Here is a 57,003-nt window from a genome sequence, read left to right as displayed (position 1 = left end):
GCCTTCTGCAGGTTGCCAAGCACCGGCATCAGCTTGTGCAGCTCCGGCATGCCGTTGGCGGCCGGGCCGTTGTGGCGCACCACGATGACGGCGTCCTGGTTCAACTCACCAGCCTTGTAGGCCGCCTCCACCGCATGCTGGGAGGAGAAGACCCGGGCCGGGGCCTCGATGACTCGATACTCGGGCGCGACGGCGGAAACCTTGACCACGGCGCGGCCCAGATTGCCCGCCAGCAGCTTGGTGCCGCCGGTGGCCTGGAACTCGCTGCCAGAGGGGGAGAGCACGCTCGGATCCGCGCTCTCGCCCACCGGTTGCCACACCAGCTTGCCATCCACCAGTGCCGGACGGCTGAGGTAGTCCTGCATCTCGCCGAAGACCGGGGTGGCATCCATGTGGATCAGCCCCTCTTCGGCCAGACGACGCATCAGGCCAGGCACGCCCCCCGCCTGTTCGAAGGCGTTGACGTCCGCCGGGCCGTTCGGGTACATGCGCACCAGGAGCGGCACCACGTCGGAGAGATCGCTCAGGTCGTCCCAGGTCAGCTCCAGCCCGGCGGCACGGGCCAGCGCCACCATGTGGATGCTGTGGTTGGTGCTGCCGCCGGAGGCAAGCAGGGCCACCAGGCCGTTGACCAGAGCGCGCTCGTCGATCACCGCACTCAGGGGGCGATAGGCCGGGGAGCCCGGGATCATGGCGCTGATGCGGCGGGCCGCTTCCTCGGTGAGGGCGTGGCGCAGCTCGCTGTGCGGATGCACGAAGGCGGAGCCCGGCAGCATCAGGCCCATGGCTTCGAACACCAGCTGGTTGGTGTTGGCGGTGCCGTAGAAGGTGCAGGTGCCCGCCGCGTGGTAGGCGCCGCACTCCATCTTGAGCAGGGCGTCGCGGCCCACTTCACCGGCAGCGTACTGCTGGCGCACCTTTACCTTCTCGTCGTTGCTGATGCCGCTCGCCATGGGGCCGGCAGGCACGAAGGCGGTGGGCAGGTGGGCGTGGGAAAGCGCCCCCATGATCTGGCCCGGGGCAATCTTGTCGCAGATGCCGAGCAGCAGGGTGGCGTCGAAGGTGTTGTGGGAGAGGGAGACCGCGGTGGCCTGGGCGATGAGATCCCGGGAGAAGAGGGACATGTCCATCCCCGGCTGGCCCTGGGTCACGCCGTCGCACATGGCGGGCACGCCGCCGGCGACCTGGGCGCTGTGGCCGAGCTCGGCCAGGGCGCCCTTGATGATGTTCGGGTAGCCCTGATAGGGCTGATGGGCACTCAGCATGTCGTTGTAGGCGGTGACGATGGCCACGTTGGCGCGGGTCATGTCGAGGATGCGCCCCTTCTCGTCACAGCTCGAGGCGGCCACGGCGTGGGCCAGGTTGCCGCAGGAGAGGGAGGCGCGGGTCTTGCCCTGATCGGCCTGGCGCTGGATGCGGGCCAGGAAGCGGGCACGGCGGGCGGTGCTGCGCTCGCGGATGCGGTTGGTCACCTGGGTGATCACGGGATGGGTCATAGCTTTCTCTCCAACTCTATATACGGGCGCGGTCGGCCGCAGCCGGGCGCGCGACATGGCTCATTGCGCCTGCGTCAGCGCGGTGACGGCACGGTCGACCACCTGTTCGAAGGTCCCGTCGATATCGATGCGAAACACGCCGGGCTCGCCATCCGGTCGCTCCAGGGTATCAAACTGGCTTTGTACCATGGCTTCGCGCATGAAGTGGCCCTGCCGTGCCCGCATCCGTTCGAGAATGAGGGACTGGCTGCCATCCAGAAACAGGAAACTCACCGAGTCGTTACCCTCGCGGATCTGGTCGCGGTACTGCTTCTTGAGGGCCGAGCAGACGATGACGCCGAGCTCGTTCTTGCGCTCCAGGCTGTAGGCCGCATCGCGGATCCGCTCCAGCCAGGGGGCCCTGTCTTCGTCGTTGAGCGGGTTGCCCGCCGCCATCTTCTGGATGTTCGCGCGAGGGTGCAGATCATCGCCGTCGATGAACTTGGCCCCCAGGGCATTGGCCACCTTGAGGCCGATGCTGGACTTGCCGCTGCCACACACACCCATCACGATAATGCACTTGCCCGCCATTATTTGACCTCTCTCTCACTTTTCAAAAAACGTTCGCCTGATGGGTTCTAAGCTACCACGTTACCGGTAACATGTTACCGGTAACGTTTCGCAATGTGAAGTGCAGCACAGAAATGTGCAGAACAACAACTAGAACCATTTGAGGACAATTTTATGGACGGAGCAATGAACACACCCGATGTCGCCTATCTGCTCTCGGTAGCGGGCGGAGCCATTGTCATGTTGCTGGTGCTGATCATGCGATTCAAGGTACATGCCTTCGTGGCATTGACCCTGGTCAGCATGCTGACGGCCCTGGCCACCGGGGTCACCTATGACCAGGTGATCCCCACCATGCTGACCGGTTTCGGCGGCACCCTGGCCTCGGTCGCGCTGCTGGTCGGCCTCGGCGCCATGATAGGCAGGATCCTGGAGATGACGGGGGGCGCCAAGGTACTGGCCGATACCCTGATCAACCGCTTCGGCTCCCACCGCGCCCCCTTCGCGCTGGGTGTGGCCTCCCTGCTGTTCGGCTTCCCGATCTTCTTCGACGCCGGCCTCATCGTCATGCTGCCCATCATCTTCAGCGTGGCGAAGCAGTTCGGCGGCTCCGTCCTCAAGTATGCCCTGCCCTCCGCCGGTGCCTTTGCGGTGATGCACGCCTTCCTGCCGCCCCACCCGGGCCCGGTGGCCGCCAGCGAGCTGCTGGGTGCCAACATCGGTCTGCTCACCGTCGTGGGTCTGCTGGTCGCGCTGCCCACCTGGTATCTGGGTGCCTACCTGTTCGGGCTCTGGTCCGGCAAGAAGTTTGAGCTGCCCCTGCCCCCGAGCTTCACTGCCAGTGCCGAGCAGCTCTCCGACAAGGCGCCGAGCTTCGGCCAGGTGATCTCCATCCTGCTGCTGCCGCTGGTGCTCATCTTCATGGATACCGGCCTCAATACCCTGAGCGTCATGGGCGTCATCGACAAGGGTGCGGACTGGGTCAACGTGCTGCGCATGGTCGGCAAGACCCCGGTCGCCCTGCTCATCACCGTGCTGTACGCCCTCTGGATGTTCCGCCAGAGCCAGGGCAAGGTGCAGCTCGAGAAGTTCTGCAACGACGCCCTGGCCCCGGTCTGCGCCGTCATCCTGGTCACCGGTGCCGGCGGCATGTTCGGCGGCGTATTGCGGGCGAGCGGCATCGGCACTGCCCTGGCCGACGTGCTCTCCGATACCGGCATGCCGGTGATCCTGGCAGCCTTCCTGGTGTCCGCCGCGCTGCGGGTCGCCCAGGGTTCCGCCACCGTGGCCCTGACCACTACCGCCGCCCTGATGGCGCCGACCGTGGCCGCCACCACCGGCCTGAGCGAGCTGGACCTGACCTTCATCGTCATCGCCATCGCCGGGGGCGCCACCGTGCTCTCCCACTTCAATGACTCCGGCTTCTGGCTGGTCAGCCGCTTCCTCAACATGGACGAGAAGACCACCCTCAAGACCTGGACCGTGATGGAGACCCTGCTCGGCACCATCGCCTTCCTCATCGTGGCCACGGCCAGCGCCATCCTCTGACGGAAACATATCGGGGCCGCATCCGTCGGCCCCGATGTGATATTGCACCGACTTTTTACGGATTCTTGCTTGGGCCCATCGCCACAGATTGCTAGAATTGCCTATTCTTCGCCCCGAGTGGAACGCTTCATCCCGTGATTTCAGGCTTCTCTATGCATTCATCGGCACATTATCGACAGTTGCTGACCCGCTTACCCCAGATCGCGGTTGCCGCGGATCAGTTCCAGATACTCAGCAGCGCCAAAGACTTCAAGAGCCGGATCCTGTCGCTCATCGCCCATGCGACCCAGCGCATCTATCTGATCGCGCTCTATCTGCAGGATGACGAGGCGGGACGGGAGATCCTCTCCGCCCTCTATGCCGCCAAGCAGCGCAATCCCTCTCTCGACATCAAGGTGTTCGTCGACTTCCACCGCGCCCAGCGCGGCCTGATCGGCAAGGGCAAGCAGGGGGGCAACCACCTGATGTACCAGGCCATGGCCGCCAGCCACCAACACCAGATCGAGATCTACGGCGTGCCGGTCAAGGGCCGCGAGCTGCTCGGGGTGCTGCACCTCAAGGGCTTCATCTTCGACGACACCCTGCTTTACTCCGGCGCCAGCCTCAACGACATCTACCTGCACCAGCAGGAGCGCTACCGCTTCGATCGCTATCACCAGATCCACAGCCCGGCACTGACCCGCAGCATGGTCAACTACGTGGATGACGTCTTCCTCGGCAGCGAGGCCGTCCAGCGGCTGGATCGCACCGGCATCCCCGGCGCCAAGCAGCTCAAGGGACCGATCCGCCGCTTCAAGCAGCGCCTGCGCCTCTGCCAGTACCGCTTCGAGAGCATCAAGCCCAACGATCGGGAGATCGCCGTGACCCCCATGGTGGGCCTGGGCAAGCGGGGCAACCAGCTCAACCGGATGATCCGCAACCTGGTGCGGGCCACCGAGCGGGAGATCTTCATCTGCACCCCCTACTTCAACCCCCCCAAGGAGTTGAACAAGGACGTGGAGGCGCTGCTCAAACGCGGCTGTAAGGTGACCATCGTCGTGGGCGACAAGACCGCCAACGACTTCTTCATCCCCCCGGAGGAGAAGTTCTCCACCATCGGCGGTCTGCCCTATCTCTACGAGACCAACTTGCGCAAGTTTGCCGAGCGCAACCAGCACCACATCGACAACGGCCGGCTCAACCTCATGCTCTGGTGCTGCGAGAAAAACTCCTATCACCTCAAGGGGATCTTCGTGGATGAGGAGTGGGCCCTGCTCACCGGCAACAACCTCAATCCCCGAGCCTGGGCGCTGGATCTGGAGAACGGCCTGCTGGTACACGACCAGCACCATCACCTGCGCGAGCAGTTCAGTGCGGAGCGGGAGAACATCCTGGCCCACACCCGCCGCATCAGTCACTTCGACCAGATAGAGCAGATCAAGGATTACCCGGATCAGGTGCGCAAGCTGCTGGCCCGGATCCACAGGGTCAAGGCTCACCTCCTGCTCAAGCGCATCATCTGACCGCCAGGGCGCCCCGTCAGTGAAAAGGCCTGCCGTTTCCGGCAGGCCTTTTTCATGGATGACCCTCCCCCCACTCCCTTGCCCACCAGCCCGGAACGGCACAACGCGGCTTGCATCGAGGCCGCAACAACCCCTATCATCTGGACATATTTACAGTGTTTTCGGGCATCTAATTGATGAAATTGGATAAAATCTCTCTCGACAGCCTCAAGGGTGTCGGCAGCAAGATGCTGGAGAAACTCGAGCGGCTGGGGCTGGCCACGGTGCAGGATCTGCTGTTCCACCTCCCCCTGCGCTACGAGGACCGCACCCAGGTGTGGCCCATCGGCGATCTGCCGCCCGGCCTGCACGGTGCCGTCGAGGGCGAGATCCAGGACACCCAGCTGGTGATGGGGCGCCGCCGCATGCTGGTGTGCCGTATCAGCGACGGCACCGGCAGCCTGACCCTGCGCTTCTTCAATTTCACCGCTGCCCAGAAAAACAGCCTGGCCCAGGGCCGCCTTATCCGCTGCTTCGGCGAGACCCGTCCCGGCAAGTACGGCCTGGAGATGGCCCACCCCGAGTACAAGCTGCTCGGCGAGGAGCAGGCCGGCCAGACCGAAGAGGCCCTCACCCCCGTCTACCCCACCACAGAGGGGCTGCGCCAGCTCACCCTGCGCAGCCTCACGGATCAGGCCCTGGCCCAGCTCGACCTCTACGGGGTCGAGGAGCTGCTGCCTGCCGGCCTCTATCCCCAGCAGATCGATCTGGCCGCGGCCCTGAAGCTGCTGCACCGCCCGCCTCCCTCGGTGGCGCTGGCCCTGCTCGAGAGCGGCCAGCACCCGGCACAGCAGCGGCTGGTACTGGAAGAGCTGCTGGCCCACAACCTCTCGGTCTTGAAGGTACGCGCCCAGGCTCAGAACCAGCTCGCCCGCGCCCTCAAACCCGCACCCAAGCTGGTCGAACAGCTGCTCGGCGCCCTGCCGTTCACCCCCACCGGCGCCCAGAGCCGGGTGGTGGCGGAGATCGGCCGGGATCTGCAACAGAGCCACCCCATGATGCGACTGGTACAGGGGGACGTGGGCTCAGGCAAGACCCTGGTGGCGGCGCTGGCCGCCCTGCAGGCCATCGGCAACGGCTGCCAGGTGGGGTTGATGGCGCCGACCGAACTGCTGGCGGAACAGCACGCCATCAACTTCGCCAAGTGGCTGGAGCCACTCGGCATCAAGGTGGGCTGGCTGGCGGGCAAGCAGAAGGGCAAGGCGCGGGAAGAGGCGCTGGCCGCCATCGCGGACGGCAGCGTCAAGATGGTGGTGGGCACCCACGCCATCTTCCAGGAGCAGGTGGTATTCCAGCGCCTCGCCCTGGTCATCATCGATGAACAGCACAGGTTCGGCGTGCATCAGCGCCTCGCCCTGCGAGAAAAAGGGGAGCGGGAAGGGGTACATCCCCACCAGCTCATCATGACCGCCACCCCCATCCCCCGCACCTTGGCGATGACCGCCTATGCGGACCTCGACACCTCCATCATCGACGAGCTGCCGCCGGGCCGCACTCCCATTACCACGGTCGCCCTGCCAGACAGTCGCCGCCAGGATGTGATCGAGCGGGTGAGGCTCGCCTGCGAGGAGGGCAAGCAGGCCTACTGGGTCTGCACCCTGATCGAGGAGTCGGAGGTGCTGGAGTGCCAGGCCGCCGAAGACACTGCCGCCGAGCTGCAAACCCTGCTGCCCGGCCTGCACATCGGGCTGGTGCACGGCCGGATGCGACCGGTCGAGAAACAGCGGGTGATGGAGGAGTTCAAGGCGGGCATACTGCAACTGCTGGTCGCCACCACCGTCATCGAGGTGGGGGTGGACGTGCCCAACGCCAGCCTGATGATCATCGAGAACCCGGAGCGACTGGGGCTGGCCCAGTTGCACCAGCTCCGCGGCCGGGTCGGGCGTGGCTCGGTGGCCTCCCACTGCGTGCTGCTCTATCATGCCCCCTTGTCCAAGACGGCCCAGAGCCGCCTCGGGGTGCTGCGGGAGACCAACGACGGCTTTCTCATCGCCCAGCGGGATCTGGAGCTGCGTGGCCCAGGCGAGCTGCTCGGTACCCGCCAGACCGGCCTGGCCGATCTCAAGATCGCCGATCTGGTGCGCGACCAGCCGCTCATCCCTCAGGTGCAGAAGATGGCGCGCTTCCTGATGGACAAACACCCGGCTCATGTCGAGCCCCTGATCCGCCGCTGGCTGGGCCTGCGAGACCACTACTCCAATGCTTGACCAAGGCAGATGCAGAAGAGGGTCACCTTGCCTGATGGACAAACACCCGGCTCATGTCGAGCCCCTGATCCGCCGCTGGCTGGGCCTGCGGGACCACTACTCCAATGCTTGACCAAGGCAGATGCAGAAGAGGGTCACCTTGCCTGATGGATAAACACCCGAGCCATGTCGAACCCTTGATACGATGCTGGCTCGGTCTACGGGATCACTACTCGAATGCCTGACCAAGCAACAGAAACAGGAGGAAAGCACTGATGAATTCCTGGCTGCGCGGCCTGCTCTACACCCTCGCCTTCCTGCTGCTCTTTGTCTGGGTCGGTCTCGGCCTGTTCGATGCCGAGCGCGCCAAAGGCCCCATCGCCAACTGGCTCAGCCAGCAGACCGGGGTGCCCGTCACCATAGGCCGGCTGGTGTTCAATCCGCTGCACCCCTACACCCTGCTGGCGGAACAGGTGCGCTATGGGGATGCGGTACAGCTGGAAAAACTCTATCTGGAGATCGAGCACATCGACTGGTTGAACCGGGATGTGCGCATCGCCCACCTGGACCTCATCCGTCCCGTCATCAAGCTGCCGCTCCCCAACCAGTTGCCAAGCCTGCCGGTTCACTCCCTCACCATCAGCGACAGCACCATCGACAACCTGAGCCTGCAGAGCGAGGCCCTGACCCTGCGCGGCCTCAGTGCGTCCCTGAGTGACTGGGAACTGATCGACCCGAGACGCCAGCCCCAGGCCAACCTCACCCTGGGCATCAACCAGCTGGAGACCCCCATGTTCACCCTGGCCCGTCTCAGCCTCAAGGGGCGGCTGGAGGGGCAGGTGCTCAGCACCGACAGACTGACCACCAACCTGTTCGACGGCCTGCTCGAGACCGGCATGGTGCTGAACTGGCCAGAGCGCAGCCTGCAACTGCACGATCTCAAGGCCCGCGCCATGCGACTCGAGCTTGGTGACATCCCCCCTGGCGAGTTCCCCCTGCGCCGCATCACCCTGGACAGGGGTCAGCTTGCCCAGGTGAGCATCAATGCCATCGATCAGGAGCTCTCCCTCAACAACTTCAACGGCCAGCTCACCGCCTTCGACTGGCAGGCGGGCAGCCAGCCCAGCGGCTATCTGGCGGGCACCCTGGGCGACATGGGCCGCGGCCTGTTCCAGCTTGAGGCCGTCGAGGGCAAGCTCGCCTTCTCCCCCCGGCAGCTGGATGCCGAGCTGCGGGGCAAGGCATACGAAGGGGAGTTCAACGTCGAGCTGGCCCTCGACACCCAGCAGCAGAAGCTCGTCCTGAAGGATCTGGCCCTGAGCGGCATGGACATCAGTTTGCCCCAGGGGTGGTGGCAGGATTGGCAGGGCTGGCGCCCGCAACAGATCGACATCCGCAAACTGGCCTTCGACAAGCTCAAGGTACTCTCTTTCGACGACACCCTGCCCCTCTCCCTGACCGGCTGGCAACTCTACCTGAACGATCTCGCCCTGCGGGGCAACCAGCCAGGCCCCCTGCTGGGACGTGCCCGCATCGAGAGCAAGTGGTTCGAGCTGGTGTGGGACGGTCTCAGTGCCCGCAACGGCACCCTGGATGGCGAGCTGACCCCCAGCTCCTGGCAGCTCAACACCCTCGTCACCTCCCTGCCCGACGAGGGCTCCCTCAACCTGAGCGGCCAGTGGGGCAGGACGCCCGGGCAGGAGAGCCGCCTGCAGTTGCAGGGCAAGCAGCTGGATCTGGAGCAGTGGGGCAAGTTGCTGCACTCCCCCGTCTCCTTCGCGGGCAAGGTGGATCTGGCGGCAGATCTGCAGGCCGACCTCAACGGGCAGCCCGGCGAGCAGACGGCCAACTGGCGCCGGACCCTTCAGGGCAGCCTGAGCCTGGAGAGCAAGGATCCCTTCTGGGACAAGGTCGGCATCGACCCCCTGCTGGATGACTGGTTCAGGGAGCAGACCCCCCCCGATCTGACACCGCAGACGCTGTGGCAGGCGATGCAACGCGGAGACACCCCCTTCTATCAGATCAGGCTGGATGCCAGGGCGGAGCAGGGCAAGGTGCGGATCGAGCAAGGCGGCGCCTCCACCATCACCCACCTGCTGGCACTGCAAGGGGGTGTCGACCTGGCCGCAGACCAGTGGCAGCTCGACCTCGGGGTCCTGAACAAGGGGCGCTGCGCCGAGCTGCTCGCCCGCTGGCGCGGCCCCCTCAATGCGCCCGACCTGGGCTGGAGTTTCCCCACGGGACAGGACGCCTGTGGCTGGGAGGCGGGTGTGCGCTACCCCGCCCAGGGACGAAGCGGCCCGCTCTGGCGCCCACGGCCACCCGCCGCCCAATAACGAACAAGGCCTCGCGAAGAGGCCTTGTTGCTGTGAACATCAGGGATCAGCGTGCGCCGCGCTTGATGGGCAGCACCACGTACTGACCGACAAACTCCACCGCCAGCTTGCGGCCACTGAACAACTGCACCCGCAGGCTGAACTTGGCGGATTCTCCGCCCCTCAGCGGCTCGAGCACGGCGGGCATGCCCTCCCGGGCCACCCGCGCCTCCGGCTCTTCGCTCACCGGCCGGTAATACTTGATGTTGCCCTCGGCCAGCACGGTATCTCCTCCCAGCCCTGCCTCCTTGAGCTGCAACCAGATGAGACCCCAACCCGCCAGCACGCACTGGCTGTAGATGCTGCCGGCGAACATGGTGTCGTGGACGTTGAGATTGGCCGCCAGGTTGGCCTTGAGGTGGAAGGTCTGGCCATCGTAGTGGGTGATGTGCACCCCCATCTTCTCGCTGATGGGAATGCCCCGCGACCAGCGGGTGGTGAGATCCTGGCACCACTCCGGACGGTACTGGATGGTCTGCATGGGACTCAGGGACTTGATCATCTGGCGGTGAGGGATGCGGCCGAAGGAGACGGGGCCTTCCCCTACCTCGAGGAAGCCGCAGCGGCGATAGAACTCCACCGCCTCCTGGCGGGCGTTCATCACCAGCCGTTTTACCTTCTCGTCGCGGGCAAGCTGCTCGAGATCTTCCACCATGCGGGCGCCCAGCCCCTGGCCGCGAAATTCGGGTCGCAGCGCCATAAAGCGGATTTGGGCTTCATCGCCGCCCACAAAGAGGCGACCCACGGCGATGGGCGTTCCGTCGGGTGAGAGCATCAGCCGGTGAATGGCGACGGTATCGTACTCGTCACGCTCGGAGCCAAGGGGCAGATTGAAGGGTTTGCGCAGTAGTTCCCAGCGCAACTGATAGTAAGCATCCAGCTCCGCTGGTGTTTCTGGGGTGACTACCCGGTACATAAAGCGATCCTTGAGTGTGCGCCGACTGGCAGATGGAAGGACTGACGCAACCATTTCTCCCGGCGCAGCCTGTAGTAGGTATCCAGCTCGGCTGCCGTTTGGGGGGTGACCACCCGGTACATAACAACATCCTTGAGTTACACTGGTCGAAAGCCATCTTGCCGTGCAAATTCATGGACTTCAATCTGCAAGCGTACCAAGCCGATCACTTATTGCACCTCAGTGCCAAACCCGAACGCCGCGTTTCGGTGCTTGAAAATGCCCGTCATCGCTGGCTGGAAATGGACGGCGTGGTGCAATCCGCCATGAGCCTCCACCAGCCGGCCCGCCTCTGTCTGCCTCATCAACGGAGCATCGCGGAGCAGTTGCCAAAGCAGGCAAGCCGGATCCTGGAGCTGGGGCTGGGCGGAGGGGATCTCACCCGTCACCTGGCGGCACGCTGGCCCGATGCCCACCACGACTGCGTGGATCTGGATGCCGAGATCCTCACCCTGTTCCAGCAGTTCTTCCTCCCCTCGTCAGGGGGCTCGCCTCGGCTGCATCACGCCGATGCGCTGCATTTCCTGCACCAGAGCCAGGAGAGCTACGATCTGGTGCTGCTGGATTTGTTCAGCCAGGACGGCAACCCCCTGCTGCTGTTCCAGGCTCCGCTCTATCAGGCGCTGGCCAGCCGCCTGAGCGGCACCCTCATCATCAATCTGCTGCCCCGCACCCGGCTCGAACAGGCACAGGCTCTGCGACTGGCAGAGGAGTGGATAGGCCCGACCCACGTCCACGACGTGCCCGGCTACCGCAACGTCATCCTGCACGCGACCCGTCAGCATGGCCAGGGCGGGCGAGCACCGGCAGGGTGAAGAACCTGCGAAGTGTGCAGGCATCGCGTCCTGCCCTCCGCTGAGTCCTGCCCTGCCTGCCACCCTTATACCTGCAGCCAGAAGGTGACGGGGCCATCGTTGAGCAGCCTGACCTTCATGTCGGCGGCGAAGCGGCCGGTTTCGGTCGGCACGCCGCTCTCCCTGGCGCGGGCCACGAAGTACTCATAGAGTCGCTCGGCATCTGCGGGATGGGCGCCACCGGAGAAGCTGGGTCTCATCCCCTTGCCGGTATCCGCCGCCAGGGTGAACTGGGAGACCACCAGCAGGCTGCCACCCACCTGGCTCACGTTGAGGTTCATCTTGCCGTTCTCGTCCGAGAAGATGCGATAACCGCTCACCTTGTGCAGCAGCTTGTCCGCCTTGGCCTCGTCATCCCCCTGCTCCACCCCAAGCAGCACCAGCAACCCCTGGCCGATGGCCCCGGTCACCTCTCCCTCTACCGTTACGCTGGCCTCGCTGACCCGCTGAATCAGTGCAATCACATCCCTCTCCTCTCAAAACAGCACGACCACCCATCCTGCGGGATGAGCGGTCGTCGATGCTACCAATAAATGCCCTGCCCGGGCCAACGCCTTTGTGTCGGGATCCGGTGTGATGGCCGGCCGGCGTCAGGCCAGCTCCTCTGCACCGGGCTTCTCGTACTCCCCTAGGCAGGCGGTGGTCTCGGCCCCCAGCAACACCACCAGCCAGCTCAGATACACCCAGACGAACAGGATGGGAATGGTCGCCAGGGCGCCATAGATGGCCTGGTAGGAGGGGAAGTTGGTGATGTAGATGGCAAAGCCGCGCTTGGCCAGCTCGAACAGGGTGGCCGCCACCAGGGCACCGATGAAGGCGTGGGTCAGCCGCACGCGGCAGTTGGGCACCACGGTATAGATCAGCAGGAAGGTGAGCACGGAGAAGAGGAACGGCAGGCTGCGCAGCAGCAGATAGCCGATACCGAACAGGCTGTCAGCCGCGAACAACCTGAGCGAGAGAATGTAGGAGGAGATGGCGATGCTGGCACCGATGAGCACGGGGCCCAGGGTCAGGATCATCCAGTACATGGCGAATGCCTGGGCCAAGGGCCGGCTTCGGGTGGACCGCCAGATGTAGTTGAGGTTCTTGTCGATGGCCGAGATGAGCATCAGGGCCACCACGATCAGGGCACCGATACCGACGGCCGTGGTGTTGGTGGCGTTGGCCACGAAGCCGTCGATGTACTCCTTGAGCATCTCCCCTGCGGTGGGGACGAAGTTGTGATAGACGAACTGCTCCATCGCCTGCTTCAGGCTCTGGAACACCGGAAAGGCCGACATCATGCCGAACACCACGGCGATCATGGGCACCAGGGAGAGCAGGGTGACATAGGCCAGGTAACCGGCGGTCACCGTCAATCTGTCCTGCTGGAAGCGGCCCCAGACAAACTGGGCGAAGTGGGCACCATCGTGGCGCAAGAAGGAGAGTGCATGGGCCAGACGGCCGCGGATCTGCTGCTGCATCTTGTTTCTCGTAAGCGTGATCATGCAGACATTGTGTCAGATAGGGTGGTCATTTGGCCACCCGCAGACCGGCCGGATGCGCCTCCATCGAGCTCAGGCCCCATGCGCCCTCATGTCGAGCCCATAAAAAAAGAGGCCATAAGGCCTCTCTTTGGTCTGTCGATGAACAGCTATCGATCAAGCACGACCGGCGCGCTTGCGATCCAGTTCGGTCAGCAGCTTTTTACGGATACGGATGGCCTTGGGGGTGATCTCCACCAGCTCATCGTTGTCGATGAACTCGAGAGCCTGCTCCAGGGTCATGCGGATCGGCGGAGTCAGCACCTGGGCTTCGTCGGTACCGGAGGCACGCATGTTGGTCAGCTGCTTGCCTTTCAGGCAGTTGACGGTCAGGTCGTTGGAGCGGGAGTGGATCCCGATCACCTGGCCTTCGTACACTTCGGTCGCGTGACCGATGAACAGACGACCACGGTCTTGCAGACCGAACAGGGCGAAGGTCAGGGCCTTGCCGGTGGCGTTGGAGATCAGCACGCCGTTCTGACGCTCACCGATGCTGCCACCCTTGTGCGGACCGTAGTGGTCGAAGGTGTGGTACAGCAGACCGGTACCAGAGGTCATGGTCAGGAACTCGGTCTGGAAGCCGATCAGGCCACGGCTCGGGATGATGAAGTCCAGACGGACGCGACCCTTGCCATCCGGGGTCATGTTGGTCATCTCGCCTTTACGCAGGCCGAGCTGCTCCATCACGGAACCCTGATGCGCTTCTTCCACGTCCACAGTGACGGTTTCGAACGGTTCTTGCAGTTCGCCATCCACGGTACGCAGGATAACTTCCGGACGGGATACCGCCAGTTCGTAACCTTCGCGACGCATGTTTTCGATCAGGATGGAGAGGTGCAGTTCACCACGGCCGGAGACGCGGAACTTGTCCGGATCTTCGGTCTCTTCCACGCGCAGGGCCACGTTGTGGACCAGTTCCTGGTTCAGACGCTCCAGAATGTTGCGGGAGGTGACGAACTTGCCTTCTTTACCGGCGAACGGCGAGGTGTTGACCTGGAAGGTCATGTTCACGGTCGGCTCGTCAACGGAGAGCGGCGGCAGGGCTTCGACGGCACTGTTGTCACAGATGGTGTCGGAGATCTTCAGCTCGCCCAGACCGGTGATGGCGATGATGTCGCCCGCTTGCGCGTCGGTCACTTCGGTACGGGACAGGCCCAGGTAGCCCAGCACCTGACCGACCTTGCCGGTACGCGGTTTGCCGTTGGCACCGACGATGGTGACCTGCTGGTTGGTCTTGACGCGACCACGAGTGATGCGGCCGATACCGATGACGCCCACGTAGGAGTTGTAGTCCAGCTGGGAGATTTGCATCTGGAAGGCACCGTCAACGTCGCCCTTCGGGGCTTCCACGTTGTCGACGATGGCCTGGAACAGAGGTTCCATGTTCTCGGATGGGACGTCCTGATCCAGGGTGGCCCAACCGTTCAGTGCAGAGGCGTAAACAACCTTGAAGTCCAGTTGCTCATCGGTGGCACCCAAGTTGTCGAACAGATCAAAGACCTGATCCATTACCCAGTCAGGACGAGCACCCGGACGGTCGATCTTGTTGATGACCACGATGGGCTTCAGACCCTGGGCGAACGCCTTCTGGGTCACGAAACGGGTCTGCGGCATCGGGCCGTCAACGGCGTCGACCAGCAGCAGCACGGAGTCAACCATGGAGAGTACGCGCTCAACTTCACCACCGAAGTCGGCGTGACCCGGGGTATCCACGATGTTGATGCGGTAGTCGTTCCAGCGGATCGCAGTGTTCTTGGCGAGAATGGTGATGCCACGTTCCCGTTCCAGATCATTGGAGTCCATGATCCGTTCCTGACCTTCGCTGGTGCGATCCAGAGTGCCGGATTGCTGCAGCAGCTTATCAACCAGAGTCGTTTTGCCGTGGTCAACGTGCGCAATAATCGCAATATTGCGTAAATTCTCTAACATTCTCGCCTCAAATCACCGGGTAAAATTGGGCGCTAATTGTACTCTCGCCTTTGTGATCTGCCTAGCAGAATTGCAACACATTCACGCACAACAAAGGATCAGGATCATGGACCCCGCAGCAAAAGGCTGCTTAGATGGCCTGGATACGCTGGCGCACCATCTCGGTGCACCAAAACGATCCAAGGTTGCACCACTTTAATGCAGCAACCGGCATGAGAACGGGTTTCTCGACAGCCTGAAACGGTGCAAGTGCCCTGAAATCAAGCTGTCACAAACTTGGCACGATACTGGCTTATGTGAATGTGACGACGCATTCACCCAAAGAGTTTTAACACCGGAGGTTACTTAGCATGTCAGCCCAGAACGTTTTGGCCCTGATCCAGGAACACGAAGTCAAGTTTGTTGATCTGCGTTTTACCGACACCAAGGGTAAAGAGCAGCACGTATCCATCCCTTCCCACCAGGTTGACGAAGACTTCTTCGAAGACGGCAAGATGTTCGATGGTTCCTCCATCGGCGGCTGGAAGGGCATCAACGAGTCTGACATGGTGCTGATGCCGGACCCGGCTTCCGCCAAACTGGACCCGTTCACCGAAGAGACCACTCTGAACATCGTCTGTGACGTGCTTGAACCCGCCACCATGCAAGGCTATGACCGCGATCCGCGCTCCATCGCCAAGCGTGCCGAAGATTTCCTGAAGTCCAGCGGCATCGCTGACACCGTGCTGTTCGGGCCGGAGCCGGAATTCTTCATGTTCGACAACATCACCTTCTCCAACACCATGGGCCACAGCTTCGTGAAGATCGAATCCGAAGAAGCTGCCTGGAACTCCGGTACCGACTACGAGCACGGCAACAAGGGTCACCGTCCATTCGTCAAGGGTGGTTACTTCCCGGTTGCCCCGGTTGACTCCTCCCAGGACATCCGTGCCGCCATGTGCCTGGTGCTGGAAGAGATGGGCCAGGTCGTCGAAGCTCACCACCACGAAGTGGCGACCGCCGGTCAGAACGAGATCGCAACCCGCTTCAACACCCTCACCCTGAAGGCTGACGAAGTACAGGTCCTGAAGTACGTGATCCACAACGTGGCCCACGCCTACAACAAGACCGTCACCTTCATGCCGAAACCCATGTTCGGTGACAACGGCTCCGGCATGCACTGCCACCAGTCCCTGGCCAAAGACGGCGTCAACCTGTTCGCAGGCGACCTGTACGGCGGTCTGTCCGAGATGGCACTGCACTACATCGGCGGCATCATCAAGCACGCCAAGGCCATCAACGCCTTCGCCAACCCAACCACCAACTCCTACAAGCGTCTGGTGCCGGGCTATGAAGCACCGGTCATGCTGGCCTACTCCGCCCGCAACCGTTCTGCCTCCATCCGTATCCCGGTCGTGCCGAGCCCGAAAGCCCGCCGCATCGAAGTACGCTTCCCGGATCCGGCTGCCAACCCGTACCTGGCCTTCGCTGCCCAGCTGATGGCCGGTCTGGACGGCATCATCAACAAGATCCATCCTGGCGATGCCATGGACAAGAACCTGTACGATCTGCCGCCGGAAGAAGCCGCTGAAGTGCCGACCGTTGCCGGTTCCCTGGACGAAGCGCTGTCCGCACTGGATGCAGACCGTGAGTTCCTGACCCGTGGTGGCGTGTTCAGCGATGACTTCATCAACTCCTACCTGGAACTGAAACAGCAGGATGTTGACCGCGTGCGCATGACTCCGCACCCGCTGGAGTTCGAGCTGTACTACTCCGTCTAATCCGCTTTCCCATGACAAACCCGCCATCTGGCGGGTTTTTTTTCATTCTGGCAACGGAAATACCGCCAAACGGGCACGATCGTGCAGAAAGATGATCCCGTTCACGGAGCCGTACCACCCTCGGCTGTTCACACCCCGACCCCATGGTTTTTCTCTGATAGGATTAAGGTGAACCCCGTCAAGGAGAGATGGATGAACACTGTACCCTGGCTGCTGAGCCTCCTGCTGATGGCCTCCTGTTCCGCACAGGCCGCCCGCGTCTACTCCTGGGTCGATCCCCAGGGGGTGACCCACTACACCGATGCCCCCCCTCCCGGCAAGAGCGCAAAAGAGGTGGACCTGCGGGTCTCGCCGCTCATCGGCACAGCCCCCCACTCGGTCCAGGTGGACAACTTCAACAGCCTGACCGGTGTCGATGCCAGGAAAGCCCTGGAAGCCGCCCCTCTGGAGATCGACCTCATCTCTCCGGAACCGGGCAGTACATTGCGCGACAATACCGGCAACATCGTCTTCCAGGGCGAGATCTCTCCCCAGGTCCCGGTGCAATACGATGTGCGCCTGATCCTGAACGGCAAGGCGGTGCCCCTGGTTCACAACAGCCTGGCCATACGGGTGGAAAACCTCGATAGAGGCGCCTATGAGGCACGGCTCGAGTTGCTCGCCAAAGACGGTACGATCCTTGCTAAATCTAAGCCAACCACCTTTTACCTGCACAGGGCGTCGGTGAATCAGGCTCCCAGAGCCGCCCCCAAGGCCAATTAGGGGTGATGTGACGCACCGATGCGGGTAAACTTGATGCACTACATTGGTGCATTCTAGGTGTACAGCACCGTTTTAGGGAGAAACCTGTGCCAACCCGCTCGGACAACGCCAAGACACTCTTGGACAACCTGCTGACCGCCGTCATTCTCATGGATGAACGTCTCTGCATTCAATTCGTCAACCCGGCGGCAGAGCAGCTGCTTTCCCTCAGCGAACGACGACTGATCGGCATCGAACTGCCCCACCTGCTGGAACACATCTCTCTCGATCTACAGCGTTTCAAACAGTGCCTCATTTCGGGGCAGGGCTTCACCGACAGCGAAGTCACCCTGGTGGTGGAGGGGGAGCCCAGGCTGGTGGAGATCAGCGTCAGCCCCATGGCCGATCATGAACAGCGACTGATGGTGGTAGAACTGCGCAAGATCGATCAGCAGAAGAAGATCAGCCAGGAGCTGCAGCAACACGCCCAGCAGCAGGCCGCCAAGGAGCTGGTGCGCGGCCTGGCGCACGAGATCAAGAACCCCCTGGGGGGATTGCGCGGCGCGGCTCAACTGCTGCAAAAGGAGTTGCCCGACCCGGCCTTGCGTGAATACACCGGCATCATCATCGAGCAGGCCGATCGCCTGCGGGTGCTGGTCGACAGGTTGCTCGGTCCCCAGCGTCCCGGCCGTCACCAGATGCACAACGTTCACTCCGTGCTGGAGCAGGTGCGCCGTCTGGTGGACCTGGAGCTGCCGCCGCAGATCCGCATCGAGCGGGACTACGACCCCAGCATCCCCGAATTCGAGATGGAATCGGACCAGCTGCAACAGGCGTTCCTGAACATAGTGCGCAACGCCGCCGAGGCCCTTGGGGATCAGGACGGCCTCATCCGCATCAAGACGCGCACCGCCTTCCAGATCACCATCCATGGCCAGCGCTATCGCCTGGCGGCCGAAATCAAGATCATCGACAACGGCCCCGGCATTCCCGACGCCATTCGCGACACCCTCTTCTATCCCATGATCACCGGCAAGGACGGGGGAACGGGCCTGGGCCTCTCCATCGCCCAGAACCTGATCGATCAGCACAAGGGGCGCATCGACTGCATCAGCTGGCCGGGCCACACCGAATTCACCATTTATTTACCACTTCGCAAGTAAGGGAACCTCATGACAGCAAAAGTGTGGATCGTCGATGACGACAGCTCCATCCGGTGGGTTCTGGAGCGCACCCTTGGCAGCGAAGGCTTCGAATGCGAAAGTTTCGCCGACGGCGAAGCCCTGCTGAGTTCACTGGAGATGCGCTCACCGGACGTGATCCTCTCGGATATTCGCATGCCGGGCATCGACGGCCTGAGCCTGCTGGAGCAGATCCATCGCCGCCAAGCCGATCTGCCCATCATCATCATGACGGCCCACTCGGACCTCGACTCCGCAGTCAACGCCTACCAGCGAGGTGCCTTCGAATACCTGCCCAAGCCGTTCGACATCGACGAAGCGGTCACCCTGGTACGCCGGGCCGAGAACCACCTCAAGGAGCAGCGGACCAAGCGCAAGGCTCGCCAGCAGGAAGCCACCACCACCCCGGAGATCATCGGCGAAGCCCCTGCCATGCAGGAGGTGTTCCGCGCCATCGGCCGGCTGTCGCGCTCCAGCATCTCGGTGCTCATCAACGGTCAAAGCGGTACCGGCAAGGAGCTGGTTGCCCATGCCCTGCACAAGCACAGCCCCCGGGCCCACAAGAACTTCATCGCCCTCAACATGGCGGCCATCCCGAAAGATCTCATCGAATCCGAGCTGTTCGGTCATGAGAAGGGAGCCTTCACCGGCGCCAACAACATTCGTCACGGCCGCTTCGAACAGGCCGATGGTGGCACCCTGTTTCTCGACGAAATAGGCGACATGCCGCTGGACGTGCAGACCCGGTTGCTGCGGGTTCTGGCGGACGGGCAGTTCTACCGGGTTGGTGGCCACCAACCGGTGCAGGTGGATGTGCGGATCATTGCCGCCACCCACCAGAATCTGGAGAAACGGGTCGCCGACGGCGAGTTTCGGGAAGACCTGTTCCACCGCCTCAACGTCATCCGCATCCATATTCCGGCCCTCAAGGAGCGCCGGGAGGACATCCCCCAGCTGGCCCAGCACTTCCTGCTGCGAGCCGCCAAGGAGCTGAACGTGGAGGCCAAGAGCCTGCACCCGGATACCCAGACCTACATCAGCCGCCTGCCCTGGCCGGGCAACGTGCGCCAGCTGGAGAACGTCTGCCGCTGGCTGACGGTGATGGCCTCGGGCCAGGAGGTGCTGGTAGGCGATCTGCCCACCGAGCTGCTGACTCCCATCACTAGCACCGCCGAGCCGGGCCAGCCCGCCCTGACCGGTGGCTGGCAGCAGCAGTTGCAGGACTGGGTGGCCGCCAAGCTGGCCCTGGGGGAGACCGATATCCTCGCGGATGCCATGCCACAGTTCGAACGGATCATGCTGGAGACGGCACTGGATCACACCCACGGTCACAAGCAGGAGGCTGCCCGCCTGCTCGGCTGGGGCCGCAATACCCTGACCCGCAAGCTCAAGGAGCTCGACATTCCCTGAGCCTGCGGGAAAAACGATTCCCATCACGCCTTGAGGGAAAGCCTGACCAATCACACCCCGTTTGCTTGCAAACGGGGTATCTTTTTCAGGCGTCCCGCCTAGAATGGCAGGCTTTCCAACCCGACTCGCAGAAGGTGCCCCATGATTGACAGATCCCTCCCCCTGACCGACCTGCATCGCCATCTGGATGGCAACATCCGCCCGCAGACCATTCTCGAGCTGGGACGTCAGCACAACATCCGACTGCCGGCCGATGAGCTGGAAGCCCTGCGCCCGCACGTGCAGATCGTCGAGAACGAGCCGAGTCTGGTGGCCTTCCTGAAGAAACTGGACTGGGGCGTGGCCGTGCTGGCCGACTACGATGCCTGCCGCCGGGTCGCCTACGAAAACGTGGAAGATCTGCTGCGTGCCGGGATCGACTATGCCGAACTGCGCTTCAGCCCGGCCTACATGGCGATGACCCACAAACTGCACCCGCAGGGCGTGGTCGAAGCCATCATCGACGGCGTGGCCGCAGGCAGCCGTGACTTTGGCATCAAGACCAATCTCATCGGCATCATGAGCCGTACCTTCGGCACCGAGCAGTGCAAGCAGGAGCTGGATGCCTGTCTGGCTCATCGCGATCGCCTGGTCGCCATCGATCTGGCCGGCGACGAACTGGGCTTCCCGGGCGATCTCTTCACCGACCACTTCCGCCGGGTGCGGGATGCAGGCATGCGGGTCACCGTGCACGCCGGTGAAGCCGCCGGCCCCGAGAGCATGTGGCAGGCCATTCGCGAGCTGGGAGCCGAGCGCATCGGCCACGGGGTCAAGGCCATCCAGGATCCGGCCCTGATGGCCTATCTGGCCGAACACCGCATCGGCATCGAGTCCTGCCTCACCTCCAACCTCCAGACCACCACGGTGGCGAGTCTGGCCGATCACCCGATCCGCCAGTTCTTGGCAGCCGGCGTGCTGGCCTGCCTCAATACCGACGATCCGGCGGTGGAGGGGATCGACCTGCCTCACGAATACGAGGTGGCGGCCCCGGCTGCCGGCATGACGGTGAGCGAGATCCGCACCGCCCAGCAGAACGGCCTGACCCTGGCCTTCCTGAGCGAAGCCGAGAAGGCCGAGCTGAGTGCCCGTGCGGCTCAACGCTGAGCAGGGGTAAAACCCAATAAAAAAACCGCCGAAAGGCGGTTTTTTTATTGTCCAACGACATTGCCCGGCCTAGATCACCCGGGAGAACTGTTGCTGGCGCGCCTTGTTGCGCAGGTAGACATCGAAGCACATGCAGATGTTGCGGATCAGCAGCTGACCGGTGGAGACCACCTCCAGCCCCTCTTCGGTCATGCGCACCAGGCCGTCATCGATGAAGGTCTCCAACAGCTTGAGATCCTCGGCAAAATACTCCTTGAACACCAGGCCGTGGGCCTGCTCCACAGCGGCGAAGTTCAGGGAAAAATCGCAGATGAGGCGCTTGATCACCTCACGACGGATCAGATCGTCCCGATTGAGGGAGCACCCCTTCCACTGGGCATGGCCCAGTGACTCGACCTGGGCATAGTAGGTTTTGAGATCCTTCTGGTTCTGGGAATAGGCATCCCCCATCATGCTGATGGAAGAGACCCCCAGCCCCAGCAGATCGCAATCCCCCTGGGTGGTATAGCCCTGGAAGTTGCGATGCAGCTTGCCCTCGCGCTGGGCGACGGCCAGCTCGTCATCGGGCTTGGCAAAGTGGTCCATGCCGATGAACTGATAACCCTGGCCGGTCAGGAAGGCAATGGTGTCCTGCAGCATGGCCAGCTTCTCCTGCGGCGCCGGCATGTCCGCTTCTTTCAGCTTGTGCTGGGCGGCAAAACGGCTCGGCAAGTGGGCATAGTTGAAGATGGAGAGGCGGGCCGGGTCGGTCTTGAGCACCTCTTCCAGGGTGTGATGGAAGCTCTCCCGGTTCTGGTGCGGCAGACCGTAGATGAGATCCAGATTGGTGGAGCGGAACCCCAGCTGGCGGGCACGGACCAGCATGGCGCGGATGAAGTCGTTGTCCTGCTCCCGATTGACCGCGACCTGGACCGCCTTGTTGAAGTCCTGAACGCCAAGGCTGATGCGGTTGAAACCGAGCTCCCGCAGCACATCCAGCATGGACAATTCGATCTCGCGGGGATCCACCTCGATGCTGATCTCCCCCTCCTCGGCGAAATGGAAGTGCTCCCGCAACATGGCCATCAGGCGACGAGTCTGGGGTTCGCTCAGATAGGTGGGTGTGCCGCCACCCCAGTGCAGCTGGGTGACCAGTCTCTCCTTGAACAGGGGGGCCTGGGCCTTGATCTCCTGTTCGAGGTAGTCGAGGTATTGATCTGCCTTGTGCTGGTGCCGGGTAATGACCTTGTTGCAGCCGCAGTAGTAGCAGAGCTTGTGACAGAAGGGGATGTGCACGTAGAGCGACAGATTGCGCGCAGGATACTGGCCCGCTGCCTGGACAAAGTCCGGATAGCCGAACCCCTCGTTGAACTCCAGCGCAGTGGGATAGGAGGTATAACGCGGACCACTGTAGTTGTATTTTTCGATCAGGGCCTGATCCCACACAATCTGTTCTGCTTGCACGCTTGCTTCCTCTGTCTTTGTCATGGGCTCACCGGCTTAACTGAAAATCCTTCAGTCTGGCGACATCCTCAAGGATCTGCGCCTCCAGCTCGGCCTCGTAGCCGCTGCGTTCGAGATCCATCTTCATCACTTCATTGCGCTTGAGTGCCCGCCTCGCCTCATGGGTCGGCATCTCCTTCACCTTCTCATAGAGGCCGTAGAGCCCCGGGAACTCGGTGGCAAAGGCGCGGCCCCCCTTTATTTGCAAGGCATCAAGCAGATTGGTCAGCCGAATGGCGCCTTCTGAGTAGTCGCACTGACCGTCTCGTACCGCGTGGGCGATCACCCTGACACTCTCCAGGATCCGCTCGTTGCGGGCCGTAATGGCGTGCTGCTGCATCTCTTGCTGGCGTTTGAGACGCGCCATCAGGGTGCCGGCATAGACGGCCAGCCCCAGCAAAATCAGGCCACCCAACAGGGCGGCCAGCATCCATCCACTCATCACTTTTTCTTCGGCTCGGGTTTGGCTTCAGGCTGGTAGTCCGCCTGAGAGAAACGCTCCCACAACTCCTCTTCGGAGGCAGGCTGACTCGGCTCATCAAAATCGGCATCATCAAAATCCATGTCGCCATCTTCGTCATCGTCGTTGTCGATGATGCCGAGCTCGTCCATCAGCTCCTGATAACGGTCAACCCGCTGATCGACCCATGCCTGCTCTGCGGCCTCCAGGGTTTCACCGGCATCCAGACGATCCAGCAAGGCATTGAGGCGATCATCATTCTCGATGGACGCCAGCTCCTGCTCGGGGGTCATCACCACCCGCTTCTCTTTCGCAGGCTTGGTCGCCACCGGCTTGCTACCCTTCTCGTCGGCAATCAGCGCGATGGGCTTGCGAGAGCCGATGCGTGGATCCTTGGCCTGCTTGGAGCCGCTCTTTTTGCCCGCCTGCTCGACCTGTTGGCGGGAGCCCGCCTTCAGGCCCTTGCGCTTGGCGGCGCGCTTGCGCTCACGACCTTCCTGAGCACTGGCATCTGATTCTTTGCGCTTGCCGGTAGGCTTGCGGTTGGGTTGTTTGGCCGACATGAATGACTCCGACAAATAACTGAATGGAAACCCCCGGAGCGTGTCGTCCGGGGAGGATGCTGAAGCGGGGAACAGTAAATATGGAACAAGAGTGGGATCCCGCACCAATTCGACCACGTTGGGTCGCTGAACACCGCAGGATCGGCATCCTCTGGGCATGTTGCTAGTATTTTGACACAGAATGTCTTGGCGGGTTAATGACCCAATAGAAAAAAGGCAGCCGAAGCTGCCTTTTTCCATCATGCGAGTTCCATTCCCTGGTAGCCAATCGTCTTATCCCTGGGCGAACCACGGCGCATCATTTCGTTGGATCATCCTGATCCTTATTGACCAGTCCTGAGTGTGCGTGTGTTTGTTTGTCTAACCCAAACCGGCGACATCCTGCCTCCCATCGGGGTGGTTGCCTCCCGCAGCCCCGCTCATCCCTGGCGGTCACCATCCTGGCTTTTTGCATCTATTGCTCATCGCATGCTCCGAGCCGACATCCTGTCAAACCGAAGACGGGTCTTGCACCCTCTCTCCGGCCAATCCTGATTGCCTACTGTAACTTCTTCGCCGGATGACTCAATCAACCAAAGCACATTTCGAACTGGTACAAAGTGATGCTCTATTTCTTAATTCATTGAAAAATAAAACATAAAAAAATATACGTGAGCAATCTTTCAGACACGACCAGCCCCGTATATAGAAGATCTCTTACAGCAAAGCAGGCTGTTTACGGGCGATCGCTACAACCTCAAAAAAGAACAGGGAACACAATGGTTCCCTTTTCTTTTCAACAAGATAACTAACAGGCTATATCAGTGAAGCCCCGCCACATACTTGGAGAGCGCTTCGATGTCCTGATCCGTCAGCTTCTTGGCCACATCCCGCATCATGCCATTGGGATCGTTGTCGCGGGTCGCCGAACGAAAAGCGGTGAGCTGGGCCTTGATATAGGCGGGATGCTGCCCTGACAGGCTGGGATACTTCGCTTGCTCGACGCCGGAACCCCGTGGGCCATGACAGGCGGTACAGGCGGCCAGGCCTCGCTCCATGTCTCCCCCCATATAAAGCGCCTTGCCTGCGGCAACCACATCATCGGGCACGGCAACCGGCGTCACCTTCTGGCTGGAGAAATAGGCGGCAAGATCGTCCATATCCTGCTCGGACAACGGCAACGCCATGGGTCCCATGACGGGCGCAATCCGACCAGTTTGGCCAGAAGCTGCAGCCTTCAGTTCAACTAATTGTTTTTTGATATATGATGCGTGCTGACCAGCAATCTTGGGATACATGTCGACTGGGCTGTTGCCGTCCGGTCCATGACAGGCCGCACAGACGGCAGCCTTGGTTTGTCCCGCAGCGGCATCGCCCTTGGCTTGTGCCATCCCAGTTACGCCAACCATCAGAGCAAGTGTAATGACTAGGTTCTTCATGGCGTTCCAACTTTCTCGTTATTAGGCTTCCAGATCCCATGCCGCTGAAGGCATGTTAAAATAAACGCGTTCAAGCGACGCCATTTTACACTATTTCACAAAAAAGTAACTCTATAACCCTCTATCTCTATGGGGAATTTACGTTGGATACACAAACTCTGAATTTCAATAAGGTGCATTTTGTGACCAGCGCACCCGACATCCGCCACCTGCCAAATGATGGGGGTGTCGAGATTGCGTTTGCCGGTCGTTCCAACGCTGGCAAATCGTCTGCATTGAATACCTTGACCAAGCACAAGAACCTGGCACGTACCAGTAAGACCCCTGGCCGTACTCAGCTGATCAACCTATTTGAGCTGGAACCGGGCAAACGCCTGGTCGACTTGCCCGGCTATGGATATGCCCAGGTTCCGCTGGAAATGAAGCTCAAGTGGCAAAAGTCACTGGCTGAATACCTGCAACGACGGGAGTCCCTGAAAGGGCTGGTGATCCTGATGGACATCCGCCATCCGCTCAAGGAAACCGACATGAACATGCTGGAATGGAGTTCACACCGTGAACTGCCGGTGATGCTGTTGCTGACCAAGGCGGACAAGTTAAGCCCGGGGCCCCGCAACAACCAGGTGATCAAGGTTCGTCAGGCGGTGGCAGAACTGGGCCCGCAGATCCAGGTTGAAGCATTCTCTTCTCTGACCAATATCGGCGTCGAGAAGCTGGCCCAGACCCTGAGCGGCTGGTACCTGTCCGAAGCAGACAACGCCCAGGTAGACGACGAAGATAATCAGAACGAGGAGTAAACGACTCCTCTCCCTGGCTGCAATTGGCGGAGTTGGACCTCCGCTGATTGAAAGGCTTTCATGATCCCCCCATCTCCGAGCCCTCCCTCCCCGCCTTCGCCACCTCTGAAGAAAAACCTCAAAAAATATATTTAAATCATACTGATAGCATGTTTAGACGCGAAAAGAATTAACTAATCATCAGCCTGATACCGTTTTCATGGATATCGAGTAAAAAATCAGAATTGAAGGCTGTAACAAACGAAACTGAAATTTAATTACACGGTGAGGCAATATAGGGATAAAAATGAGGCCGGTCTTGCCATTGCAAACCGGCCTGAAGAAATGAGTTCAAAAATTTGGGAAAAAGCGAGTTCTCGAGAACAAAGACGATTGGTTTTCCTCAAGAAACGCCTTCATTCTAACAAGGAACGGCAACAATTAAAGCATTTACTCTAAACGTTACTCATAAAAAAACGCCCCGACGATGACTCATCGGGGCTGCTATTCAGCCACATTCAATTACGTGAAATAAAAGGTCTGAAAGATAGAACATCTTACCTCTGTACCCTACGCCGACAACTGTACAGCAAAGCAGCAGAAAGTGAAAGTAATTTATGTAATTTAGTTTCAAGGGTAGGAAAAAGAAAAAATATTCATAATTTTCATGCAGATAAAAAAATCCCCAGTACGAATACCGGGGAGTTATAAAGGTGACTAGCTAGCACTTCCTCAACTATCGAGTTAGTCAGCAGTCCGTTACAGAAGTTCCGCTGCTTTGAGAAAAAACTCAAAAAAATTCTGCGAGTGATGGCAAAGTAAAAGTAACTTATTGTTACGCAATGGTTTTATAAAAATGGCACCTGTTCTGCCACACACCCACCGCAGAACGACCGTTTCACATCACACGTGCCGTGCCGCATCACGAGGGAGCCCTTATCCAGCGATGCAAAATCTCTACATCAGATCTGCCGACCGCCCAATAGAGCGCACTAGCTGGTTCACACGACGCCCAGATTGCGCTGCAACTCTCTCAATACCTGCTTGGTACCGGGCCGGATCCCTCGCCATACGGTAAAAGCCTCCGCAGCCTGTTCGACCAACATGCCCAATCCATCCATGGTATGGCGCGCGCCATGTTGCTTGGCCCAGCCGATGAAGGCTGTATCCGTTGCGCCATACATCATGTCGTAGATCGCGATGTCCGGGTGGATGAGGGTTGGAGCCAAAGGTGGCAACTCACCTTGCAGACTGGCTGAGGTGGAATTGATGATGAGATCGAACGGCCCCACCAGCGGTTCATAGGATTGAGCAGTGATGCTGCCCAGATCCCTGAACTCCACAGCCAGCTGTTCCGCCTTGGCATGGGTACGGTTGACCACGACGATCTCGCCCGGCGCTTCCGCCAGCAGAGGGGCCAGGGCGCCACGAGCTGCGCCACCGGCCCCCAGAAGCAGGATCCTGCTACCGGCAAGGTTCACTCCGTGAGCCTTGAGATCGGCGACCAGCCCGGCGCCGTCGGTATTGTCACCCAGCAGCACACCATCATCAGTCAGTTTGATGGTGTTGACCGCTCCCGCCCGCTTGGCCCTGGGGCTCAGCCGCTCCACCAGCCCGAAGGCTTGCTCCTTGAAAGGTACGGTCACGTTGCACCCCTTCCCTCCTTCGGCGAAGAAGTGGTTCAGAGCGCTGGCAAACTCATCGACGGCCGGTTCTGCCAGACCATACTCCAGCTCTTGCTGGGTCTGCCTGGCAAACAGGGTATGAATGAAGGGAGATTTGCTGTGGCGCACGGGGTGGCCAAAAACCAGATAACGATCCATCAAGGCGTTCCTTTTGAGGGCAATATCCCGATTTAACGGGTTTTCTCATGAAGGAACAAGCCGAATATCGGCCAATAAGAAGAGGCCATCATGGCCCCTCTGGTCACAACCACTCGCGCGGTTTGAGGTAGTCGCTGTAGAGCAATGCCTCCGGGCTGCCAGCCTCCGGCTGCCAGTCGTACTCCCAGCGCGCCAGCGGCGGCATCGACATCAGGATGGATTCGGTGCGCCCCCCCGTCTGCAGTCCGAACAGGGTCCCGCGGTCGTAGACCAGATTGAACTCCACGTAGCGGCCACGGCGATAAAGCTGGAATGCCCGTTCCCGCTCCCCATAAGCAAGCTCCTTACGTCGCTCGACAATCGGCAAGTAGGCCGCCAGGTAACCCTCACCCACTGCACGCATGAAGGCAAAGCAGTCGGCAAAGGGCCAGCGGTTCAGGTCATCGAAGAAAAGACCGCCCACCCCGCGCGTCTCGCCCCGATGCTTGAGGAAGAAGTAACGATCGCACCAGGATTTGAACTCGGGATAAATGTCGGTGCCGAACGGCTGACAGAGCTCATGGGAGACCTGGTGCCAATGCCTCACGTCCTCTTCGAACGGATAGAAGGGCGTCAGGTCGAAGCCGCCACCAAACCACCAGATCGGCTCCTCCCCCTCTTTCTCGGCGATGAAGAACCGCACATTCGCATGGCTGGTCGGTACATAGGGATTATGCGGGTGGATCACCAGCGATACCCCCATGGCCTCAAACCTGCGGCCAGCCAGTTCAGGACGATGTGCGGTCGCGGATGCCGGCATGGCATCGCCATAGACATGGGAGAAGTTGACCCCACCTTGCTCGATCACCGCCCCCTGACGCAGCACCCGTGTTCTACCGCCACCACCACCTTCGCGACTCCAGGCATCTTCCACAAAGCGCCCGCATCCATCGGCCTGCTCCAGGCCACGGCAGATATCATCCTGCAATTGCAGCAGGAAGGCTTTTACCTGGGCCACATCCGGTTTGCTCATTTTATCTCCTGTCAGACAGGTATCATGCATGCACTGCCTGCACTTCTCGTATTGTCATGACCTCATCACACAACCTGCATGAAACAGGGCCGTGCCCAACTCAGGATGGGCGAATGATGGCCCCGGTGCGGGCGTCCTTGATTTCGGACGGGTTGGCTTGCCCCCCGACTTCGCCGGGCAGAATGTAAGCCAGCTGGCTTGCCAGCAGATCGCCAATATCAGCCACCCGGCGAGCGGGTTCCTCACCGGTGAGATTGGCACTGGTGGACACCAGCGGTTTGCCAAATGCCCGGCAAAGCCCTTGCACCTGGGGGTGGCCTGTGACCCGCACCGCCAGGGTCTCGAACTGACCGGTCAACCAGGACGGCGTCGTCGCGCGAGCGGGCATGATCCAGGTGAAGGGACCAGGCCAGCTCGCCTGCACGCGAGCAAGCTGCTCATCGCTGAGCTGGCTCAGGTCGATGTAGTCCTGCAATTGCGCCAGATCTGCCGCGATCAGGATCAATCCCTTCTCCACCGGCCGCTGCTTGATGGCCAGCAGCCGCTGCACGGCGGCTTCGGAATCAGGATCACACCCCAGACCAAACACGGCTTCGGTGGCATAGGCGATAACCCCTTCTCCTTGAAGGGCGGCAACCGCTTGTTCAAATTCATTTGGCATAAGCACATGCGACAGCCACGCTGCCGCCTCTCATCACTGGATTGTATGTTGAACCGACATGACGGCATCGGGGCCATCACTGCTGCGATATGGGCTATATCCCTGCTCCTCTTCAGTCATGCATTTCGGCTCAGACGCTTGCGTGCATCAGTGAACCGAGCAACCGCAGGGAGCTGGAGATGGCGATCATGATCAGGGCGACTTGGGCGATGCGCATCGGCTCACAACCTCACGCTGACCAGCAATCCGCCTGCCTGATCATGGGCGGCGAGATTATACCCGCTCAATCTGGTGGGAGCATTTCTTTTGCGGGCAGACCCAGCGCAGGTTTCCCCGCACCTTCTTTTCGATCATGATGCCCCAGCCACACTCGGGACAGGGCATGGGAACCGGCTTGTCATTCACCACATACTTGCAGTGAGGATAGGCGTCACACGAGTAGAACTGTTTGCCATAACGGGACGTGCGGCTCACCAGATGACCTTTGCCACACTCCGGGCAGAGGATTTGGGTATCGTCACTCTCCTGAAGGGACTCGATATGCTGACAGGCCGGGTACTGGGTACATCCCACAAACAGACCGTAACGACCCTTCTTGATGGCAAGTGGATGGCCACAATCCGGACAGGACGACCCCTCGAGCACTTTCTCTATATCGCGGCCAGAGGGGGTGAGGGAGCGAATGTAATCGCAAGCGGGATAGGCTGAACAACCAAGGAAGGGACCGTGCTTGCCCTGGCGGATCACCAGTTCAGCACCACACTGCGGACACGGCTCGCGCTCGAAGGCATGTTCGTGGGCAGAGAAGAGGTGGTGATCGATCTTTGACATGGGCCGCGCCTTGAAATCCAGATGGCCTGAATTCTACCAGCGCGGCACCGGGCTGTCAGTGGATGACGCCGTCCGACTCGTCAAACACCAGCTCTTCCATCTGCTGGTAGGCGTTTTCACTGCCTGGCACATTGAACAGCACCATCATGACGACCCACTTCAGATCGTCCAGCTCGATGTCCGGCTTGTCCAGCTCGAGCAACCGTTCGATGCAGATTTCACGGGTTTCGGCATTCAGCACTTGCGCCTGCTCCAGGAACAGCAGAAAACCGCGACATTCAGTACTGAGGCGAACCAGCTCCTGCGGCGCATAGATCCGCATAGAGCCCTGCTGGCTTGCGGTGACATAGACTTCCCGCTCGCTGTCGTGCAGGTTGGCCAGTCGCTCCAGCCAGTTGAGCGCTTTCTCGATCTCGTCCTTGTCGAAACCGGCCCGGCTCAGTTCGTCGGTGAGTTCATCCTGCTCGACCATCACATCTGCATCGCTGTGGATGTAGGTCTCGAAAAGGTACATCAATACATCAAACATGATTCGCCCTCCTCGCTCTGACGTATCCACCGGCTACCGCCATCACTGCACCAACCAGCTCCAGCTCTACCAACCTGCCCAGTACGACATCGACAGGAAGCCGGGCCCGTTCGGCAACGGTATCCACGCTCGTGGTCTCATAATCTACGTTATCCAACAAATCGGCATAAGGCAATTCGCTATTATGCTGCGCCTCGGAAGAACCGTTGGCGGGTCCGGGGGGCAAGACCAGCCTTGGAAACTCTTCCAGGATATCGGCGGCATTCAAGACCAGCTTGGCACCCTGTTGAAGCAGACGGTTGCACCCTGCTGCCTGTGCATTTTGCGGGGCGCCGGGAACGGCAAAGACCTCGCGGCCCTGCTCCAGCGCATAACGGGCCGTGATGAGCGAACCACTCTGTTCTGCCGCTTCCACCACCAGTGTCCCCAGCGACAGACCACTGATGATACGGTTGCGGCGAGGGAAGTGTTCAGCCAGGGGGCCTTGCTGGGGCGCCAACTCGGAAACAAGCAGACCTTCCTGCTCGAGGATCTGCATCGCCAACCCCTGATGACGCTTGGGGTAGAGACAATCCAGACCGGATCCCAGCACCGCCAGGGTGATTCCGCCCGATGCCAGCGCCTGCTGATGGCAGACGCCATCGATGCCCAACGCGAGGCCGGAGGTGATCGCCAGACCACAGCCCACCAACTCGGCACACAAGCGTGTCGCATTGTCTTTGCCGGCATAGGTGGGGTGGCGGGTACCCACCATCGCCAACTGTGGCAGGGAGAGGGATGAGACGTTCCCGCGGCAGTAAAGCAAGAGCGGGGCGCCGGGGATCTCTTTGAGCAGGGCAGGATATGCGGGGTCATCGGGACAGAGGAGGTGATTGCCGGGCTCGGCGGCCCAGCTCAATCCCTGCTCCACGACAGGAAGAGGCCATCTCATCTGCTGAATCTGGACACTCTGCAGACCAAGAGCTCGCAGGGCGCCATCGTCTGAGTCAAACAGAGTTGTGATGTCACCACCCACATGAGCCAACAGGCGAGCGGCGGTGACCGGGCCTATGCCTGTAACGGCATCCAGCGTCAGCCATAGCGACAACCGCTCCAGTGGCAAGGACACGTCAGAAATTACTGACCTGATAACCAGATCCGACCAGATCCTGGCTCTGCAGGATAAGACCGTAACTCAATTTGTCGTAGACCTTGAACAGCATGACTCTGGCAACAGCCTCGGCAGGCAGCGATGACTTGCCGGCAGAATAGAACGCCTTGTCATAGACGGATGAATATTCCCGGTATGACACCTTGCCATTCTTGTCCACCATCTCGGCTCCCGGGCGCAGGATCTCGAGCACATCGCCCGGGGCCACCTGATCACGCTCCCCCTTGTTGATGAGTACCACATCAAACTTGCCCCCACCATGTACCTTGCTCGGCAGCTCGATCACATAGCCGGGGGAAATGGAAGGTGCCGCCTTTGGCATGAACACGGCAGAGATGCTCTCCTGCGACGGCAGCGGCATCACCTTGTCGCCCTGATACACCTCACGCCGGTTATGGGTCAGCGTCACTTTGGTGGTGTCGTGGGCAAGGTACTCCTCTGCCCGCACCGTGCCGACAAAAATTGCCTCCTGACCGAGCGACTCGCCGGTATGCTTGTCCTTGTATGCCACCCCCGGGCGATAGAGGCCATAACTCTGGCCCGGGTTCAGGGCTCCTTTCACATAGAGAATGTCGCCCTCCAGCATCCCGACATGCTTGTCATTGTTGCCGAGCACATAGGGCAGGTCCTTGCTCTGCTGGCTGTTGGCCAGAATGTGGTCGGTCTGCAGGAAGGGCGCTATCTCGCTCAGAGGCAGGGTCGGTATGGGATTGGCCTTGTTTTCATAGCGGTTCTTGGGTGAGAGACGGATGACCTGCTTGCCCCCCTGATTGGCTTTGCCGAGCCGAGGCTCACCATTGACCCAGCTCAGGTGCAGCACGTCACCGGGATAGATCCAGTGGGGATTGGCGATCTGCGGATTGATGTTCCAGAGGCGTGGCCAGAGCCAGGGTTCGGCCAGATACTGGCCCGAGATATCCCAGAGGGTGTCCCCTTTTTGCACCACATAAGTCTCGGGGTAACCGGATTTGAGCGTCAACTGCTGTGCCATGGCGCCACCGGCCAGGGCTGTCGCCAGGCAGGCGACGACGATTTGCTTCAGATACATAACACTCCCTGTTACTTCTGCACGCAAAGTGTTGCTGTTTTTTGTCGGCGTAAATGACTAGAATTACGTCAATATTGACTGCGTTTATATGAAACTAAAGAAAAAATTATGGCCATTCTAGATGTATTGCGTTTCCCCGATGAGCGTCTGCGCACAGTCGCGGCCCCTGTCGAAGCCTTTACACCCGAGTTACAACACATTGTAGATGATATGTTCGAAACCATGTACGCGGAGGAAGGCATCGGCCTGGCCGCGACCCAGGTCGACATTCATCAGCGCATCATCGTCATCGATGTCTCCGAGAACCGCGAAGAACAGCTGGTGTTGATCAACCCAGAGATCCTGGAGCAGTCCGGCAGCACCGGCATCGAAGAGGGCTGCCTCTCCGTGCCCGGCAACCGTGCTCTGGTTCCGCGCGCCGAGTGGGTCAAGGTCAGGGCGCAAGATCGTCACGGCAACACCTTCGAGCTGGAAGCGGACGATCTGCTCGCCATCTGCATACAACATGAGATGGATCATCTGGTCGGCAAGCTGTTTGTGGATTACTTGTCCCCGCTCAAGCGCCAGCGCATTCGTCAGAAGCTGGAAAAGATGGCCCGTGAAGATCGCAAAGTCCTCTGAGGATCCGCTCCATTGAACAAGCTGAAACTGATTTTTGCCGGTACCCCCGACTTCGCCGCCCGTCATCTGGCGGCGTTGTTGTCTTCCGGCCACGAGGTCGTCGCCGTTTATACCCAGCCGGACAAGCCCGCCGGTCGCGGCCAGAAGCTCACCGCCAGCCCGGTCAAGGAGCTGGCGCTGGCCCACGATCTGCCGGTCTATCAACCTGCCTCCCTGCGCAATGAAGCGGCGCAGGCCGAACTTGCTGCTCTGGGTGCCGATCTGATGGTCGTCGTGGCTTATGGCCTCATCCTCCCCAAGGCGGTGCTCGATACGCCGCGTCTGGGTTGCATCAACGTGCACGGATCCCTGCTGCCGCGCTGGCGCGGTGCCGCCCCGATTCAACGCTCCATCTGGGCGGGGGATGCCGAAACCGGCGTCACCATCATGCAGATGGACGTGGGGCTGGACACCGGCGCCATGATCCGCAAGGTAACCTGCCCCATTGCCAGTGATGAGACCTCTGCCAGCCTCTATGACAAGCTGGCCGGTCTGGGCCCGCAGGCACTGGTCGATACCCTGGACGCCATGGCTGCCGGCGACACCGCCGCCGAGCCCCAGGACGATGCGCTGGCCAACTACGCCGAGAAGCTCTCCAAGGAAGAGGCCCGCATCGACTGGTCGATGGACGCCGTTGCCATCGAGCGCTGCATCCGTGCCTTCAACCCCTGGCCCATCAGCTGGTTCGACGTCGCCGGACAGACCGTCAAGGTGTGGCAGGCCGAGGTCGTCGCACAGGATCACGGCCAGGCAGCCGGCACCCTGCTCAAGGCCGACAAACAGGGGATCGAGGTTGCCACCGGTCAGGGCGTGCTGCGCCTGCTGACCCTCCAACCTCCCGGCAAGAAGGCCATGTCCGTTTCGGATCTGCTCAACTCTCGCCGCGACTGGTTTGAACCTGGCACGCAACTGATTTGATCTGGATTGAATTGACACAAGCGGGGCCCTGGCCCCGACTTGTGCATCTAAGGTAACGCTATGAAAACACGCGCACAGGCTGCTCTCGTCATTCAACAGGTGCTGGATCAGGGTCAATCTCTCTCCGCCGTTCTGCCTGCTGCCCAGGAGAAGGTCGCCCCTCGCGATCGCGCCCTCCTGCAAGAACTCTGCTACGGCACCCTGCGCTGGCTGCCCCGCCTCGATGCGGCGGTCAGCGAGATGATGGACAAGCCGCTCAAGAACAAGAGCCGCATCTTCCACTACCTCATCCTGGTCGGCCTCTACCAGCTCATCTATACCCGCATTCCGGCTCACGCCGCCGTGGCCGAGACCGTCAACGCCGTCAAGCTGCTCAAGGGTTCTTCCCTGCGCGGCCTCATCAACGGCGTACTGCGCAACTTCCAGCGCAGCGCCGAAGTGATCCTGCTGCGCATCGACCGCGTCCCCAGCGTCCGCCTCGGCCACCCCGAATGGCTCACCAAGCGCCTGCGTCAGGCCTATCCCGATGACTGGGAGTTCATCATGGAGGCCAACAACCAGCGCCCGCCCATGTGGATCCGCAACAACAGCCAGCGCCAGAGCCGCGAGGCCATGCTGGCCCGCATGAGCGAGGCGGGCATCCCGGCCATGGCCGGTGTGGAAGGGGAAGATTGCATCCTGCTGGAGCACCCCTGCGACGTGACCAAGCTGCCCGGCTTCGAGCAGGGTGACTGCTCGGTGCAGGACGGTGCCGCCCAGCAGGCCGCCGCCCTGCTCGATCCCCAGCCGGGCGAGTGGGTGCTGGACGCCTGCGCCGCCCCCGGCGGCAAAACCGCCCACCTGCTGGAACGCCAGCCGGCCCTTGCCGGCGTGGTTGCCGTCGACGCCGATGACAACCGCCTCAAGCGGGTGCAGGAGAACCTGGATCGCATCGGCCTTCAGGCCCAAGTGATCCACGGTGATGCCAGCACGCCGGAGCTGTGGTGGCCACAGGGGCAGTTCGACCGCATCCTGCTGGATGCCCCCTGCTCCGCCACCGGCGTTATCCGTCGTCACCCCGACATCAAGTGGTTGCGCCGGGATCAGGACATCCGCGAGCTGGCCGAGCTGCAACGCCGCATTCTCGATGCCCTCTGGGGCAAGCTGAAGCAGGACGGCACCCTGCTCTACGCCACCTGCTCCGTGTTGCCGGAAGAGAACCGAGAGCAGATCCGCGCCTTCCTGGCCGATACCCCGGATGCCCGCCTGGTGCCGTTGCATGCAGAAGACACCCCGGCCTGTCCGGGTCTCCAGTTCCTGCCCGGCGAGGCGGAGATGGACGGCTTCTACTATGCCAAGCTCATCAAGCTGTAGGCCAAACCGGCGGATGGCAGGCCCGGTGACGGGCCGCCTCATTACGAAGCAACAACCTTGAGTAAGATGGCCTTATGAAAATCATCATTCTGGGCGCAGGTCAGGTGGGTGGCACCCTGGCCGAGAATCTCGCCGGCGAGAACAACGACATCACCATCGTCGACACCGATAGCGAGCGCCTGCGCGAACTGCAGGACAAATTCGACCTGCGGGTGGTGAACGGCCACGGCGCCCATCCCAGGGTGCTGCGCGAAGCCGGCGCCCAGGATGCCGACATGCTGGTCGCCGTCACCAACAGTGACGAGACCAACATGGTCGCCTGCCAGGTCGCCTACTCCCTGTTCAACACCCCGAACAAGGTGGCGCGCATTCGGTCTCCCGCCTATCTGGTGGAGCGGGATCGCCTGTTCCTGCCCGAATCCGTCCCCGTGGATCACCTGATCGCCCCCGAGCAGTTGGTGACTGACTACGTGCGTCGCCTGATCGAGTATCCGGGGGCGTTGCAGGTGGTGGATTTTGCCGACGGCAAGGTGGGCCTGGTGGCGGTCAAGGCCTATTACGGCGGCCCCCTGGTGGGCAATGCGCTCTCCACTCTGCGAGAACACATGCCCAACATCGAAACCCGGGTCGCCGCCATCTTCCGCCAGGGGCGCTCCATCCGCCCCCAGGGCACCACCATCATCGAAGCCGATGACGAGGTGTTCTTCGTGGCCGCGGCGGGCCATATCCGCGCCGTGATGTCGGAGCTGCAACGCCTCGAGAGCCCCTACCGGCGCATCATGATCGTCGGCGGCGGCAATATCGGCGCCGGCCTCGCCCGCCAGCTAGAGAAGCGCTACAGCGTCAAGCTCATCGAGCGCAACCAGAAGCGGGCGGAGCAGCTCTCCGAGCATCTGGAACACACCATCGTCTTCTGCGGCGATGCGGCGGATCAGGAGCTGCTGGCGGAGGAGCACATCGACCAGATCGACGTCTTCATCGCGGTGACCAACGAGGATGAGGCCAACATCATGTCGGCCCTGCTCGCCAAGAAGATGGGGGCCAAGAAGACCATGGTGCTGATCCAGCGCGGCGCCTACGTGGACCTGGTACAGGGTGGCTCCATCGACATCGCCATCTCCCCCCAGCAGGCCACCATCTCGGCCCTGCTGACCCATGTGCGCCGTGCCGACATCGCCAACGTCTACAGCCTGCGCCGCGGGGCGGCCGAAGCCATCGAGGCGATCGCCCACGGGGACGAGAACACCTCCAAGGTGGTGGGCAAGACGGTGGGCGAGCTCAAGCTGCCCCCGGGCACCACCATAGGCGCAGTGGTGCGCGGTGATGAGGTGCTGATCGCCCACGATCGTACCCAGATACAGCAGGATGACCACGTGGTGATGTTCCTGGTGGACAAAAAGTACATCCCGGAAGTGGAGCGTCTGTTCCAGCCCAGTCCCTTCTTCCTGTAAGCCGGCCATGTCTCTGGCAACGGTATCCGGACCCGGCCCCTTTTCTCAGGAAAGGTCCGGGTCTTTTTTCAATCAACGACCAGGTTTTCTTGCATGATCAAGCTGCATCCCATCGTCTTCACGCTCGGGCTGGTGCTCTCCAAGCTGGCGCTCTTCATGTGGCTGCCCACCCTGCTGGCCCTGCTGACCGGTTCGGAAGGTTTCGTCGAATTTCTCAAGTCGGTCTTGATCACCCATGGTGCCGCTCTGCTCTGCCTCCATTACGGTCGCAAGGCAGAGTTTCACCTCGGCGTGCGGGAGATGTTCCTGCTCACCACCTCGGTCTGGGTGGTCGCCTGCGTCTTCGGGGCCCTGCCCTTCGTCTTCATCACCCATATCGACTTTGCCGACGCCTACTTCGAGACCATGTCGGGGGTCACCACCACGGGATCCACCGTGCTGTCGGGGCTGGACGGCATGGCCCACAGCATCCTGCTGTGGCGATCCATCCTGCAGTGGCTGGGCGGGGTCGGCTTCATCGTGATGGCGGTGGCGGTGCTGCCCTACCTCAACGTCGGTGGCATGAAGCTGTTCCAGACCGAGAGCTCCGATTGGTCCGACAAGAGCGCCCCCCGCGCCAAAACGGTGGCCAACAACATAGTGCTGGTCTATCTGGTGCTCTCCATGCTCTGCTTCCTCGCCTACTGGGTGAGTGGCATGAACCTGTTCGAAGCGGTCAACCACGCCATGACGACCCTCAGCACCGGCGGCTACTCCACCTCCGATCAATCCATGTCCCACTTCTCCCACGCGGCGCACTGGATAGGCACCCTCTTCATGTTCCTCGGTGGCCTGCCCTTCCTGCTCTATGTGCAGGCTCTCTCCCGCCGTGACAACAGCCTGTTCAAGGATGCCCAGGTGCAGGGCTTCTTCTGGCTGATCGTCTGGGTGACCCTGGTCGTCACCTTCTATCTCTGGGTGAGAGACATCTACGGCTTCATGGATGCCTTGCGCATCAGCAGCTTCAATATCGTCTCCGTGCTCACCACCACGGGTTTCGGACTCGGCGACTTCGGCACCTGGGGCCCGCTCACCACCATTATCTTCATCATCCTGCTGGCACTCGGCGCCTGCTCCGGCTCCACCTCGGGCGGGCTCAAGATCTTCCGGGTCCAGGTGGCCTTCGCCCTGTTCAAGAAACAGATGCGCCAGCTGATGCACCCCTCCGCCGTGTTTCCCCAGAAGTACAACGGCCGTCCGGTCAACGACGCCATCATCCGCTCCCTGATCTCCTTCGTGCTGGTCTACTTCGCCATCATCCTGCTCATCGCCGCCCTGCTCGCCGCCATCGGGCTGGACCCCCTGACCGCCATCTCGGGCTCCATCACCGCCGTGGCCAACGTGGGCCCGGGCATGGGGCCTGTCATCGGTCCCAGCACCAACTTCGCCAGCCTGCCGGATGCGGCCAAGTGGATACTGTCGTTCGGCATGCTGCTGGGACGCCTCGAGATCCTGACGGTGGCGGTGCTCTTCTTCCCCTCCTTCTGGAAGCAATAAGCAGCCGTCCAGGCTGTTGCATGAAACGAAAAGGGCAGCCAATGGCTGCCCTTTTCGTTGTCCCGGCGAATGACGACTCCCCTCAGTCCGCCGACTCCTCCCGCTCCAGCGCCCTGTCCACCAGCGCGTCCGGCAAGGGCTTGGTCACCTCGACCCCCAGCTCGCGAAAGCGCTCGGCCTGGGCGATCAGGTTGCCACGACCGTTGACCAGCCGGCCCATCGCCTTGTCGTAGCTCTCCTGCGCCTTGTGCAGGCTGCCCCCCATCTGCTGCATCTCCTCCACGAACAGCCGCAGCTTCTCGTAGAGGCGGCCGGCCCGCTCCGCTATCTGGCGCGAGTTCTGGTTCTGCCGCTCGTAGCGCCACAGGTTCTCTATGGTGCGCAGCGCCACCATCAGGTTGGTGGGGCTCACCAGCAGGATGTTGTGTTCCAGCCCGTAGCGCACCAGGGAAGGGTCCGCTTCCAGGGCAGCGAGGAAGGCAGGCTCCACCGCCACGAACATCAGCACATAGTCCAGGGTGCGCACCCCGGGCAACTGCTGGTAATCCTTGCGGCCCAGCTCGCGGATATGGTTGCGCACCGAGGCGACGTGCTCCTTGAGCGCCACCGCCTTCTCCAGATCGTCAGCGGCGTTGTACCAGCGCTCATAGGCGGTCAGCGACACCTTGGCGTCGATGATGATGTCCTTCTCCTGGGGCAGGTGGACGATGACGTCGGGCTGGTAGCGCTTGCCCTTGTCCACCTCGATGTTGACCTGGGTGTGGTACTCATGCCCCTCGCGCAGGCCGCACTCGGAGAGGATCCGCGCCAGCACCACCTCCCCCCAGTTGCCCTGCTGCTTGCTGTCGCCCTTGAGGGCCCGGGTCAGCGCCGCCGCCTCTTCGGTCATGCGGGCGTTGAGCTCGGCAAGGCGCTCCAGCTCGAACTTGAGGTTGTGGCGCTGGGCCGTCTCCTGGGCGTGGGTCTCTCCCACCTGGCGGCGAAAGCCCTCCAACTGCTCTTTGAGTGGAGTCAGCAGGAGATCCATGCTGTTCTGATTCAGTTCGCGGAAGTTTCCAGCATTTTGTTCAAAGATACGATTGGCGAGGTTCTCGAACTGTTGGCCGAGGCGCTGCTCAGCCTCTTGCTGCAACTGCAGCTTCTCGGCGCTGGCGATGCGTTCGCTGCGCAGAGTCGCCTCGGCCTCCTTGAGGCGGGCGGTGAGCTTGAGCAGCAGGGTCTGCTGCTGATCCAGCTTCTGCTGAGCCAGCATCTTCTCGTCCTGCAGCGCGTCCCAGCGATCCTGCAACCCCTGATAACGCTCCTCCAGCAGCAGCGCCTCTTCACGGCCGCTGCGCCGCCCCCACCACCAGCCGAACAGCAGCGCCAGCCCGCCAGCCAGCATGGCAGGCCACCAGGTCAGCAGCGGGGTCATCGGCGCCCCCGCTGGCGCAAGAAGAGTTCGAGATAGCGGTTGAGCAGCAACCAGATCAGCACATAGAGCAGATAGGCCGCCAGCACCACCCACTTGTGGCTGTTGACCCCGGTATCCAGTTCACTGAACTCGATACCCTTGAGATGGCAGTAGGCCCACATCAGCAGGGGGAAGACATAGAGCAGAGAAGCACGCCACAGAAATAGCCACATGAGTTCATTCAATCCCGCAAAAAGACCCGCCTAGCTTACACAAGGGCAACCCGGCTTGCGATCCTGCCCGCCGCTATTCTCTGGCTTGCCGGCCCAAAACTGGATAAAATTAACCCCTAATAGGTATAGAGGTGGGCATGACGCATTTTTTCTGTCGCTGGCTGGCACACGCATGGGGGAGCCCCCGCAGACCCGAGGTGGTCTGCCATGAGGCACGCCCGCCCTGGGCCATCGACGAGTCCCAGTTCCTCACCCTCTGCACCCGTTGTGGCGACTGCTTCAAGGCGTGTCCCAACGGCCTCATCAAGCCCGCCGATCGCCCCGAATATGACGGCAGCCCCATCGCCGGTACCCCAGTGCTGGATCTCGCCTGTGGCCAGTGCAGCTATTGCGGCAGCTGCGCCAGAGCCTGCCCCACGGGCGCACTGGATCTCTGCCTCGGCCGCCAGGTGCAGACCCGGGTCAGGATAGAGGCGAGCTGCCAGGCCCGTCAGGGCTACTACTGCCTGCTGTGCGAAGATGCCTGCCCCCAGCAGGCGATCAAGGTCGGCAGCGAGGGAGTGACCGTCAACATGGCCGCCTGCGATGGCTGCGGCGCCTGTGGCCTCGCCTGTCTGCACGGAGCCATCACCCTTGTGCCCCAACTCTGACCGCTGGCAATGACAGAGGGGCCCGCAGGCCCCTCTGTCATTCACCGTGGCATCATGCCATGGTCAGAATATTATCCTGCTCTATGCCGAGAAGGTGGCACAGACGAGTGGGATCCCGCACCGCATCCGCTAAAGTGTACTCCCCCAGTACCTCGAGGAAGGCGTGCATGGCGCGGCGCAGAATGCCCTGGATGCGGCAGCCCCCGGAGAGACGGCAGTTTTCGCGCTTGCAGTCCACCGGGCAGAGCACGTGCTCCATGTCCATCACCACATCGCGCAGGTTGATGGAGACGGCGGCACGGCCGAGGCGGATGCCCCCATGCTTGCCACGCACCGTCTCGATGTAACCTTTGATGCCGAGCTGATGCACTATCTTGACCACGTGATTGCGGGAGATGGCGAAGGTGTCGGCCACTTCCGTGATGGTCGACAGGCGATCACCGGGCTGGATGGCCAGGAAGGTCAGGGTACGCAGGGCGTAGTCGGTAAATCGTGTCAGTTGCATGGTCGCACTTGCCTCTTACTACAAGCCAGAAATCAGGACGACAGCCGGTGGCCAAAGAGGGGGTCTGCACATGCGTGCGCACGGGATGGGCTTCTTCGACCGAGTCGTGAAGTCACAAGGGTAAGAGCAGCCCGGGCGGGTGTCGACGAAGATGTACATAAATCGACACTTTCTTTGATTGATCGCAAACTTGCCGCCTCAGCGAGGGGTTTTGGCGGTTTCCGTCGACAAACCCCCACCTCCTCTGCCATCGCCGGAGCCGTTGTCCGGCGAGTTCAGTGGGGCTGTTTCAGCCAGTTGCGCAGCGCCTGGGAGGGGATGGAGCTCTCGGAGGCCACCGCGAAGGCGCCCCAGTCCACGGCGCACTGCAACGCATCGGCCATGGCCATGCCCCGCGCAAGACCGTGGATGAGGCCGCCCGCGAAGGCATCCCCCGCCCCCGTGGTATCCACCACGGAGACCGGTCGCGCCGCCACCCTGACCTGCTCCTCCCCGTGAATGGCCACGGCGCCCGCCTTGCCCTCGGTCAGCACCAGCCATTCGAGCTGATCCCCCGCGAGCTGGCGGGCATGCTGCCAGGGGTCGCTCACCTCGCCGAGATCGGTGCGGGAGGCCACCAGCACGTGGCAAGGGCGGCGGGCCTGCCCCCCCTTGGGATATTGGGCCACCACGAAACTCTTGGCGAGCATCTGGCGCATGTAGCCCACGATGGCGGTACCCGGATAGTTCACATAGAGGCAGTCCACCCCTTCGGTCGGCAGATCCCCCGGCAGATCCGGACGACGTGGGCGCCTGAGGATGGTGCGCTCACCGGTGGCGTCCACCAGCACCAGCAGCTCGCCGGTCTCGCCGCCAAAGCGTTCCACATGGCTGCAATCCAGGCCGTATGAGGCCGCCTGCTCCAGCAGCCAGTCACCGGTGTCGTCCAGCCCGACCCGGGAGGCGATGATCACCTCGTGCCCCGCCCACACCAGTCCGATGCCGGTATTGGCGGCGCCGCCGCCGAGTCTGCGCCCCTGATCCACGTATTGCAGCCGCGCCCCCGCCACCAGGGGTTCGGCCAGGGAGAGCACATGATCACAGTTGAGATTGGCGAGCAGCAGGATGCGGGACATGGAAACCTCGGCGGGAGGAGGCCGGCACCCCGGGGTGCCGGCACAGAAACGGAAGCGGGATCAGTAGACGGGCAGCTCCACCCCTGACAGCAGCTCGTCGATGCGCGCCTGGGTCGGCTGCTGCATCACGTTTTGGATCATCTCCTTGGTGAGATGGGGGGAGAAGGAGCTGATGAAGTCATACATGTAGTTCTGCAAGAGGATGCTCTTGCTGAAGCAGATCTGGGCTGGGCAGGGCTCGAACAGGTGCTCCAGATTGATGGCCACGAGGCTGGGGGCATCGCTATCGTTGGCAACCAGGGAGGAGATGATGCCGATGCCAAAGCCTAGCTCCACGTAGCGCTTGATGACGCCGGCATCCATCACCGTCATGTAGTAGTTGGGGGTGAGGCCGGCCGCCTGGAACACCTTGTCCTGCACCTGACGCCCGGTGGCGCCGCTCTCGTAGCTCAGGATGGGATACTGGCAGAGCTGCTCCAGGGTCGGCTTCTTCACCTTGGCCAGGGGGTGCTCCTGGGGCACCACCAGGGAGAGGGTCCAGAGGTAGGCGGGCAGCGCGATCAGCTCCTTGTCGAAGCCTATCTCGTGGGCCACGATGGAAAAATCCGAGTATCCCTTGCTGATCTGCTCCTTGGTGGCGGACATCACAGGATGCAGGTGGAACGAGATCTTGGGGTACTTTTTGGTGAAGTAGGTGACGCTTTTCGGCAGCAGGTAGCGGGCGATGGTGTGGGTGGTGTGGATGTTGAGGGTGCCCACGGTCGGATCCAGGTATTCCCGGGAGATGGCCTTGATCTTGCTCTCGATATTGAGCATGGCCTCGGCACACTTGATGATCTCCTCCCCCACCGGGGTGATCCGGTGCAGGTGCTTGCCGCGGCGCTCGAAGATGCGCACCCCCAGCTCGCTCTCCAGCAAGCCGATCTGCTTGCTCACCCCAGGCTGGCTGGTATAGAGCGCATCGGAGGCAACGGAGACGTTGAGATTGTGGTCCCGCACCGCGATCAGATACTTCAACTGCTGTAGTTTCAAGGTTGCCCCCTCACAGACTGACGCGGCGCTCGTCGATGGACTAGGCCGCCAAAAATGGCGGCCAGTGTATCATCCGGACTGGGCATATCGCCGCTTGATCCTTCATTTTGCTACAAAATCTAGCATCAGCGCGGTGGATATGACAAACGGGGTTCAGCGCACGTCGGCCCCGATCGGCAGGATGCCGAGGAACTGCAGCAGCCACTGCATCATGGTGGCGGAATCCACCTCCCCTTCCAGGGAAGAGAGACTGCTCTGGTAATGTGCATCGGGCAGCCTGTCCCGTCGCCGCTCGATCAGGGCCCGGTTGTACGCCACCGAGAATTCCGGGTGCCCCTGGATGGCGACGATGTGATCCCCCTGCAGGAACATGAAGTTGGGGCAGAAGTCGTTGCCCGCGAGCAGGGTCGCCCCCGGCGGAAGCTGCTCCACCTGATCCTGGTGGCTTGCCAGGATGCGGATGGTGTCCAGCCCCGGCGCCATCCAGGGTTTTGTCATCTGCATGGCATGGACAGACACCCCCAGCCCCCACCCCTTGGTGGACTTCATTACCTCCCCTCCCAGCGCCTGGGCGATCACCTGATGGCCGAAGCAGACCCCGGCCAGCTTGACGTTGGCATCGTGGGCCCGGCGGATCCAGTCGCGCAGCGCCAGGATCCAGGGGATGTCGCTGTAGGCATCGTGGCGCGAGCCGGTGATGAGCCAGGCATCGCATTCGGTCAGATCCGGGGGCAGATCGCCGTCGAGGGCGGACCAGACCCGAAATTCCAGCTCGGGGGCCAACGCCCGGAAACCCTTGATAAACATCTCGGAGTAAACGGGACCAAAATCCCCCACCAAATCGGGGTCCAGCCGGTCACAATCGAGAATACCCAGTCGCATCTGTTACTCCTTGACAGAAGCGCCCCCGCAGACCGGCGGCCTGCGGAGGCAAGAGATTAAAGCCATGGCAGCGAGCCGGTGGCTCACTTCATGGTCGGCATGGAGAACTCGGCGCCGGCGCGCAGGCTCTGGGGCCAGCGGGCGGTCACCGTCTTCATCCGGGTGTAGAAGCGCACCCCATCCGGCCCGTGCATGTTGAGCGGCCCGAAGATGGACCGTTTCCAGCCACCGAAGCTGTGAAACGCCATGGGCACCGGAATGGGAACGTTCACCCCTACCATACCGACCTGAACCCGCGTGGTGAAGTCCCTTGCGGTATCTCCGTCACCGGTGAAGATGGCGGTGCCATTGCCATACTCGTGTTCGTTGATGAGGCGCAGGGCCGTCTCGTAGTCCGGGGACCGCACGATGGCGAGCACGGGGCCGAAGATCTCCTCCCGGTAGATGCGCATCTCGGGGCCGACCCGATCGAACAGGCTGCCCCCGATGAAGTAGCCCTCGCCATGGCTCAGGCCCCGGCCATCCACCACCAGCTCGGCCCCCTCGGCCACTCCCTGATCCACGTAGCCGCGCACCTTGGCCAGGTGTTCCCGGCTGATGAGGGGCCCCATCTCGTTCTCCGGACTCTGACCGAGGCCGGGGCCGACCCGCAGGGCCGCCACCAGGGGAGAGAGCTTCGCCACCAGGGCATCGGCGGTCTCGTCACCCACCACCACGGCCACCGAGATCGCCATGCAACGCTCGCCCGCCGCGCCATAGGCGGCCCCCATCAGGGCGGAAACCGCCTGATCCAGATTGGCATCCGGCATGACCACCATGTGGTTCTTGGCGCCGCCCAGGGCCTGCACCCGCTTGCCGTGGGCCGAGGCGGTGGCATAGATGTACTGGGCGATGGGGGTGGAGCCGACAAACGACACGGCACCGACCCTCGGGTCGGTCAGCAGCACGTCCACCACCTCCTTGTCGCCGTTGACCACGTTGAGCACCCCGTCCGGCAGGCCCGCCTGCTTGAGCAGTTCGGCCATGCGCAGAGAGAGGGACGGATCCTTCTCCGAGGGCTTGAGGATGAAGGTGTTGCCGCAGGCCAGGGCCACCGGGAACATCCAGAGCGGCACCATGGCAGGGAAGTTGAACGGGGTGATGCCGGCGCAGACCCCCACCGGCTGCATCATGGAGTGACTGTCCACCCCGCGGCCCACGTTGAGAGAGTGCTCCCCCTTGAGCAGGTGGGGAATACCGCAGGCAAACTCCACCACCTCCAGCCCCCGGGTCAGCTCCCCCTGGGCGTCGGAGAAGACCTTGCCGTGCTCGCGGCTGATGAGCTGGGCCAGCTCGTCCCTGTGCTGCTCCATCAGCTCCTTGAAGCGGAACAGCACCCGGGCCCGCACCAGCGGCGGGGTCTGGGACCACTCCCCAAAGGCGCGCTCGGCGCAGGCAATCGCCTCGGCACACTCATCGGCCGTGCTGAGAACGACGGAGCCTTGCTGCTGGCCGGTGGCCGGATTGAAGATGGCACCGAAACGCTCGCTGCGACTCTCGGTCGTCTCGCCGTCGATGAAGTTGTCGATCCTGTAACTCATAAATCCTCCGTGATGGGTCATCCGTCCTCCCCTCGCCGCGCCGGGGCAGCACAGGGGGATGACGCCCGGGACGAGCGCCATCCTGTGTGATGTGGGGGTCAGTCCTGGGCCTGCAGGGCGTCCTGCAGCAGGGTGAAGAGATCGTCGATCTGGCTGCGCTCGATGATGAGGGGCGGCGACAGGGCGATGATGTCTCCCGTCACCCGGATCAGCGCCCCCTTCTCGAAGCAGCGCACGAACACCTCGTAGGCCCGCTTGCCCGGCGCATCGGGCATGGGTTCGAGCTCGATGCCCGCCACCAGGCCGTAGTTGCGCACGTCCTTCACGTGCTTGCAGCCCTTGAGGGAATGGGCCGCCTCCTCCCAGTAGCCCGCCAGCTCGGCCGCCCGGGTCAGCAGATTTTCGTTGCGATAGATCTCGAGGGTCGCCAAACCCGCCGCCGCGGCCACCGGGTGGCCGGAGTAGGTGTAGCCGTGGAACAGCTCGATGGCCCCCTTGCCCGCCGCCATCATGTCGTCATAGATATGGTTTTGCACCAGCACGGCCCCCATGGGGATGGCGCCGTTGGTGAGCCCCTTGGCGCAAGTGATCATATCGGGGATGACGTCGAACTCCTGGGCGGCGAAGGGGGAGCCGAGGCGGCCGAAACCGGTGATCACCTCGTCAAAAATCAGCAGGATGCCATGTTTGGTACAGATCTCCCGCAGCCGCTTGAGATAGCCCTTGGGGGGCATGATGACCCCGGTGCTGCCGGCGATGGGCTCGACGATGACCGCCGCGATGTTGCTGGCGTCGTGCAGGAAGACAATCTTCTCCAGTTCATCGGCCAGGGTGAGGTCTTCTGCTGGCAATCCCTTGGTGAACGCATTTTTCCCTATGTTGAGGGTGTGGGGCAGATGATCCACCCCGGTCAGCAGGGAGCCGAACCACTTGCGGTTGCCGGGAATGCCCCCCACCGAGATGCCGCCAAAACCCACCCCGTGGTAGCCGCGCTCGCGGCCGATGAGCCGGGTACGGGTCCCCTGGCCACGAGCCCGCTGCCAGGCCAGCGCAATCTTGAGCGCGGTGTCCACGGACTCCGATCCGGAGTTGGTATAGAAGACGTGACCGAATCCCTTGGGGGCGATCTCCACCAGCCGGTTGGCCAGCTCGAACGGCAGGGGGTGGCCCATCTGGAAGGTGGGGGCAAAATCGAGGTGGGAGATCTGCTGGGAGACCGCCTCGGCGATCTCGCGCCGACCATGGCCTGCGTTGCAACACCAGAGTCCGGCAGTGCCATCCAGTATCTTGCGGCCATCCTCTGAGTGATAATACATCCCCTCTGCCGACTTCAGGATGCGCGGCGCCGCCTTGAACTGCTGGTTGGCGGTGAACGGCATCCAGAATGCGGACATGTCGGGGGTATTGATGTCGCTGACAGGTTTCATGGTCACCTCATCCTTAAGGCGTTTAGTAACACCCGGCTCATGCCTATTAAATTAAACACCTGAATCCATAAAAAAGGGCTTTTATCGCCCGGCTTGGTGTCACCCCTCAGGGGTGGTATAAGATATTTAACACAATTTTAATAATAGTAAACAGTCAAGGAGTGTCTATCGATGGATATCGGTCACCGCCTCAAGGCGGTTCGCACCAAGGCGGCCCTCTCCCAGCGCGAGCTGGCAAAACGCTCCGGTGTGACCAACGGCTTTATCTCCCAGATCGAGAAAAATCAGGTGAGCCCCTCGGTGGCCTCCCTGCGCAAGGTGCTGGAAGGCATCCCCATGTCATTGGCCAGCTTCTTCACCGACGAGACGGAGATGGATTCCGAGGTGATCTTCCGTGCGGACGACATGCCGGATCTCGGCACCCACCCCATCAGCTACCGTCTGGTGGGTCACAGCCGCGCCAACCGCGCCATCGGCATGATGCAGGAGATACTGCCTCCGGGCGCCGACACCGGTGACGACATGCTGAGTCACGAAGGGGAAGAGTGCGGCATCGTCATCCGGGGTCAGGTGGAAGTCACGGTAGGCGAGCAGGTTCACCTGCTGGCACCGGGGGATGGCTACTACTTCGACAGCCGCACTCCCCACCGTTTTCGCAACGTGGGGGATCAGGAGTGCGTGCTGATCTCGGCCAACACGCCCGCCAGCTTCTGACGGGCCTTCTCCCGGAACAGCCCGCCGGGATCCGCCCCTGCCCGGCTCGGGGATCAGGCCCGCGACACGGGCTCCCGCCCCGCCGCACGGCCCCCGACACCACAAGCCAGGGCGCCCGGTTTGCCCCGCCGTTGGCCCGGGTTGTTCGGGGTCAGTGTTTAATGAATTGTTACAAGATGGATTTACAAGCGGCGGGATGTTTAGCATATTGATACGCGGAGACTGACTTTCTGCCGGTTCAAGGAGTGAACATGAGTGACCTGACCCTGGCCCAGTGGCAACACAAGGCCGCCCATCTGACCCTGCCCTCGCAAGCCTTTATCGACGGCACCTACAGGGATGCCGTCAACGGCGCCACCTTCGATTGCATCAATCCGGCCAACGGCCAACTGCTGACCAAGGTCGCCTCCTGCGACGCCGCCGATGCCGAGCTGGCGGTCAAGGCGGCCCGTGCCGCCTTCGACGACAAGCGCTGGTGCGGCCTCTCTCCCAAGCAGCGCAAGCTCATCATGCAGCGCTTCGCCGAGCTGATGCGCCTGAACCTGGTGGAGCTGGCACTGCTGGAGTCGCTGGATATGGGCAAGCCCATCGGCGACGCCATGGGGTATGACGCCCCCGCCGCCGCGAACTGCATCGCCTGGAACGCCGAGGCGATAGACAAGATCTACGATCAGGTCGCCCCGGTGGAAGAGTCCGCCCTGGCCCTGGTGACCCGCGAGCCCCTCGGTGTCGTGGCTGCCATCGTGCCCTGGAACTTCCCCCTGGTGATGGCCTGCTGGAAGCTGGGCCCGGCGCTCGCCACCGGCAACTCGGTGATCCTCAAACCCTCCGAGAAATCCCCCCTCACCGCCCTGCGCATCGCGGGTCTGGCGAAGGAGGCGGGCATCCCCGACGGCGTGTTCAACGTGCTGCCGGGCTTTGGTCACACCGTGGGCGAGGCGCTGGCCATGCACATGGACGTCGACTGCATCACCTTCACCGGCTCCACCAAGATCGGCAAGCACCTGGTGCAGTGCTCCGGGAAATCCAATCTGAAACGCGCCTTTATGGAGTGCGGCGGCAAGAGCCCCAACATCGTGCTGGCGGATGCACCGGATCTGGACGCCGCCGCCCGCAGCGCCGTCGGCGCCATCTTCTACAACCAGGGGGAAGTGTGCACCGCCGCCTCCCGCCTGCTGGTGCAAAACAGCATCAAGCCCCAGTTCATGGAGCGGCTGCTGGCCCACGCCCGCGAATGGATCTCGGCCAACCCGCTCGACCCCACCACCCGCATCGGCGCCATGGTGGACCACATCCAGATGGAGCAGGTCCTCAACTACATCGCCATCGGCCAGCAGGAGGGCGCCAAGCTGCTGCTGGGGGGCAAGCGCACCCAGCCCGAGGAGGGCGGCTACTACATCGAACCCACCATCTTTGACGATGTGACCCCGACGATGCGCATCTTCCGCGAGGAGATCTTCGGCCCCGTGCTGGCGGTGACCGGCTTCGACACCCTGGAAGAGGCCATCGCCCTTGGCAACGACACCGACTACGGCCTGGCGGCCGCCATCTGGACGGCGGATCTCAACCTGGCGGTGAAAGGGTCGCGCGCCCTGCGCGCCGGCACCGTCTTCGTCAACAACTGGGATGGCGGCGACATGACCATGCCGTTTGGCGGCTTCAAGCAGTCCGGCAACGGGCGCGACAAGTCCCTGCACGCCCTGGAGAAGTACACCGAGCTGAAAAGCACCTGGATCCAGCTCGAATAACGTCATAAATGACGCTTATCAACAAAACAGGGGGAGAAATCCCCCTTTCTCATTTTTACTCTTTTATCCCCTCGCTCAATCGATATAATCGTCAAATAGCAAGCCATTAAATTTAAAGATAAAAATGCTGTTTTTTCTGGGAAGTGTACTGTTTCTGGTGGTGGGACTGCCGCTGTTGTTCTTCGTGCTGGGTCAGGGGGAAGCCTATGTCACCTGGGGCCCCTGGATCTCCGCCATCGCCCTCATGCTGTGGCTGCTGATGGACGTGGAGAAGATCCGCCGCGGGGGCGGTCGCTGAAGTCGCTCCTGCTGTTAAAATCCCGTCAGACCCATTTATTGTCTTCTTTCCCTGCAAAAGGATCGCTACACTGACTTTTTGCGATGTTTCCCGACATCCGCACTCCAGTGAAGGTTATCCGCATGCAACAACAGATCCAGCGCCAGGGCGTCCTCTATGCCCTCGGCGCCTACACCCTTTGGGGCCTGGCACCCATCTACTTCAAGTCCCTCTCCGCCGTGCCGGCCGCCGAGATCCTGACCCACCGCATGATCTGGTCCTGCGCCCTGCTGATGGTGCTGGTGCTGCTCGGACGCCAGTGGCACAAGGTGCAGGCGGTGCTGCGCCATCCCAAGGTGCTGCTCACTCTGGCCTTCACCTCCGTCACCGTCGGCGGCAACTGGCTGCTGTTCATCTGGGCCATCAACAACGGCCACATGCTGGATGCGAGCCTGGGCTACTACATCAACCCCCTGTTCAACGTGCTGCTCGGCATGGTGTTTCTGAGCGAGAAGCTGCGCCGCCTGCAGTGGTGGGCGGTAGGGCTCGCCTTTGTCGGTGTCGCCGTCCAGCTCATCGCCTTCGGCTCCCTGCCCTGGATAGCCCTGGTGCTGGCCTCGAGCTTCGCCATCTACGGCCTCATTCGCAAGAAACTGGCCCTGGACGCCCTCACCGGCCTGCTCATCGAGACCCTGATCATGCTGCCGCCAGCCGCCTTCTATCTGTGGGGCATCGCCGACAGCCCCACCAGCCACCTCACCCAGAATGACTGGCACCTGAACCTGCTGCTCATCGCCGCGGGCGCCGTCACCACGGCCCCCCTGCTCTGCTTCACCGCAGCGGCCACCCGGCTCAAGCTCTCCACCCTGGGCTTCTTCCAGTACATAGGCCCCAGCCTGATGTTCATCCTGGCGGTGACCCTTTATGGCGAGGCGCTGGCGCTGGACAAGATGATCACCTTTGGCTGCATCTGGAGCGCCCTGGTGCTGTTCAGCCTGGATGGCCTGCGCAGCGGCAAGCGGCGCCAGGAGGTCGGCTGAGGCGCCGGCGCAATAATCTACAAGCCAAGGGGCCGCTTTCGGGGTATCAATAGGGGATGAACGCACCCCAATCCCGCATCCACTACTGGCAATCCCGGCTGCTGCCGGGGGTTGAACTCTCCCACTCCCACCACAGGGAGTTCAGCTATGGCCGTCACGTGCATCTGGACTACCACATCGGTCTGGTGCAGCGGGGCGGCCAGAAGTTCATCCACAAGGGGAACAGCCACCACCTGGTGCGCGGCGAACTCTCCACCGTCAACCCGGACGAGATGCACGACGGCCTCAGCCTGCTGCCGGAAGGGTACGAGGTGCGGGTCTTCTCCATCGCCCCCGAGCAGCTGGCCCGCTGGCTGCCGGAACACCCCGAGCCCTTTTTCCACCAGGGATTGCAGAGCCGCCCCGACCTCTATCAGGGCTTTGCCCGACTGCACATGCACCTGGACGGCCCTGCCCCCGACGGCCTGCTGGCGGAGAGCCAGTTGCTGGCCCTGCTGGGCGAACTGTTCCGGCTCGCCCCCGAGCGCCACGCCCTGGCGGATCCCCAGCTCAGGTTCCTGCGCGACCATCTGCTGGCCCGGCTGGACGAGCGCCACACCCTGGAGGATCTGGCCGCCCTGTTCGGGCTGGATCGCTTCGCCTTCCTCCGTCAGTTCAAGAAGAAGACCGGCATGACCCCCTATGCCTGGCTCAAGCGGCTGCGCCTCGAACAGGGCAAGCGCCTGCTCGGCAGCGGTCTGCCGGTGAGCGAAGTGGCACTGGCGGTGGGCTTCTTCGATCAGAGCCACTTCCACCACGGTTTTCGTCAGGCCTTCGGGCTCACCCCGGCGGAGTATCGCCAGCAGATGCTGCCCGCCTGAATCACCGCCGCTGCAATCTTTTACAATCTCCCGTCCCCCGTCCTGCCCCATGCTGTCACCTCCATACCGCTATCGGAGGTCTTTTATGTTCACCAGCCTGTTTCTGACCCTGGGTCTCGTCCACCTCGTCGCCCTGGCGAGCCCGGGCCCGGATTTCGCACTCATCCTGCGCACCAGCCTGCACAGGCCCACCGCCCTCGGAGCGGCCCTTGGCATCGCCCTCGCCATCCTGCTCCACGCCACCCTCAGTCTCACCGGCATCAGCCTGCTGATCGCAAGCCAGCCCTGGCTCTTTCTCGCCGTGAAACTGGTGGGTGCCCTCTATCTGGGCTGGCTGGGCTGGGGGGCGCTGAAAGCGGCCTGGCAGGGAAGCGGGGATCTGGCGCTGCGCGCCGGGGGCGAGCGGCCGGGCTGGCGCAAGGGGGTGAAGAGCGGGCTGGCCACCAATCTGCTCAACCCCAAGGCGATGCTGTTCTTCATGGGACTGCTGGCCGCCATGGTGACGCCCCAGGTGGATGGCCTGACCCGGGGATTGCTGATCCTGGAGCTGTTCCTGCTCTCCCTCGTCTGGTTCAGCGCCCTGGCCTGGAGCCTCTCCACTCCCCGCGCCCAGCACCTGCTCGGCCGCATCCAGCGCCCGCTCAACCTGATGACGGGCCTGCTGTTTGGCGCGGTCAGCCTCTCCATCCTGGTGGATCTGCAAGGGTACTGGCCGGCGGCCTGACCGGCACGTTCTTTATGGCGGCAAGCAGGGAGGGGCCTTGACGGACGGCGTGACTACTCCCCGCGCCGCATCCCCTTGCGCAGGTAGACGTAACCCTCCCCCGGGCTGCCCCAGCGCTGATGGGCGCCGTTGTCATAGGCCCTGTCCAGCAGCCGGACACTGTCCGGGCCGATCCAGAGGTACTGCACCAGGGTGGTGGCACCGCCAAAATCGGTGGCGCAATGCCCGACCCGGGTCTGTCCCTTGTACTCCCCACCCGGCTGGCGGGTCAGCCAGATCTCGCACCCTTCGCGCAGGGAGAGTTGCTGCGGGGTGAGGGAGTCAAGCAGCTCGGGCCGACGCCAGGCGCCGGCAAAATCCGTGGCCCTCGGCATGGTCAGTTCGGCCATCAGGATGCGGCCATCGGGCAGGGAGGAGAAGCGGTAGATGCGCTGGCGAAACGGTCGCTGCGCCCGCTCGGTCAGAAACTGCTCCGCATAGACCCAGCGGAAGGGGCCTTCCCCGGGCCAGATCTCCACCAGCCGCAGCTCGGCGCTGGTGAAGCGGGCATCGAAGGTGGCCTGCTCCTGGCTGGAAAACTCCCCCGAGAACCAGGAGAGCAGGGGCTCCAGCCTCCCCTGCGTGGCATGGGGGCCGGGGGCCGTCACGAAGGGGACGGGCGCCGCCCAGATCAGGCTGGCGTAAAACAGCCCCAGCAGGGCCACCATCAGCTGTGTCATCGAATCCTTCCGAGTCGCTTGCATGGCGGCGATTATATGAGCGAACGGTGACAATAACCTCTATCTTGATCAACTCCTTGAAGAGAAAACGAAAAATCCTCTCTGCAGGCGAAAGGAGGCGACGCACCCCCGCAGGCCACGGGGATGACGGCTATCCTTGCTGCGACCCGTCCCTGTTGCCACCAAGAGGAGCCTCCCATGAACACAGTCACTCTGCACCGCGTACTCAAGGCCCCGCCACAGCGGGTATACCAGGCCTTTATCGAGCCGGACGCCCTGGCCAAATGGCTGCCCCCCCATGGCTTCACCTGCAAGGTGGCGGCGCTGGATGCCAGGGTCGGCGGCCAGTTCAGGATGTCGTTCACCCACTTCGCCAGCGGCCACACCCACGCCTTCGGCGGCGAGTATCTCGCGCTGGAGCCGGTCAAGCGCATCCGCTACACCGACCGCTTCGACGACCCCAACCTGCCGGGGGAGATGCAGGTCACCATCACCCTCACCCAGGTGCTGTGCGGCACCGATCTCGCCATCGAACAGGCGGGTATCCCGGCGCTCATTCCGGTGGAGATGTGCTACCTCGGCTGGCAGGAGTCCCTGATGCAGCTCGCCACCCTGGTAGAGCCCGAGATCCCCGCCGAGTGACCCGACACGGGGGCTCCCCCGGTGGCCCGCGCACAGATACCCCTTGTGAGAGAGGGGCCTGATCAGGTATCTCTGTGGGCAGGGCGGGCTGCGTTCTTGCAGCGACCATCCACCGCCAGGAGCCCCCATGAAACGAGTCTTGATGATGACCATGGCCGCCGCCCTGCTGGGCGGGTGCGCCGTGAAGAACCAGGTCACCCACAGCCTGCAGGCGATCCCGCTCACGGCCTTCCAGCAAAGCGAGAGCAACCCCAATCAGCGCATCTACAAGGAGCCCGGCGTGGATCTTCGCCAGTACCACGCAGTGCTGCTCGACCCCTTGCAATTCATCCGCCAGGAGAACGGCCAGTGGTATCTGCTGACCGCCAACGAGCAGAACGAGATCGGCCGCTACTACCACGCCACCTTCCAGCGGGAGCTGATGAGCCACGGCGTCAAGATTGCTACCGAACCCGGCCCCGGCGTGATGCGGGTGCAGGCGGCCATCACCAACTTCGACCTGACCCGGCCCGACCCCAAGCTGCGGGATCTGCTGCCCGCCAAGATCGCCATCAACGTCACCCGCGAAGTGATAGGCAAGGAGCCCTATCTGCTCAAGGTGGGCAGCATGGCCCAGTTGCTCGACGCCCAGAGCGGCAAGCTGCTGGTGCGGGTGATGGACGCTCGCGAGAGCCCGGACACCACCCACAAGGATTCCCCCATCACCGCCCTGGAGATGGAGAAGATGATCGATCAGTGGGCCGCAAGTCGCGCCAAACAACTGGCCGACAATCTGGGGCGCTGAGCCGGGCCGAAAACGACAAAGCCTGCCAGGGGCAGGCTTTGTCGTCGCTGAAGCGCGGCTTATTGCAGGTTCAGGCCGCCCAGGTAATCCTTCTTGCCGAGATCCACCCCGGCCTGGCGCAGCAGGGCATAGGTCATGGTGAGGTGGAAGTAGAAGTTCGGGATGCCGTACTCGTGGACGCAGCTGTGGCCGTCCATCCCCTTGCCACCGGCCCAGTAGGGATAGTAGTGACCGCTCGCATACTGGCTGAAATCGGCGTCCAGCTTGCCTTGCAGGTAGGCGAGGGTCTTGGCCACGTGGGCGCGCAGATCCGCCATGGTCTTGGGATCATCCCCCAGCACCGGCGGCTCGCTCAGGCTGGCGGTGGCCACCACGGCGCGGGCGCTGTCGCAGCAGATCAGCACCTGCTTGCTCAGGGGCAGCATGTCGACGATGAGGCGCTCATTGAAGAAGTTCTCCACGTTGAATTTCTTCGCCTCGGCGTGGGCCTCGGCCTTGGCCAGACACTGGTCCAGGTTGGTCAGCATCTTGATGAACTGGGCGGCAATTTCACGATTCATAATGCACTCTCGGTTGGTTGAAGGCAGTAAAACGAGCGGCTCCACTATAGCGCATCCCCCTTGCAGTTCGAGCCCGAGGGGATGAAAAGCGAGGGCGTCCTCCTTGCCCTGCGACAGGCAGTGGCGATCACCGGCGGGCAGCGAGGCCAGAGCGCCATACCCCGTCGCCGCACCGAGTCCCTCTTTCCCCTTTTATTGATCTGTGACAGGCATCTCGTTTTTCGAGGGGCGTAGTCTGGAGCCCGTTGCCCCGGCACGGGCCGGGGCACCCATCCCACAAGGAGAATGCCATGAAGATCTACGATCGAAACCGCAATGTGCTGACCCTGGGCCAACGGGTGATGATTGCCGCCACCGGCGCGGTCGACACCCTCAAAGAGGCGCACACCGACAACCTGACCCCCTATCAGGCCGAGCATGAGAAGTGCGTGCTGCTGACGAACAGCCAGGAGCGCTACGCCCCCATCGAGTTGATTAGACTAGGCTGATCCCGTTTTCCGTCACCCTACTCTTTACAATTCACCCGGCCGCACGCCATGTCGCTGGCCGGGTTTCTCTCTCCGCTCTCTACTTCTTCTTCGAGCCGCTGCACCTTATGAGGGCGAGGCGATGCAGCTTGCCGGTATCCAGCCTGATTGCCCCGCTTCGTTGTGAACCCAGAGCCAGCCTGCCAGCTCCCGATCCACTCGAACCCGCTCCCCCGCCGCCACGTCCAGCTCCCGGGCGGTATAGTCCTGGCGCGCCTGCGCCTCCTCCGTGCCGATCGGGGTCAGCAGGAACAGGGGCGCCCACCCCTCGTTGCCGTCTGCGGTAAAGGTGCGCACCCAGCCCGGGAACTCGTCGTCCTCGTGGCCGATGCGCACCCGCTCTCCGGCCCGAAAGGCGATGGGATTGGGGTAGCAGGTGTGGTGCGCCGTGGTGATCAACGCCAGCATTGTCTCGTCCTCCGACAGGTTCTGTTTGATGACGCCCCGAGTCATACCACAACCCGGGCCCCGTTGCGTCAACCGGGCTCACACCCTCTGGCAGAGGGCGATCTCCCCCGGGGCGGGCCGACGACCCTGATCCCCACGATTCATTACTGTCAGTGAATTTTCATATCATTCGAGTGTGTACAGATCTAGTTATCACCTGACACCGGCCTCAAACCGGTGTCTTGTTTACGCTACTTTAGTGCGCACTTCCTTCGGTATCAATTTCAGACCCTTCTTGAACATGCTGTAGGGGGTCTGACCCTCCATCATCCTGCCCTGATG

Annotated in this window: 54 protein-coding genes (1 of these 54 only partly in view); 26 read left to right on the top strand and 28 right to left on the bottom strand. The window is 62.0% G+C overall.

Going from position 1 to position 57,003, the window contains the following annotated elements; genetic code table 11:
- Positions 1-1,496, bottom strand: partial view of a phosphogluconate dehydratase gene (gene edd / locus J9893_RS09230; RefSeq protein WP_210600041.1) — the 5' portion only. It extends 301 nt beyond the left edge of the window; the window shows 1,496 of its 1,797 coding nt (coding positions 1-1,496); it begins with the start codon at positions 1,494-1,496; the stop codon falls past the left edge of the window.
- A gap of 60 nt (positions 1,497-1,556) precedes the next feature.
- Positions 1,557-2,066, bottom strand: a complete 510-nt coding sequence (locus J9893_RS09225; protein ID WP_039039504.1) for a gluconokinase — start codon at positions 2,064-2,066, stop codon at positions 1,557-1,559.
- 165 nt (positions 2,067-2,231) lie between these two features.
- Here J9893_RS09225 and J9893_RS09220 point away from each other — a divergent pair, with 165 nt between their 5' ends.
- The 4 genes from J9893_RS09220 (at position 2,232) to J9893_RS09205 (ending at position 9,656) form a co-directional block, all read left to right on the top strand.
- The gene (locus J9893_RS09220; protein ID WP_223916553.1) at positions 2,232-3,593 is read left to right on the top strand and encodes a GntP family permease; all 1,362 of its coding nucleotides are present in this window, start codon (positions 2,232-2,234) and stop codon (positions 3,591-3,593) included.
- 152 nt (positions 3,594-3,745) lie between these two features.
- A complete protein-coding gene (gene pssA / locus J9893_RS09215; RefSeq protein WP_042015252.1) occupies positions 3,746-5,095 on the top strand; it encodes a CDP-diacylglycerol--serine O-phosphatidyltransferase in 1,350 nt (449 codons plus the stop codon).
- A 176-nt stretch (positions 5,096-5,271) separates the two neighbouring features.
- A complete protein-coding gene (recG, locus tag J9893_RS09210; protein ID WP_210600040.1) occupies positions 5,272-7,341 on the top strand; it encodes an ATP-dependent DNA helicase RecG in 2,070 nt (689 codons plus the stop codon).
- Between the two features lie 254 nt (positions 7,342-7,595).
- Positions 7,596-9,656: an AsmA-like C-terminal region-containing protein gene (locus tag J9893_RS09205; protein ID WP_210600039.1), complete on the top strand. Its 2,061-nt coding sequence runs from the start codon at positions 7,596-7,598 to the stop codon at positions 9,654-9,656.
- A gap of 46 nt (positions 9,657-9,702) precedes the next feature.
- Here J9893_RS09205 and J9893_RS09200 read toward each other — a convergent pair whose 3' ends face one another.
- Complete coding sequence (locus J9893_RS09200) at positions 9,703-10,611, bottom strand: bifunctional GNAT family N-acetyltransferase/hotdog fold thioesterase (protein WP_010672532.1); 909 nt, start codon at positions 10,609-10,611, stop codon at positions 9,703-9,705.
- Between the two features lie 173 nt (positions 10,612-10,784).
- Between J9893_RS09200 and J9893_RS09195 the strand changes: the two genes are divergently transcribed.
- Positions 10,785-11,465 carry a methyltransferase domain-containing protein gene (locus J9893_RS09195; RefSeq protein ID WP_010672530.1) on the top strand — a complete coding sequence of 227 codons (681 nt, stop codon included), beginning with the start codon at positions 10,785-10,787 and terminating at the stop codon, positions 11,463-11,465.
- A gap of 65 nt (positions 11,466-11,530) precedes the next feature.
- On the opposite strand, the gene dtd is transcribed toward J9893_RS09195, so the two are convergent.
- The 3 genes from dtd to typA all read right to left on the bottom strand — a co-directional run bounded on the left by dtd (position 11,531) and on the right by typA (position 14,956).
- The gene (gene dtd, locus J9893_RS09190; protein ID WP_039039510.1) at positions 11,531-11,968 is read right to left on the bottom strand and encodes a D-aminoacyl-tRNA deacylase; all 438 of its coding nucleotides are present in this window, start codon (positions 11,966-11,968) and stop codon (positions 11,531-11,533) included.
- A 126-nt stretch (positions 11,969-12,094) separates the two neighbouring features.
- Positions 12,095-12,967: a virulence factor BrkB family protein gene (locus J9893_RS09185; RefSeq protein WP_039039511.1), complete on the bottom strand. Its 873-nt coding sequence runs from the start codon at positions 12,965-12,967 to the stop codon at positions 12,095-12,097.
- A gap of 177 nt (positions 12,968-13,144) precedes the next feature.
- Positions 13,145-14,956, bottom strand: a complete 1,812-nt coding sequence (gene typA / locus J9893_RS09180; RefSeq protein WP_039039512.1) for a translational GTPase TypA — start codon at positions 14,954-14,956, stop codon at positions 13,145-13,147.
- Between the two features lie 350 nt (positions 14,957-15,306).
- Here typA and glnA point away from each other — a divergent pair, with 350 nt between their 5' ends.
- From glnA to add, 5 genes are all read left to right on the top strand, one after another.
- Complete coding sequence (glnA, locus tag J9893_RS09175; RefSeq protein WP_010672526.1) at positions 15,307-16,716, top strand: glutamate--ammonia ligase; 1,410 nt, start codon at positions 15,307-15,309, stop codon at positions 16,714-16,716.
- A 192-nt stretch (positions 16,717-16,908) separates the two neighbouring features.
- Positions 16,909-17,478, top strand: a complete 570-nt coding sequence (locus J9893_RS09170; protein WP_010672525.1) for a DUF4124 domain-containing protein — start codon at positions 16,909-16,911, stop codon at positions 17,476-17,478.
- Between the two features lie 86 nt (positions 17,479-17,564).
- The gene (gene glnL / locus J9893_RS09165; RefSeq protein WP_103858173.1) at positions 17,565-18,620 is read left to right on the top strand and encodes a nitrogen regulation protein NR(II); all 1,056 of its coding nucleotides are present in this window, start codon (positions 17,565-17,567) and stop codon (positions 18,618-18,620) included.
- 9 nt (positions 18,621-18,629) lie between these two features.
- Positions 18,630-20,048, top strand: coding sequence for a nitrogen regulation protein NR(I) (gene glnG / locus J9893_RS09160; protein ID WP_010672523.1), 1,419 nt, complete (start codon positions 18,630-18,632; stop codon positions 20,046-20,048).
- A 141-nt stretch (positions 20,049-20,189) separates the two neighbouring features.
- A complete protein-coding gene (add, locus tag J9893_RS09155; RefSeq protein ID WP_041212164.1) occupies positions 20,190-21,191 on the top strand; it encodes an adenosine deaminase in 1,002 nt (333 codons plus the stop codon).
- 69 nt (positions 21,192-21,260) lie between these two features.
- Here add and hemN read toward each other — a convergent pair whose 3' ends face one another.
- The 4 genes from hemN to J9893_RS09135 form a co-directional block, all read right to left on the bottom strand.
- Entirely contained in the window at positions 21,261-22,634 is a 1,374-nt protein-coding gene (gene hemN / locus J9893_RS09150; RefSeq protein ID WP_143238422.1) for an oxygen-independent coproporphyrinogen III oxidase, read from the bottom strand.
- A gap of 28 nt (positions 22,635-22,662) precedes the next feature.
- A complete protein-coding gene (locus J9893_RS09145; protein WP_043153541.1) occupies positions 22,663-23,103 on the bottom strand; it encodes a DUF2489 domain-containing protein in 441 nt (146 codons plus the stop codon).
- Between the two features lie 11 nt (positions 23,104-23,114).
- On the bottom strand, positions 23,115-23,696 hold the full coding sequence (yihI, locus tag J9893_RS09140; protein ID WP_039039515.1) for a Der GTPase-activating protein YihI: 582 nt from the start codon (positions 23,694-23,696) through the stop codon (positions 23,115-23,117).
- An 800-nt stretch (positions 23,697-24,496) separates the two neighbouring features.
- On the bottom strand, positions 24,497-25,114 hold the full coding sequence (locus J9893_RS09135; RefSeq protein ID WP_053288830.1) for a c-type cytochrome: 618 nt from the start codon (positions 25,112-25,114) through the stop codon (positions 24,497-24,499).
- 143 nt (positions 25,115-25,257) lie between these two features.
- Between J9893_RS09135 and yihA the strand changes: the two genes are divergently transcribed.
- The gene (gene yihA / locus J9893_RS09130; protein ID WP_042015244.1) at positions 25,258-25,911 is read left to right on the top strand and encodes a ribosome biogenesis GTP-binding protein YihA/YsxC; all 654 of its coding nucleotides are present in this window, start codon (positions 25,258-25,260) and stop codon (positions 25,909-25,911) included.
- 980 nt (positions 25,912-26,891) lie between these two features.
- On the opposite strand, the gene aroE is transcribed toward yihA, so the two are convergent.
- The 7 genes from aroE to J9893_RS09095 form a co-directional block, all read right to left on the bottom strand.
- A complete protein-coding gene (gene aroE, locus J9893_RS09125; RefSeq protein ID WP_143238200.1) occupies positions 26,892-27,713 on the bottom strand; it encodes a shikimate dehydrogenase in 822 nt (273 codons plus the stop codon).
- 103 nt (positions 27,714-27,816) lie between these two features.
- Complete coding sequence (hemF, locus tag J9893_RS09120) at positions 27,817-28,725, bottom strand: oxygen-dependent coproporphyrinogen oxidase (RefSeq protein ID WP_103244068.1); 909 nt, start codon at positions 28,723-28,725, stop codon at positions 27,817-27,819.
- 100 nt (positions 28,726-28,825) lie between these two features.
- Positions 28,826-29,386 (bottom strand): Sua5/YciO/YrdC/YwlC family protein, encoded by a 561-nt coding sequence (locus tag J9893_RS09115; RefSeq protein WP_039039520.1) that lies wholly within the window; start codon positions 29,384-29,386, stop codon positions 28,826-28,828.
- Between the two features lie 273 nt (positions 29,387-29,659).
- Positions 29,660-30,217: a topoisomerase DNA-binding C4 zinc finger domain-containing protein gene (locus J9893_RS09110; RefSeq protein WP_042015238.1), complete on the bottom strand. Its 558-nt coding sequence runs from the start codon at positions 30,215-30,217 to the stop codon at positions 29,660-29,662.
- 55 nt (positions 30,218-30,272) lie between these two features.
- The gene (locus J9893_RS09105) at positions 30,273-30,746 is read right to left on the bottom strand and encodes a DUF494 family protein (protein ID WP_010672510.1); all 474 of its coding nucleotides are present in this window, start codon (positions 30,744-30,746) and stop codon (positions 30,273-30,275) included.
- Positions 30,739-31,854 (bottom strand): DNA-processing protein DprA, encoded by a 1,116-nt coding sequence (gene dprA / locus J9893_RS09100; protein ID WP_069784173.1) that lies wholly within the window; start codon positions 31,852-31,854, stop codon positions 30,739-30,741. Before dprA ends, J9893_RS09105 begins: the two co-directional genes overlap by 8 nt.
- Position 31,855: 1 nt before the next feature.
- Entirely contained in the window at positions 31,856-32,944 is a 1,089-nt protein-coding gene (locus tag J9893_RS09095; protein WP_039039523.1) for a LysM peptidoglycan-binding domain-containing protein, read from the bottom strand.
- Positions 32,945-33,052: 108 nt separating this feature from the next.
- Here J9893_RS09095 and def point away from each other — a divergent pair, with 108 nt between their 5' ends.
- From def to J9893_RS09070, 5 genes are all read left to right on the top strand, one after another.
- On the top strand, positions 33,053-33,565 hold the full coding sequence (def, locus tag J9893_RS09090; protein WP_010672507.1) for a peptide deformylase: 513 nt from the start codon (positions 33,053-33,055) through the stop codon (positions 33,563-33,565).
- 12 nt (positions 33,566-33,577) lie between these two features.
- The gene (fmt, locus tag J9893_RS09085) at positions 33,578-34,522 is read left to right on the top strand and encodes a methionyl-tRNA formyltransferase (RefSeq protein WP_042015233.1); all 945 of its coding nucleotides are present in this window, start codon (positions 33,578-33,580) and stop codon (positions 34,520-34,522) included.
- A gap of 60 nt (positions 34,523-34,582) precedes the next feature.
- Positions 34,583-35,875, top strand: coding sequence for a 16S rRNA (cytosine(967)-C(5))-methyltransferase RsmB (gene rsmB / locus J9893_RS09080; protein ID WP_210600038.1), 1,293 nt, complete (start codon positions 34,583-34,585; stop codon positions 35,873-35,875).
- A 74-nt stretch (positions 35,876-35,949) separates the two neighbouring features.
- Complete coding sequence (trkA, locus tag J9893_RS09075; protein WP_010672504.1) at positions 35,950-37,326, top strand: Trk system potassium transporter TrkA; 1,377 nt, start codon at positions 35,950-35,952, stop codon at positions 37,324-37,326.
- A gap of 93 nt (positions 37,327-37,419) precedes the next feature.
- Positions 37,420-38,862 (top strand): TrkH family potassium uptake protein, encoded by a 1,443-nt coding sequence (locus J9893_RS09070; RefSeq protein ID WP_010672503.1) that lies wholly within the window; start codon positions 37,420-37,422, stop codon positions 38,860-38,862.
- Between the two features lie 82 nt (positions 38,863-38,944).
- On the opposite strand, the gene rmuC is transcribed toward J9893_RS09070, so the two are convergent.
- Both rmuC and J9893_RS09060 read right to left on the bottom strand, forming a co-directional pair.
- Entirely contained in the window at positions 38,945-40,276 is a 1,332-nt protein-coding gene (gene rmuC / locus J9893_RS09065; RefSeq protein ID WP_045522434.1) for a DNA recombination protein RmuC, read from the bottom strand.
- Positions 40,273-40,488, bottom strand: coding sequence for a hypothetical protein (locus J9893_RS09060; protein WP_010672501.1), 216 nt, complete (start codon positions 40,486-40,488; stop codon positions 40,273-40,275). Before J9893_RS09060 ends, rmuC begins: the two co-directional genes overlap by 4 nt.
- 137 nt (positions 40,489-40,625) lie before the next feature.
- Here J9893_RS09060 and J9893_RS09055 point away from each other — a divergent pair, with 137 nt between their 5' ends.
- Positions 40,626-41,138, top strand: coding sequence for a ferredoxin-type protein NapF (locus J9893_RS09055; protein ID WP_010672500.1), 513 nt, complete (start codon positions 40,626-40,628; stop codon positions 41,136-41,138).
- A 52-nt stretch (positions 41,139-41,190) separates the two neighbouring features.
- On the opposite strand, the gene J9893_RS09050 is transcribed toward J9893_RS09055, so the two are convergent.
- The 6 genes from J9893_RS09050 to J9893_RS09025 all read right to left on the bottom strand — a co-directional run bounded on the left by J9893_RS09050 (position 41,191) and on the right by J9893_RS09025 (position 47,679).
- Entirely contained in the window at positions 41,191-41,643 is a 453-nt protein-coding gene (locus J9893_RS09050; protein ID WP_010672499.1) for an Rrf2 family transcriptional regulator, read from the bottom strand.
- Between the two features lie 275 nt (positions 41,644-41,918).
- The gene (locus J9893_RS09045) at positions 41,919-42,758 is read right to left on the bottom strand and encodes a PfkB family carbohydrate kinase (RefSeq protein WP_104452044.1); all 840 of its coding nucleotides are present in this window, start codon (positions 42,756-42,758) and stop codon (positions 41,919-41,921) included.
- 60 nt (positions 42,759-42,818) lie between these two features.
- A complete protein-coding gene (locus tag J9893_RS09040) occupies positions 42,819-43,790 on the bottom strand; it encodes a LysR substrate-binding domain-containing protein (protein ID WP_210538367.1) in 972 nt (323 codons plus the stop codon).
- Positions 43,791-43,943: 153 nt separating this feature from the next.
- Positions 43,944-44,672: a glutamine amidotransferase gene (locus J9893_RS09035; RefSeq protein WP_201891023.1), complete on the bottom strand. Its 729-nt coding sequence runs from the start codon at positions 44,670-44,672 to the stop codon at positions 43,944-43,946.
- A gap of 83 nt (positions 44,673-44,755) precedes the next feature.
- Positions 44,756-46,252, bottom strand: a complete 1,497-nt coding sequence (locus tag J9893_RS09030) for a CoA-acylating methylmalonate-semialdehyde dehydrogenase (RefSeq protein ID WP_041212151.1) — start codon at positions 46,250-46,252, stop codon at positions 44,756-44,758.
- Positions 46,253-46,350: 98 nt separating this feature from the next.
- The gene (locus tag J9893_RS09025; protein ID WP_039039525.1) at positions 46,351-47,679 is read right to left on the bottom strand and encodes an aspartate aminotransferase family protein; all 1,329 of its coding nucleotides are present in this window, start codon (positions 47,677-47,679) and stop codon (positions 46,351-46,353) included.
- Between the two features lie 171 nt (positions 47,680-47,850).
- Between J9893_RS09025 and J9893_RS09020 the strand changes: the two genes are divergently transcribed.
- From J9893_RS09020 to J9893_RS08995, 6 genes are all read left to right on the top strand, one after another.
- A complete protein-coding gene (locus J9893_RS09020) occupies positions 47,851-48,393 on the top strand; it encodes a cupin domain-containing protein (protein WP_010672493.1) in 543 nt (180 codons plus the stop codon).
- Between the two features lie 251 nt (positions 48,394-48,644).
- Entirely contained in the window at positions 48,645-50,141 is a 1,497-nt protein-coding gene (locus J9893_RS09015; protein WP_210600037.1) for an aldehyde dehydrogenase, read from the top strand.
- A 124-nt stretch (positions 50,142-50,265) separates the two neighbouring features.
- Positions 50,266-50,439 carry a hypothetical protein gene (locus tag J9893_RS09010; protein ID WP_010672491.1) on the top strand — a complete coding sequence of 58 codons (174 nt, stop codon included), beginning with the start codon at positions 50,266-50,268 and terminating at the stop codon, positions 50,437-50,439.
- A gap of 122 nt (positions 50,440-50,561) precedes the next feature.
- Complete coding sequence (rarD, locus tag J9893_RS09005) at positions 50,562-51,458, top strand: EamA family transporter RarD (protein ID WP_069784318.1); 897 nt, start codon at positions 50,562-50,564, stop codon at positions 51,456-51,458.
- A gap of 56 nt (positions 51,459-51,514) precedes the next feature.
- Positions 51,515-52,318 (top strand): AraC family transcriptional regulator, encoded by an 804-nt coding sequence (locus J9893_RS09000; RefSeq protein ID WP_161470139.1) that lies wholly within the window; start codon positions 51,515-51,517, stop codon positions 52,316-52,318.
- Positions 52,319-52,403: 85 nt separating this feature from the next.
- Positions 52,404-53,042: a LysE family transporter gene (locus J9893_RS08995; RefSeq protein ID WP_201891020.1), complete on the top strand. Its 639-nt coding sequence runs from the start codon at positions 52,404-52,406 to the stop codon at positions 53,040-53,042.
- Positions 53,043-53,095: 53 nt separating this feature from the next.
- Here the strand turns inward: J9893_RS08995 and J9893_RS08990 are convergent, their stop codons facing one another.
- The gene (locus J9893_RS08990) at positions 53,096-53,761 is read right to left on the bottom strand and encodes a chromophore lyase CpcT/CpeT (protein WP_201891019.1); all 666 of its coding nucleotides are present in this window, start codon (positions 53,759-53,761) and stop codon (positions 53,096-53,098) included.
- A gap of 198 nt (positions 53,762-53,959) precedes the next feature.
- Between J9893_RS08990 and J9893_RS08985 the strand changes: the two genes are divergently transcribed.
- Both J9893_RS08985 and J9893_RS08980 read left to right on the top strand, forming a co-directional pair.
- On the top strand, positions 53,960-54,403 hold the full coding sequence (locus J9893_RS08985) for an SRPBCC family protein (RefSeq protein WP_201891018.1): 444 nt from the start codon (positions 53,960-53,962) through the stop codon (positions 54,401-54,403).
- Positions 54,404-54,530: 127 nt separating this feature from the next.
- Positions 54,531-55,187 (top strand): DUF3313 domain-containing protein, encoded by a 657-nt coding sequence (locus J9893_RS08980; RefSeq protein WP_210600036.1) that lies wholly within the window; start codon positions 54,531-54,533, stop codon positions 55,185-55,187.
- 59 nt (positions 55,188-55,246) lie between these two features.
- Here J9893_RS08980 and J9893_RS08975 read toward each other — a convergent pair whose 3' ends face one another.
- On the bottom strand, positions 55,247-55,747 hold the full coding sequence (locus J9893_RS08975) for a DUF1993 domain-containing protein (protein ID WP_210600035.1): 501 nt from the start codon (positions 55,745-55,747) through the stop codon (positions 55,247-55,249).
- 290 nt (positions 55,748-56,037) lie between these two features.
- Between J9893_RS08975 and ydfZ the strand changes: the two genes are divergently transcribed.
- Complete coding sequence (gene ydfZ / locus J9893_RS08970; RefSeq protein WP_039039534.1) at positions 56,038-56,235, top strand: putative selenium delivery protein YdfZ; 198 nt, start codon at positions 56,038-56,040, stop codon at positions 56,233-56,235.
- A 105-nt stretch (positions 56,236-56,340) separates the two neighbouring features.
- On the opposite strand, the gene J9893_RS08965 is transcribed toward ydfZ, so the two are convergent.
- Positions 56,341-56,682 carry an SH3 domain-containing protein gene (locus tag J9893_RS08965; protein ID WP_210600034.1) on the bottom strand — a complete coding sequence of 114 codons (342 nt, stop codon included), beginning with the start codon at positions 56,680-56,682 and terminating at the stop codon, positions 56,341-56,343.
- Between the last annotated feature and the right edge of the window lie 321 nt (positions 56,683-57,003).

The sequence above is a fragment of the Aeromonas sp. MaB10011B genome, assembly GCF_017939325.1.
Classification (GTDB): Bacteria; Pseudomonadota; Gammaproteobacteria; order Enterobacterales; family Aeromonadaceae; genus Aeromonas; species Aeromonas caviae.
This window is presented reverse-complemented; position numbering and strand designations above follow the sequence as displayed.

Bases quoted from the DNA above. Each gene is read 5' to 3' on its own strand.
- J9893_RS09225 (WP_039039504.1), bottom strand. From the start codon at position 2,066: ATGGCGGGCAAGTGCATTATCGTGATGGGTGTGTGTGGCAGCGGCAAG.
- J9893_RS09220 (WP_223916553.1), top strand. From the start codon at position 2,232: ATGAACACACCCGATGTCGCCTATCTGCTCTCGGTAGCGGGCGGAGCC.
- pssA (WP_042015252.1), top strand. From the start codon at position 3,746: ATGCATTCATCGGCACATTATCGACAGTTGCTGACCCGCTTACCCCAG.
- recG (WP_210600040.1), top strand. From the start codon at position 5,272: ATGAAATTGGATAAAATCTCTCTCGACAGCCTCAAGGGTGTCGGCAGC.
- J9893_RS09205 (WP_210600039.1), top strand. From the start codon at position 7,596: ATGAATTCCTGGCTGCGCGGCCTGCTCTACACCCTCGCCTTCCTGCTG.
- J9893_RS09200 (WP_010672532.1), bottom strand. From the start codon at position 10,611: ATGTACCGGGTAGTCACCCCAGAAACACCAGCGGAGCTGGATGCTTAC.
- J9893_RS09195 (WP_010672530.1), top strand. From the start codon at position 10,785: ATGGACTTCAATCTGCAAGCGTACCAAGCCGATCACTTATTGCACCTC.
- J9893_RS09185 (WP_039039511.1), bottom strand. From the start codon at position 12,967: ATGCAGCAGCAGATCCGCGGCCGTCTGGCCCATGCACTCTCCTTCTTG.
- typA (WP_039039512.1), bottom strand. From the start codon at position 14,956: ATGTTAGAGAATTTACGCAATATTGCGATTATTGCGCACGTTGACCAC.
- glnA (WP_010672526.1), top strand. From the start codon at position 15,307: ATGTCAGCCCAGAACGTTTTGGCCCTGATCCAGGAACACGAAGTCAAG.
- J9893_RS09170 (WP_010672525.1), top strand. From the start codon at position 16,909: ATGAACACTGTACCCTGGCTGCTGAGCCTCCTGCTGATGGCCTCCTGT.
- glnG (WP_010672523.1), top strand. From the start codon at position 18,630: ATGACAGCAAAAGTGTGGATCGTCGATGACGACAGCTCCATCCGGTGG.
- add (WP_041212164.1), top strand. From the start codon at position 20,190: ATGATTGACAGATCCCTCCCCCTGACCGACCTGCATCGCCATCTGGAT.
- J9893_RS09145 (WP_043153541.1), bottom strand. From the start codon at position 23,103: ATGCTGGCCGCCCTGTTGGGTGGCCTGATTTTGCTGGGGCTGGCCGTC.
- yihI (WP_039039515.1), bottom strand. From the start codon at position 23,696: ATGTCGGCCAAACAACCCAACCGCAAGCCTACCGGCAAGCGCAAAGAA.
- J9893_RS09135 (WP_053288830.1), bottom strand. From the start codon at position 25,114: ATGAAGAACCTAGTCATTACACTTGCTCTGATGGTTGGCGTAACTGGG.
- aroE (WP_143238200.1), bottom strand. From the start codon at position 27,713: ATGGATCGTTATCTGGTTTTTGGCCACCCCGTGCGCCACAGCAAATCT.
- hemF (WP_103244068.1), bottom strand. From the start codon at position 28,725: ATGAGCAAACCGGATGTGGCCCAGGTAAAAGCCTTCCTGCTGCAATTG.
- J9893_RS09115 (WP_039039520.1), bottom strand. From the start codon at position 29,386: ATGCCAAATGAATTTGAACAAGCGGTTGCCGCCCTTCAAGGAGAAGGG.
- J9893_RS09110 (WP_042015238.1), bottom strand. From the start codon at position 30,217: ATGTCAAAGATCGATCACCACCTCTTCTCTGCCCACGAACATGCCTTC.
- J9893_RS09105 (WP_010672510.1), bottom strand. From the start codon at position 30,746: ATGTTTGATGTATTGATGTACCTTTTCGAGACCTACATCCACAGCGAT.
- J9893_RS09095 (WP_039039523.1), bottom strand. From the start codon at position 32,944: ATGTATCTGAAGCAAATCGTCGTCGCCTGCCTGGCGACAGCCCTGGCC.
- def (WP_010672507.1), top strand. From the start codon at position 33,053: ATGGCCATTCTAGATGTATTGCGTTTCCCCGATGAGCGTCTGCGCACA.
- rsmB (WP_210600038.1), top strand. From the start codon at position 34,583: ATGAAAACACGCGCACAGGCTGCTCTCGTCATTCAACAGGTGCTGGAT.
- trkA (WP_010672504.1), top strand. From the start codon at position 35,950: ATGAAAATCATCATTCTGGGCGCAGGTCAGGTGGGTGGCACCCTGGCC.
- J9893_RS09070 (WP_010672503.1), top strand. From the start codon at position 37,420: ATGATCAAGCTGCATCCCATCGTCTTCACGCTCGGGCTGGTGCTCTCC.
- rmuC (WP_045522434.1), bottom strand. From the start codon at position 40,276: ATGACCCCGCTGCTGACCTGGTGGCCTGCCATGCTGGCTGGCGGGCTG.
- J9893_RS09060 (WP_010672501.1), bottom strand. From the start codon at position 40,488: ATGTGGCTATTTCTGTGGCGTGCTTCTCTGCTCTATGTCTTCCCCCTG.
- J9893_RS09055 (WP_010672500.1), top strand. From the start codon at position 40,626: ATGACGCATTTTTTCTGTCGCTGGCTGGCACACGCATGGGGGAGCCCC.
- J9893_RS09050 (WP_010672499.1), bottom strand. From the start codon at position 41,643: ATGCAACTGACACGATTTACCGACTACGCCCTGCGTACCCTGACCTTC.
- J9893_RS09045 (WP_104452044.1), bottom strand. From the start codon at position 42,758: ATGTCCCGCATCCTGCTGCTCGCCAATCTCAACTGTGATCATGTGCTC.
- J9893_RS09035 (WP_201891023.1), bottom strand. From the start codon at position 44,672: ATGCGACTGGGTATTCTCGATTGTGACCGGCTGGACCCCGATTTGGTG.
- J9893_RS09030 (WP_041212151.1), bottom strand. From the start codon at position 46,252: ATGAGTTACAGGATCGACAACTTCATCGACGGCGAGACGACCGAGAGT.
- J9893_RS09025 (WP_039039525.1), bottom strand. From the start codon at position 47,679: ATGAAACCTGTCAGCGACATCAATACCCCCGACATGTCCGCATTCTGG.
- J9893_RS09020 (WP_010672493.1), top strand. From the start codon at position 47,851: ATGGATATCGGTCACCGCCTCAAGGCGGTTCGCACCAAGGCGGCCCTC.
- J9893_RS09015 (WP_210600037.1), top strand. From the start codon at position 48,645: ATGAGTGACCTGACCCTGGCCCAGTGGCAACACAAGGCCGCCCATCTG.
- J9893_RS09010 (WP_010672491.1), top strand. From the start codon at position 50,266: ATGCTGTTTTTTCTGGGAAGTGTACTGTTTCTGGTGGTGGGACTGCCG.
- rarD (WP_069784318.1), top strand. From the start codon at position 50,562: ATGCAACAACAGATCCAGCGCCAGGGCGTCCTCTATGCCCTCGGCGCC.
- J9893_RS09000 (WP_161470139.1), top strand. From the start codon at position 51,515: ATGAACGCACCCCAATCCCGCATCCACTACTGGCAATCCCGGCTGCTG.
- J9893_RS08995 (WP_201891020.1), top strand. From the start codon at position 52,404: ATGTTCACCAGCCTGTTTCTGACCCTGGGTCTCGTCCACCTCGTCGCC.
- J9893_RS08990 (WP_201891019.1), bottom strand. From the start codon at position 53,761: ATGACACAGCTGATGGTGGCCCTGCTGGGGCTGTTTTACGCCAGCCTG.
- J9893_RS08985 (WP_201891018.1), top strand. From the start codon at position 53,960: ATGAACACAGTCACTCTGCACCGCGTACTCAAGGCCCCGCCACAGCGG.
- J9893_RS08980 (WP_210600036.1), top strand. From the start codon at position 54,531: ATGAAACGAGTCTTGATGATGACCATGGCCGCCGCCCTGCTGGGCGGG.
- J9893_RS08975 (WP_210600035.1), bottom strand. From the start codon at position 55,747: ATGAATCGTGAAATTGCCGCCCAGTTCATCAAGATGCTGACCAACCTG.
- ydfZ (WP_039039534.1), top strand. From the start codon at position 56,038: ATGAAGATCTACGATCGAAACCGCAATGTGCTGACCCTGGGCCAACGG.
- J9893_RS08965 (WP_210600034.1), bottom strand. From the start codon at position 56,682: ATGCTGGCGTTGATCACCACGGCGCACCACACCTGCTACCCCAATCCC.